Genomic DNA, 57,671 nt, shown 5'->3' on the forward strand with positions numbered 1-57,671 from the left:
CGTGTACAGCTGCTTGTCCTTGAGCGTCTCGGGCACCTCGCCCTTGACGATCGCCTGGGAAAGGCCCTCGACCACGGCGGTCTTGCCGACGCCGGGCTCGCCGATGAGGACCGGGTTGTTCTTGGTACGGCGGGAGAGCACCTGCATCACCCGCTCGATTTCCTTCTCACGCCCGATGACCGGGTCGAGCTTGCCCTCGCGGGCAGCCTGCGTGAGGTTGCGCCCGAACTGGTCGAGCACAAGAGACGTGGAGGGGGCGGCCTCGCCGGTCGCACCGGTACCCGCAGCGGCTGGCTCCTTGCCCTGGTAACCCGAGAGCAGCTGGATGACCTGCTGACGAACCCGGTTGAGGTCGGCGCCGAGCTTGACCAGCACCTGGGCGGCGACGCCCTCACCCTCGCGGATTAGACCGAGCAGAATGTGCTCGGTGCCGATGTAGTTGTGACCGAGCTGCAGCGCCTCGCGAAGCGAGAGCTCCAGAACCTTCTTGGCACGCGGCGTGAACGGAATGTGCCCGCTGGGCGCCTGCTGTCCCTGGCCGATGATCTCCTCGACCTGCTGACGCACACCCTCCAGCGAGATGCCGAGGCTCTCGAGAGCCTTGGCCGCCACGCCCTCACCCTCGTGGATGAGACCGAGCAGGATGTGCTCCGTGCCGATGTAGTTGTGGTTGAGCATCCTGGCCTCTTCCTGCGCCAGGACAACCACGCGCCGTGCTCGGTCGGTGAACCGCTCGAACATTCCTGCTCCCTCATGTGCCGTGCCGCCGTCGCACCTGGCTGTCGACCAGACGAGATCCGACGTGACCGTGCACTTACTCTATCGCCGCGGGGCGACGGTTCCAGCCGGTGCGCCCGGACGGGAACCCGTCGGACACGTCGGCACTCAGACTCGTACCCCCGAAAATGGCTGGTTACGCGACGTTAAAGCACAACAGAAACACCTAAACGGGTGTTCCCGCAGGCCAAAGCGCTACGCGCAGAGCGAAATCGGGCCCACCCGGCGAAGGCCGGGGGGCCCGAAGTACATCAGGTCAGGGAGGCTGGCCGGCCCGCTCGCCGGGCATCACCCGCCCTCTCAGGGGGTGATGCGGGCACGCGGCGGTCCGATCAGTGGCCAGCCTCGGCGTTGTACCGATCGACGATCTCCTGCTTGATCCGGCCGCGATCGGAGACCTTGATCCCCTTGCTCTGCGCCCACTCCCGGATCGCCCTGTTCTGGTCCCGGTCACCGCCACCACGGATGCGACTCGCGGAGCGGCCGCCGGCCAGCACGCCACCCCTGCCGACCTTGGTGCCGGCGGAGACATAAGGCGCGAGGGCTTCACGCATCTTGTTGGCGTTTTTCTTTGACAGGTCGATCTCGTACTGAATGCCGTCGATCGCAAACTTGACGGTCTCTTCGGCCTCGCCGCCGTCCAGGTCGTCGACCAGCACGTGGATTGTTCGCTTGGCCACGAGTATTCCCTCCGAAAGTACGCGCCCGCCTTTAGGCAAAAACAATAACTCAAGAAGTGGGCACAGCGTCAACGGGTGTGGAAAATTACTCTGGCCGTGCGATCGGAAACAGGATTGTCTCGCGAATCCCAAGGCCGGTGAGGGCCATCAGCAACCGGTCGATTCCCATCCCCATACCGCCAGCCGGCGGCATTCCGTACTCCATCGCACGCAGAAAGTCCTCGTCGAGTTGCATAGCGTCCGGGTCGCCCTTTGCCGCCAGCAGCGACTGGGCCACCAGGCGATCACGCTGGACCACCGGGTCGACCAACTCAGAGTAGGCCGTGGCAAGCTCGAATCCGAGCACGTACAGGTCCCACTTCTCGGTCAGCCCCGGCACCTCACGGTGGGCGCGGGTCAGCGGGCTGGTCTCCTCTGGGTAGTCACGCACGAAGGTGGGCGCGATGAGGCCGGGCACGACCAGCGCCTCGAAGAGCTCCTCAGCGAGCTTTCCGGGGCCCCACTTGGGGTCGATGGGCACGTCGTGCTTGGCCGCGAATTCCATCAGCCGTGGCATCGGGGTTTCCACGGTGACCTCTTCGCCGAGAGCCTCGGAAAGCGAGCCGTAAAGCGTCACTTCGCGCCACTCGCCGCCGAGATCGAACTCCGTACCGTCGTGGTGACGCACCACGTGCGAGCCGCTCAACCGGAATGCGGCCTCCTGAACCAGCTCACGGGTCATGGTCGCCATGGTGTTGTAGTCGGCATAGGCCTGGTAGGCCTCCAGCATCGCGAACTCGGGCGAATGCGAGGAGTCGACGCCTTCGTTGCGGAAGTTTCGGTTGATCTCGAAGACCCGCTCGATGCCCCCGACCACACACCGCTTCAGGAAAAGTTCCGGGGCGATCCGGAGATACAAATCCGTGTCCAGCGCGTTGCTGCGCGTAACAAAAGGCCGTGCCGCGGCGCCGCCGTGCAAGAGCTGCAGCATCGGGGTTTCGACCTCGAGATAATCACGGTTGTGCAATGACTCGCGCAAGCTCCGGACAACCGTCGCCCTTGTCCGCACGGTTTCCCGCGCCTGGGGCCGCACGATCAGATCAACGTAGCGCTGCCGCACCCGGGATTCTTCGCTCATCGGCTTGTGCGCGACCGGCAGCGGGCGCAGCGACTTCGCTGTCATTTCCCAACGGTCGGCGAGCACGGACAGCTCACCACGTCGGCTGGTGATCACCTCGCCCTCGATTCCGACGTGATCGCCGAGGTCGACCAGGCGCTTCCAGTCGTCGAGGGCTTCCTGACCCACCCGGTCGAGGGAGAGCATCGCCTGCAATTCCGTCCCGTCACCCGCGCGCAGCGTCGCGAACGCGAGCTTTCCGGTATTGCGAATGAAGATGACGCGACCGGTGACACCCACCTTCTCGCCGGTGGCCGTGTCGGTCGGCAGGTCGCCGAAGCGCTCACGGATCTCCGCGAGGGTCGCCGTCCGGGGGAAACCGACCGGGTAAGGCTCACGGCCGGTCTCCAGAAGGCGGGCACGCTTTTCCCGCCGAACCCGCATCTGCTCCGGCAGGTCGTCGTCGGCGTCGATATGTACGGGCTGGTCGGTCACCGGTTTTCCCTCAATGCTCGGGTCGTTCGTCGTCACCGAGCCTACTCAACGCCGCTACCGGTAGTTTTAATCCGTGGACCCCTCGATCTTGCCGACGCGGGCCAGGTCCTTCGGTCAGGCCGCCGACCTCTACGACCGCATCCGGCCCCGCTACCCGACTGACGCGATCCGGTGGATCCTCGGCGATCACCCGCTCACCGTCGTTGACCTGGGCGCGGGTACCGGAATCCTCTCCCGGCAACTGGCCGGGCTGGGCTACGAGGTGATTCCCGTGGAGCCGGATTCGAGCATGCGGCAGCGGTTGAACGCGGCGGGCGGCGCGCCTGAGGCGGTGGACGGGTCGGCCGAGTCGATCCCGCTACCCGACGCCGCCGTGGACGCGGTGGTCGCGGGGCAGGCCTACCACTGGTTCGACCAGGACTTGGCGCACCCGGAGATCGCCCGGGTGCTGAAGCCGGGCGGCGTGTTCGGGCCGGTGTGGAACGAGCGGGACGAGCGCGTGGCGTGGGTCGCCGCGCTGTCCGAGATCATCGAGGACCCCGGAGCGGACGAGCGGGTCAAGCCACTCGGGCCGCTGTTCGGCGAACTCGAGCGGGCGGATTTCCGGCACTCGGTGACGCATACCCCGCAGACCCTGCTCGAGCTGGTCCGGTCCAGGTCGTTCTACCTCACCTCGAAGCCGGCGAAGCGGGCCGCCGTGGACGCCGCCATCCACGACCTGTGCGCCACCCACCCTGAGCTCGCCGGGCGCGACGAGTTCGAACTGCCGTACGTCACCCGCGCATACCGGGCTCGCCGCTCAGGCTGACACGTTCCGTTCGAAGATCATCCGCAGACCGATGAGGGTGAGCATCGGCTCGTGCTGGGTGATCGTGGCGCACTCGCCGATCACGATCGGCGCGAGGCCACCGGTCGCGACCACGGCCTCCACCGGGCCGATCTCCGACATGATCCCGCGCACGATGCCGTCGACCTGCCCCGCGAAGCCGTACACCACGCCGGACTGCAGCGCCTCGACCGTGTTCTTGCCGATGACCCGAACCGGCTTGACCAGTTCGACCTTGCGCAGTTGGGCGGCGCGGGCGGCCAGCGCGTCGATGGAGATCTCCACGCCGGGGGCGAGCACCCCGCCGAGGAACTCGCCCTTCCCGCTGACCACGTCGAAGTTCGTGGAGGTACCGAAGTCGACGACGATCGCCGGCCCCCCGTAGAGGGTGTAGGCCGCGAGCGTGTTGGCCACCCGGTCGGCGCCGACCTCCTTGGGGTTGTCGGTCGCCAACTGGACGCCCGTGCGGATGCCCGGCTCAAGGATCACCGTCGGCACGTCCGCGTAGTAACGGGACAGCATCGTGCGCAGCGATCGCAGTGACGCCGGCACCGTGGAGCAGGCGGAGATCCCGGTGACCTGTACCGCGTCCCCCGCGAGCAGGCCGCGGAACAGCAGGCCCATTTCGTCGGCGGTGTCCCGCGCGTCGGTCTTGGTGCGCCAGGAGTGCACCAGCTTCTCGCCCTCGAACGTGGCGAGAACGGTGTTGGTGTTACCGATGTCGATACACAGCAGCACGGACGTCAACTCCGGGGGCGCAGGTCCAGGGCGATGTCGAGGATGGGCGAGGAGTGCGTCAACGCCCCAACGGAAAGGTAGTCCACGCCGGTTTCGGCGAACTCACGAGCCCGGTCCAAGGTCAGGCCGCCGGTTGCCTCCAGCTCGGCACGGTCGCCGACCGCCGCCACGACTGACCGCAGCAGGTCGGGTGCCATGTTGTCGCAGAGCAGGAAGTCGGCGCCGGCCTCGACCGCCTCCTCCGCCTCGGCCACCGTCGTCACCTCGACCTGTACCGGCACGTCGGGAAAGGCCTCGCGAACCAGGCGGAAGGCCGGCGCGATGCCACCGGCCGCCAGCTTGTGATTGTCCTTGATCATGGCAACGTCGTAGAGGCCCATGCGCTTGTTGGTGCCGCCGCCGACGCGTACCGCGTACTTCTCCAGGATCCGCAGGCCGGGCGTGGTCTTGCGGGTGTCGAGGACCAGCGCCTTCGTGCCGGCCAGCTCGTCGGCCCAGGCCCGGGTGTGCGTCGCCACCCCGGACATGCGGCACAGCAGGTTGAGGGCGGTGCGCTCGGCCGTCAGGATCGCCCGGGTCGGCCCGGCCACGGTGGCCAGGACATCCCCACGGGCCACCCGCGCGCCGTCGGCCTCTTTGATCAGCACCTTCACGGTACCGGCGGAGGCCTCGTCAAAGACGACGGCCGCCACGGCCAGGCCGGCCACCACGCCGTCGGCGCGGGCAATCAGTTCAGCCGTGTCGGCCTGGTCGGCCGGGATCGTGGCGACACTGGTGACGTCCAGGCCGTCGGGCCCGAGATCCTCGGTCAGCGCGCGGCGCACGATCTCCCGTACCGCGTCCGGATTGAGCAGGTCGTCGCTCATGGCATCGGCTCCCAGTCCTCGATCAACGCACCGGCGGGCGTCACCCGCGCCAGCAGGTGCCCTCGCCACTCCTCACCGGCTGCGGGGTAATCCTCCCGCCAGTGGCAGCCACGCGTCTCCCGGCGGCCGGACGCGGCGGCGACGAGCGCGGCGGCGACGGTGACCAGGTTGGCCGCCTCCCAGCTCGCCACGTTGGGCCGGGCCCGCTGCTCCCCCAGCTGGGTGAGGGTGGCGGCGACGTCTGCGAGCGAGTCCTGGCTTCGCAGTACCCCCGCTCCCCGGCTCATGGCCTGCTGGAGCGGGCGGCGGACGGCCGAGTCGACCGCCCACTGTCGGACGTCTTCGAACACCGGGTCGCGCTGCGCCGGCAGGTCGCCGGCGATGTCCGTGGCGATCCGGCGGGCGAACACGAGGCCCTCCAGCAGCGAGTTGGAGGCGAGCCGGTTCGCACCGTGCACGCCGGTGCAGGCGACCTCGCCGCAGGCGTACAGGCCCGGGATGGACGTGCGACCGTGGAGGTCGGTCCGCGCGCCGCCGCTGGCGTAGTGCGCCGCTGGGGCGACGGGGATCAGTCCCGTCGTGGGCTCGATCCCGGCGGCGCGACAGCTCGTCATGATCGTCGGGAAGCGGGATTCGAGGAACTCCGCGCCGAGGTGGCGCGCGTCCAGCCACACGTTCGTACTGTCCTCGGCGAGCATCACCCGGTGGATGGCCTTGGCGACGACGTCGCGCGGGGCCAGTTCGGCCAGGTCGTGCTGGCCGATCATGAACCGCTTGCCGTCGCCGTCGCGCAGGTACGCCCCCTCTCCCCGCAGCGCCTCGCTGACCAGGGGTTGCTGAGAGGCGTCAGTCTCTGTGACCAACGCCGTCGGGTGGAACTGAACGAACTCGAGGTCGGTAACCGTCGCCCCGGCCCGCAGCGCGAGCGCCACGCCGTCGCCGGTCGACACGACCGGGTTGGTCGTCACCGCGTACACCTGGCCCATGCCGCCCGTGGCCAGCACGACAGCGCGGGCGAGGATCGCACCGACCCCCTCCTCGGTGCCCTCCCCGAGCACGTGCAGCGTCACGCCGCAGGCCCGACCCGCGCCGTCCCGCAGCAGATCGAGGACCAGGGCATGTTCGACCAGGCGGATCCACGGGTCCCGGCGTACGGCCGCGTGCAGCGCCCGCTGCACCTCGGCCCCCGTGGCGTCACCACCCGCGTGCACGATCCGGTTGGCGTGATGGCCGCCCTCGCGGGTCAGCATCAGGGAACCATCCGGGTTGCGGTCGAACTCCGCCCCCCAGCGCATCAGCTCCCGTACCCTCGTCGGCCCTTCGTTGACGAGCACGTCGACGGCGGTCGGGTCACCGAGCCCGACCCCGGCGACGAGGGTGTCCCGCGCGTGGGCCGCCGGCGTGTCGTACGGGTCGAGCACGGCGGCGATGCCGCCCTGCGCCCACCGGGTCGACCCGTCATCGATGTTGACCTTGGTGACGACGGTGACGTGCAGTCCTGCCTCGCGCAGGTGCAGGGCTGCGGTCAGCCCCGCGACGCCGGAGCCGACCACGACGACGTCGGTGGTCTCCGCCCACCCAGGCTGCGGAGCCTGCAGCCTGGGCGCCAGCGGAGGAAGAGCGGGAAGATCCATGTCGACAGTGAACATCACGTGTCCGATCAGCGCGGAAGCGGACCCGCGCCGATGCCTTTCACCGAGCCACGCAGTTTCTCCGCGCCGGCCACCATCGCGTAGCAGGCGAACGTCTGGTCGCTGCCGAGCCAGTCGTTGGCGCTGGTCGGGCCGACGTAGGCCGCGCGCAGGTCGGTGCGGGTCGCGCCGACGTAGCTCGTGGCGAGACCCGCGCAGCCGGAGGTCGCCGTGGAGCCCAGTTTCGCCGCGTCGTACGGAGCGTTCGGAGGCGTGATCGTGTACGTGCCGGTGAACTCCCCGTCGTGCGGCCGGTCACACGGCGTGTACGCCATCCCGTTGTCGCCGTCGCGGGCCACGCACTCGATTCCCAGTCCGCCCGCCTTCAACGCCTCGCGCAGGCTGCCCGTACGAGTGACGAACCGCTTGCTCGCCGGGCCCACCGCCTCGACGGCGGCACAGCCGAAGAAGCCCGATCCCGCCGGCTTGATCCAGGCCGCGACGACCTGGACCCGGCTGGCATGCCAGTCGCCACCGAAGAACATCGGAGCGGCCGCCAGGCAGCCGCGGCGCGCCTGTGCGTACATCAGGGCCTGCTGCACCTTGGCGTCGTCGCCCTTGCTGCGGGCAGCCTTCGCGGCCAACTCCCGGTCGACCTGCCCGACCAGGAAGACCTCGGCGGTGTGCGGCGCGGTGCAGGCCACCGGCGCTCCCGGCCAGGGGAACCCACCGGCGGCATGGCCTTCGTCGACGTTCCAGCACGACCCGACGGCCGGGGTGCCCTTGGGCCGCTCCGCACTGACCTTCTCCGGGAGAGTCAGCCAGTAGACCCCACCCACGACTCCGACGACCGCGACGGTGACAGCGGCCAACAAGATCAAGCGCTTACGCACCCCCGGCAGGGTACGCGACGGCCGCGATCCGTGGGGGGCGCGCGGCGCTGACGCTTACCCGGCGCCGACCGGTCACACGGCGTTGATCGGTAGGGCTCCGACGCCCGCACCCTTCAGCGACGTGGTGAAGTTCTTGTTCTGCATCCAGATGTAGCAGCGGGCGCCCCGGTTGCCGAGGTCCCAGTCCGCCTTGCCGAAGCCGTACGTGATCTGCCCGACCCGGTAGCGCACCTTGTCGTCGTTGGGCACGCCGGTGTACGCCGCGATCACGCTCCGACAGCCGTCCAACTGGAGTTTTTCCCGCTGGGCAGCGTCCGGGTAGGTGCCCGGCGGCGCCTGCCAGACCCCGGCGAACTCGCTGTTGTGCGCGGTCGCGCAGTCCACCGCGGCCATCGAGTCGATGTCCTGGACTTTCGTGGTGACCTTGAAGCAGCCCAGGGCGAGCGGCCGGGCGCCGGTCAGGGCGCCCTTCAGGCTGCCCGTACGGGCGGCCACGGTGTACGAGTCGAGGTCGGCGAACTCGATCAGGTCGCACCGGTACCACCGGCCACCCGCGCCCCACTGCGTGGGCGTGGGGAGGACCAGGTCGAGGCCGATGCGCCCGGTACGCCAGTCGCCGCCCACCCAGTTGTTCGCGGCCGTCGTGCAGTCGGCGTACGCCTTCTGCTGCGCCTGGCCACCGGCTGGCGGTGGCACCTCGGTCGCGGCGTCACCACCGGCGAAAGTACCGACGTGGACGGTCTCGAGGGTGTGCCGAGCGCCGCAGTCGACGGGCGGCGGGAGCTTCGGCGTCCCCGGCGACAGGTCGGCCACGTCGTAACAGGCAAACGTGGGGGGTACGGGCAGCGTCGGCTCCGGCAGCGCCGGCCAGTTGTTGGTCAGGTTGCCGTCGACGCCGGGCGGTGGACCACCGCAGCCGGCGAGCAGCAGCGCCGCGGTCGCTCCCAGGACCGCGCCGACGAACTTCCCTCGCACCCGTGAAACTCCCCTCGGGGCCTACGCCCCGGCCGGAGCATACGTGACTCAGCCGGTGGCGGTGAGATCACCACGGCGCAGGCCGTCGACCATTCCGGCAGGCGCGTCAGCCGGGTCCGAGCCGAGGGCGATGACCCGGTTGCCGGCGTCGACGTGCACCACCCGGGGCTGGTAGCTGCGCGCCGTGGCGTCGTCCATCTGCGCGTACGAGATGAGGATGACAAGGTCACCCGGGTGTACCAGGTGGGCCGCGGCACCGTTGATGCCGATCACGCCGCTGCCCCGCTGTCCCGAGATCACGTACGTCTCCAACCGGGCGCCGTTGGTCACGTCCACGATCGCCACCTGCTCGCCCGCGAGCAGGTCGGCCGCGTCCATCAGGTCCTCGTCCACCGTCACCGAGCCGACGTAGTGCAGGTCGGCCTGGGTCACCGTGGCGCGGTGGACCTTCGACTTGAGCATGGTCCGACTGAACATCTAATGAATCTCCACCGGGGCGTTGTCGATGAGGCGGGTAGTGCCGACCCGCGCCGCGATGAGCAGGCGCGCCGGGCCGTGCTCCGGGGGTGGCCCCAGTTCGGGGTCAGTGAGCACGACATAGTCAACGTCGAGGACCGCAGTCTGTTCCAACTCCTTGCGCGCGGCGGCGAGGGCGTCCTCGCCGTTCTCCGCCGCCACCGCACCCGCGCGCAGCGCGCGGGACAGCGCGAGCGCGGTCTCCCGCTCGGCTGGCGAGAGGTACCGGTTGCGGCTGGACAGGGCGAGCCCGCCCGGCTCACGTACGGTCGGCACGCCGCAGATCTCGACGCCAAGATCGAGATCTCGGACCATCGTCCGGATCAGCGTGAGCTGTTGGTAGTCCTTCTCCCCGAAGTACGCGATGTCGGCGCGGGTCAGGTGCAGCAGCTTGCAGACCACGGTCAGCACGCCGTGGAAGAAGCCGGGGCGGCTCGCGCCTTCGAGGAGTTCGCCCACCGGGCCCGGGTTGACCCGCACCGCCGGCTCACCGTTCGGGTACATCTCCGCCGGGGTCGGCGTGAACACCACGTCGACACCTTCAGCCGCCGCGATCTCCAGGTCGCGATCGAAGGTGCGCGGGTACCGGTCGAAGTCCTCGTTCGGCCCGAACTGCAGCGGGTTGACGAACAGCGTCATCACAACGTGGTCGGCCTGTTCGCGGGCGGTACGCAGCAGGCGGGCGTGGCCTTCGTGAAGTGCTCCCATGGTCATGACGACCCCGACGGTGCCCGACATCCCGGCGCGGGCCGCCGCGAGTTCGGCGCGGGTACGTGCGACGACAGGACCGGCTTCGCGGCTCATGCCGTTGCCTCCTCACAGTCATGGGCGAGACGGTTATGGGCGAGACGGTTATGGGCGAGCACGTCGAGCAACTGTTCGGCGTCCGCCGGCAGCAACCGACCGGCGGCGACCGCCCGGTCGGCGGTGCGCCGGGCGAGGGCCAGGTAGGCGGGTACCGACTCGGGCGCGCTCGCGCCGAGATCCGCCAGGTGCCGGGCGACCGTACCCGCGTCGCCGCGCGACACCGGCCCGGTCAGCGCCGCGTCGCCGAGGCGCAGCGTGTTGTCGAGGGCCGCATGCAGCAGCGGGTCGAGGACGCGGGCGGGATCGGTGACGCCCGCGTCGCGCAGGCGGTCCATCGCCTCGTTGACCAGCGTCACGAGGTGGTTGGAGCCGTGCGCGAGCGCGGCGTGGTAGAGCGCCCGGCGCTCCTCGGGGATCCATTCCACGGCCCCGCCGAGGTCGGCCACGATCCGGGTGGCGAACGCGCGCAGGTCGACCGGGGCGGTGACGCCGAAGCTCACGCCGGAGCGCAGGCGATCGAGGTCCAACCGCGTACCCGTGAAGGTCATCGCGGGGTGGAGCGCGAGCGGCCCGGCGCCGGCCACGACGGCCGGGGCGAGCGCGCCGAGGCCATGGGCACCCGAAGTGTGCGCGACGATCTGATCGGGCCCCAGCGCGCCCGCTTCGGCCAGGTCGGCGATGAGCGGGGTAAGCGCGTCGTCGGGGACCGAGACGATGACGAGACGGGTGCCGGCGGCGACCTCTTCGGCGGGTCGCACCGCGGCGGTGGGCAGAAGCTCAGCGATGCGAGTACGGGATGCGGCCGACCGGCCGGACGCGGCGATGATCTGGTGGCCGGCGGCGGCGAGGGCGGCTCCGAGGGCCGCGCCGACCCGTCCCGCGCCGACAATGCCGACACTCAGCGGCGACGTATTACCCATGTGACGATCCAGTCCTCAGCAGTGGGGTACCGGTCGTCGCAAGTATGCGCTGCCCCCGCAGAGCGCGGACAGCGCATGTGGTGTGCGCCACTTACCGCACGTGTCGGTGCAGATACTCCCGAATCAGCGCCTTGGCCTCCTCGATCACGACCGGATCTCCGGCCGGATCCCGGCGGAACGCCATCTTGATCAGCGCGTCGGCGGTCTCCACCGCGATGCTGAGCGCAAGCTCCAGGCGCACGCCCGAGGTGATGCCGAAGCGCTCGACCAGCAGCGCCGCGAGTTGCTCGACGATCACAGTGTTGTTGTCGCGCTCGTCGTCGAGCAGGTGAACGTCGACCACGTCACCGAAGTGCAGCGTTCGGAAACCGGGAGTGGTGCGGTGCATCGTGATGTACCCGTCGATCGCCGCGTCCACCGCGTCCCACCAGTACGCGAAGTTCTCCTCCGCGATGCGGGCGCCCAACAATTGCAGGTAGGACTCCAGATTGCGCATGGTCAGCGCCTGGACGACCGCGCGCTTGTCGGGGAAGAACTGGTACACGGAACCGATCGCCACGCCGGCGCGCTCAGCGAGCAGGGTCGTGGTCAGCCCGTCGTACCCGACCTCGTCTACCAGTTCGGCGCAGGCGTCGAGCATGCGGGCCACCCGCGCGACGCTTCGACCCTGCACCGGCACGCGACGCAGCGGGCCTGCGGCGCCCCGGTCGGTCGCGGGCTTGGTGGTTGCCGATGTTGCCACTGGCATGCACCCCCTCGTTCCGTCGAATCGGTCAATCTACTCAGCCCCACGATCGGCGTGCCCCCTCAGCCCTGATCGCGAAGCCTCTCCATTGACGGCCGCCGTACATGAAGAGCAGCCACATAGCTGTGACGCACATCTCATGGTCTAACTAGGTGGGCATCGCGTCGAGCACCGCCACCCGAATTGTTGCGCCGCGATCTCGCGCGGAGGTCGTCACCGCGGTGAGGACCTCCGCCGCCGACGGTCTGCGCGTCAAGGCCGTGGGCAGTGGCCACTCCTTCACCGCCACCGCCGCCACCTCCGGCGTACGGGTGGAGCTCGGCGCGTTGGCCGGGCTGGTCTCGATCGATCCCACCGCCCGCCTCGTGACCGTTCAAGCCGGGATGACGCTGCGCCGGTTGAACGCGGTGCTCGCCGCTCACGGGCTGGCGCTACCCAACTTGGGCGACATCGACACCCAACCGGTCGCCGGCGCGCTGGCGACCGGCACCCACGATACGGGCGCGGGTTTCGGATGCCTGTCCACCTTCGTGGAAGACATGGAGATCGTCACCGGCACGGGCGAGATGATCCGATGCTCCTCGCCTGATCTTCTCCGCGCGGCCGCCGTCAACATCGGCACGCTCGGTATCGTCACCGAGCTGACCCTGCCCCTCGTACGAGGTCTTCTGCACCCCGCGCCATTCACCAGTTCGCAGGCATGCCCTACGAGGAGTACTTCCGTGCGTTCGAGGCGCTGGGCTGAGGTTCGACGGCCGGCCGCACCGGGGAAAACAGCACTTCCGGGAGGCGTCCCACTTCGCTTCCGCCTCCCCCCGGTTCGGGGACTTCCGCGCCGTCCGCGACGCGCTCGACCCCGACCGGATCTTCGCGAACGAGTACCTGGACCGGATTTTCGGCTGACTTATCCACAACATGGTGGATAGCTGTTATCCACAATCCACATGGTTATCCACAGCCGATTCGATGGATGAGGATGGGCGGATCTTTGAAGCGCTGGTCCCGGATCAGGAGTCGGTGGCAGCCTTCTTGGCTGGGGCCTTCTTCGCCGGAGCCTTGGCTGCCTTGGTCGCCTTCGCTGCCGTCGCCTTCGCTGCCGTCGCCTTTGCTGGCGTTGCCTTGGCGGTGGTCGCCTTGGTGGCCGTTGACTTCGCCGCGGCTGCCTTCTTGGCGGGCGCCTTCTTCGCCGCCTTGCGGGGCGTCGCTGGGCCCTTGGCACGCTTCTCGGCGAGCATCTCGCTGGCCTGCTCGATCGTCATCGTCTCGGGCGACTGCCCGCGCCGCAGCGACGCGTTCGTCTCGCCGTCGGTGACGTACGGCCCGAACCGGCCGTCCTTGATCACCAGCGGCTTCTCGGTCAGTGGATCGTTGCCTAGCTCCCGCAGCGGCGCGGCGGCCACCCGGCGGCCCCGCGTCTTCGGGGCGGCCAGCAGCGTCAGCGCCTCGTCGAGGCCGATCGTGAACAGCTGCGACTCCGACTCGATCGACCGCGTCTCCTCGCCCCGCTTCACGTACGGGCCGTAGCGGCCGGCGTGCGCGGTGACCTCGGCGCCGTCCGGGTCGACGCCGACCACCCGGGGCAGCGTCAACAGTTGCAGCGCCTGCTCCAGGGTCAGCGTCTCCGGCGACTGGGTGCTCAGCAGCGAGGCGTTGCGGTCGCCGGACGAGATGTACGGGCCATACCGCCCCGACTTGATCATGATCGGCTCACCCGTCTCCGGGTGCTCGCCCAGCTTGCGCTCACCGCCACCGCCGAGGAACAGCTCCTCGACCTTCTCCGGGGTCAGCTCGTCGGGGGCGATGCCGTCCGGCAGCGACACCCGGTCGCCGTCCTCCTCGCCGCCCCGCTGCAGGTACGGACCGTACCGGCCGACGCGGGCGACCACGCCGTCGAAGAGCGGGATCGAGTTGACCCCGCGGGCGTCGATGTCGCCGAGCTGCTCGGTGACCATCCGCTTCAGGCCACCGGAGCGGGCGATCGAGCCCTCGTCACCGAGATCGCTGCCAAAGTAGAAGGTGCGCAGGAAGTCGATCGCAGCCGCGTCGCCGCCGGCGATCTCGTCGAGCTCGTCCTCCATGCTGGCGGTGAAGCTGTAGTCGACCAGCCGGGGGAAGTACCGCTCGAGCAGTCCGACCACGGCGAACGCCAGGAACGACGGGATCAGCGCCTGGCCGCGCCGGAAGACGTACCCACGGTCCTGGATCGTCTGCATGATCGACGCGTACGTGGAGGGCCGGCCGATGCCCAGCTCTTCGAGGGCCTTGACCAGCGACGCTTCGGTGTAGCGGGCCGGCGGCTGGGTGGTGTGGCCGAGCGCCGCCAGCTCCTCGGCCGTCAGGCCCTGACCCTTGACCAGGTTCGGCAGCCGCCGCTCGCTGTCCTCGGCCTCGGCGTCCTCGTCGTCGCTCGACTCCACGTAGGCACGCAGGAAGCCCGGGTCGGTGATCGTCTTACCGGTCGCCGCGAAGTCCACCGACTCGTTCGACGTCGACAGGGCGTTGATCCGAACCGAGATCGAGTTACCGACCGCGTCGGTCATCTGGGACGCGATGGTGCGCCGCCAGATCAGCTCGTAGAGCCGGAACTCCTCGGCCGACAGCTCCTTGGCCACCTCGCCGGGCGTCCGGAACGTGTCGCCGGCCGGGCGGATCGCCTCGTGCGCCTCCTGCGCGTTCTTGACCTTGCCGGTGTACCGGCGGGGCTGCGGCGGCACCGCCACGTCGCCGTACAGCTCGCGGATCTGCGTACGGGCAGCCGAGATCGCCGCCTCGGAGAGGTTCACCGAGTCGGTACGCATATAGGTGATGTAGCCGTTTTCGTACAGCCGCTGGGCCGTGCGCATCGTCTGCTGGGAGGAGAAGCGCAGCTTGCGCGACGCCTCCTGCTGCAGCGTGGAGGTGATGAACGGCGCGTACGGCCGGCGCCGGTAGGGCTTCTCCTCGACCCGGGTGACGGTGAACGGGCGGCCCTCCAGGCGCGCCGCGAGGCCGCGAGCGCCCTGCTCGTCGAGGTGCACGACCCCGGCGCCCGGCCGGACCCGGCCGGTCGTCGGCTCGAAGTCCTTGCCGGTGGCGATCCGGTCGCCGTCCAGGGCGATCAGGGTGGCGTTGAACGAGCGAGCCCCCTCGGCGGCTTCCTGGATGGCGAGCAGCGCCCGGATGTCCCAGTACTCCGCTGAGCGGAACCGCATCCGCTCCCGCTCGCGCTCGACCACGATGCGCGTGGCGACCGACTGCACCCGGCCCGCCGACAGCTTCGGCATGACCTTCTTCCACAGGACCGGCGAGACCTCGTACCCGTAGAGCCGGTCGAGGATGCGCCGCGCCTCCTGGGCGTCGACCAGCGCGCGGTCGATCTCGCGCGGGTTGGCGACCGCGGCCTGGATCGCCGGCCGGGTGATCTCGTGGAAGACCATCCGCTTGACCGGCACCTTGGGCTTGATCGTCTCCAGCAGGTGCCAGGCGATGGCCTCGCCCTCGCGGTCCTCATCCGTGGCGAGGAAGACCTCGTCGACCTCCTTGGCCAGCTTGATCAGCTTAGCGATCTGCTGCTTACGGTCCTGGCTGACCACGTACAGCGCCTGGAAGTCGTTGTCGACATCGACCCCGAGCCGCGCCCACGGCTCCTTCTTGTACTTCGCAGGCACGTCGGCCGCGTTACGCGGAAGGTCACGAACGTGGCCCAGGCTCGCCTCAACGACGTACCCGGGACCGAGGTAACCCGAGATCGTCTTGGCCTTCGCCGGTGACTCGACGATGACCAGACGCGTTCCGTTGGCGGACTTGGGCACGGCGCTCCCCGTGGTGTTCTGCGGATCGTGGGTATCAGCCGGTCGGCTGAATGACTGTCAAACGTAACGCGCCAACCGGAAAGCGGTTTAGGGGCCGCGTCACGGGACAGACGGCGCCACCGTACACCGATTAACCGGTTGGACGCCCAGTCATACCCGATTTCCTGCTGGCATGTCGTCCTTTCAGATCCAATTTTCACCGGTTACACCGGCAGGTGGATCACCGACAAGTTCGATCAACCTGGCCAACCGGCGTCGTCCGACGATGCGATACGCCGGGCCGCCCGCGCGGGGCCCCAGCAGCACCGGTGGCAGCCCGACTGCGGCGAGCGCCGCACCGACCACTCCCCACATGGGTTCGTCCGAAACACCCAGTTTCAGGGCAAACGCGGACGCTCCGTCCCGCTCCCCCGCGGCGATCGCCCACAGCCGCAGCCGCCGGCCGTCCAGCGCGAAGCCCGGCGGCGGGTGTTTCACCGCGCCGCGCAGCCAGGACGCTCCCAGCGCCGCCAGGGCCGACGAGTACGCGGTGCGGAAGCAGATGTGCCCGTCCACGCCTCCCGGCTCGCCGGTCGCCCGCTCGCCGGTCACCCGCTCGCAGGTCGCCGCGAGGCCCCGTGCGCTCGCCTCGGCCAGCAGCGCCCTGGCCCGCCACGGCTGGTCGACCACGATCGAGACCCGGGCGGTGCCGCCCATCCGCACCACCTGGCCCGCCCCGGCCAGCAGCCCTTCGAAGTCGAGCGGCGACGCCGGTCGCCCCTCCACCCCGAATAGGGACAACTGCCTGCCTAGTGACACTCGGGAACCTCGTTGAACGCCTGACGCAGCGGAGCCGAGGAGAGCTTGTCGACCTCCAGCGCGCTCGCCGCGTACTCGTGTTGAAGCTTTTCGAAGGCCGTCGCCACCGCCGAGTAGAACGCGTTGGCGTCACCGGTGTCCAGGTCTTTGACGGTGCTGCGGGCGTGTCCGTACGCGTCGCGCGCGGCCTGCAGGGAGGCGACGAACCGGGCGGCGATCTCTTTGCCCTGGTCGACGTCGGGCGCCCCGGCGTCGGCGACCCGCTGGCGGGCCGCCTCACTCGCGGCCTCGGCGCCGCTGAGCAGCCCGATCAGGTTCTGCTTGGCCTGAGCCGACGTGGTCGCGCTGGTCAGCTGGGCCTGCGTCTCCTGGGTGAGCGTGGCGAGCCGGGCCCGCCACGGCGACAGCGCCGTGCACACCGACTTCGCCCAGGCGGCGGGCGTCACGCCGGAGCCGTGGCCGGCGCTGGGGGACCCCCCGCGCGAACCGCAGGCGACCAGGAGACCCGGGATCAGCGCGACGGCCAGCAATGACGGCGCGAAGCGGCGCACAAGTGGCACCGTCGCCAGCGTGATCGTCATGGCCGCCAGCGTAGAGCGCCGCGGATGGAGTGCGGTGCCGCCCAAGAAAGCAGGTGCCCCTGCGGCACGAACTCGTGCTGCAGGGGCACCTTGCTTCCGTCCACGGATCAGGCGGTGACCCTAGCCTGCTTGTCCGTTGGCACGCCGGGCTCGCCCGCTTCCGACATGGCGATCGGCTTGCGCTTACTGAACACGACCGCGCCGACGATGATCAACGCGGCGACGACCGCGATGGTGATCCGCAGCGGGGTGTTCTTGTTGTCGCCCACGCTCCAGGTCACGATGGCCGGCGCGATGAGCAGCGAGACGAGGTTCATCACCTTCATCAGCGGGTTGATCGCCGGCCCGGCGGTGTCCTTGAACGGGTCGCCGACGGTGTCGCCGATGACCGTCGCCGCGTGCGCGTCCGAGCCCTTGCCACCGAAGTGGCCGTCCTCGACCAGCTTCTTCGCGTTGTCCCAGGCACCACCGGAGTTGGCCAGGAACAGCGCCATCAGCGTGCCGGTCCCGACCACACCGGCCAGGTACGCGGCCAGCGGACCGACCCCGAGGCCGAAGCCGACCGCGACCGGGGCCAAGACCGCCAGCAGGCCGGGGGTCATCAGTTCGCGCTGGGCGTCCCGGGTGCAGATGTCGACGACCTTGCCGTACTCCGGCCGCTGGGTGCCGTCCATGATCCCCGGGTACTCGCGGAACTGGCGGCGCACCTCGAACACGACCGCGCCCGCCGACCGGGACACCGCGTTGATCGCCAGCCCCGAGAACAGGAACACGACCGCGGCGCCGAGCAGCAGGCCGACCAGGTTGCTCGGGTTGGCCACGTTGAGGATCTGATCGATTCCCGTACCGACGTTGGCGCTCTCCAACGCCGTCCGGATGGTGTCGGTGTACGACCCGAACAGCGCGGTCGCCGCCAGGACAGCGGTTGCGATCGCGATGCCCTTGGTGATCGCCTTGGTCGTGTTGCCCACCGCGTCGAGCTCGGTGAGCGTACGGGCGCCGTTCTCGTCGATGTCGCCGGACATCTCGGCGATGCCTTGGGCGTTGTCGCTGATCGGACCGAAGGTGTCCATGGCGACGATCACGCCGACGGTGGTCAGCAGGCCGGTGCCGGCGAGCGCCACCGCGAACAGCGACAGCGTGATCGAGCCGCCGCCGAGCAGGAACGCGCCGTAGACGCCGGCCGCGATGACGACCGCGGAGTACACCGCCGACTCGAAGCCGACGCTCACCCCGGCGAGCACCACGGTGGCCGGGCCGGTCAGCGAGGTCTTGCCGATGTCCTGGACCGGCCGGCGGCCCGTCTCGGTGAAATAACCGGTGATGGCCTGGATCACGGCGGCGAGCACGATGCCGATGACCACCGCGACGATCGCGACCACCTGCGGGTTCCGCGTCGTGCTCGCCGCCAGCGGCGAGTCGTGCAGAGCGTCGAAGGTGTTCGGCAGGTACGCGAACGTCGCGATCGCGACCAGGACCGCCGAGATCAGCGCGGACAGGTAGAAGGCCCGGTTGATCGCGGCGAGGCCGGAGCGGTCGGACTTGCGCAGGCGGGTGATGAACACGCCGATGATGGCTGTCAATACCCCGATCGTGGGAACGATCAGCGGGAAGACCAGACCCTCCTCACCGAACGCCGCCTTGCCCAGGATCAGCGCGGCGACCAGCGTCACCGCGTACGACTCGAACAGGTCGGCCGCCATACCGGCGCAGTCACCGACGTTGTCACCTACGTTGTCAGCGATCGTCGCCGCGTTGCGCGGGTCGTCCTCGGGGATGCCCTTCTCGACCTTGCCGACCAGGTCGGCTCCGACGTCGGCGGCCTTCGTGAAGATGCCGCCGCCGACCCGCATGAACATCGCGAGCAGGGCGGCGCCGAAGCCGAAGCCCTCCAGAACGGTAGGCGCGTGGCTCTTGTAGACCAGAACGACGATCGACGCGCCGAGCAGGCCGAGGCCGACGGTGAGGAACCCGACGACGCCACCCGTACGGAAAGCGATCTTCATCGCCGTTTCCCGCCCGCCCGTGGCTTCCCTGGCCGCTGCCGCGACGCGCAGGTTGGCGCGGGTCGCCATCGCCATTCCGGCGCCACCGATGAACGCGGAGAAGAGCGCGCCGATGACGAAGAACAGTGAACGGCCGATCTTGACCGTCGTGTCGTTGCCGCCCGTGTCGCTGACAGGGAGCAGGAACAGCAGTACTACAGCAATTACGACGAAGATGCCGAGGGTCTTGAACTGGCGGAACAGGTACGCAGTAGCGCCCTCCTGTACCGCCCCGGCGATCTCCTGCATTCGTTCGGTGCCCTTACCGGTGGCAAGAACCGCCTTCACCAGCGCGGCCGCAAAACCCAACGCCACCAGGGCGATGACGGCGGCGACGATGATGTAGGTCAGGTTGCTACTGGAGAGGGTCACCTCGCCACCTTCGGCGAGATAGAGCGCGGACATTCGTCGTCCTCCTGATACCAAGGCACAGGTGACAGGTACCGCAGGCGACTCACCAGCGGTCCAGTCTCCACGCGGGGCGTCCCGACATCCACTCCTGCCCAGGTGCGGGACCGGGATGTCACTTATGACCCGCGTACTCTAGCCGCCCGACGTGTGCCCGGTCACACCGGCGACCACCATGTCGCATCGATTTTCGCCAACATGCTAGCCGGCTTTCGGATGGGAGCGCTCCCGAGCACCGTTCATAACGGTCATCAATGGATCATGAGGACAGATGAGCGGGCGATGCACCCGTGAGCGGGCGATGCGCCCGTCGCGAAGTGCCCGCGGTGGGTCAGGCGTCGGTGGGCTTGCGGGTGACCGGCCAGGACATGCTGACCTCGGTACCCAAACCGTCGGCCAGGGTGTTGACCTGAAGATCGTCAACGAGGCCGGCGAGCAGCGTGAGCCCCATCCGTGCGGCGACGGCCTCTTCGGCAAGGGACTCGGGCACCTCGGCCGCCGCCGGCGCCTCGCCCAGGAACGCGGCGGGATCGGTCGTCGCCGGGCTGTCGCTGACCCGGTCGGTAACCCGTACGGTGAACCGGTCACCGTTGTTCATCGCCATGTCGATAAGGCTGTCCGTGCCCTGCGAACGATGCAGTGCGACCGCACGCGAACAGGCCTCGCCGATAGCTAGCCGGATTTCTTCCAGCAGCTCATCGGCCACGCCGGCCCGGCGCGCCACGGCGACCGCGACGAGTCGCGCGGTGCGCACGTGGGCCGGTGCCGGCGAGAACGACAGGCGTACCGTCGGCATCACGCTACGCCGACTGGCCCGCGTCAGCGCCCGTCGCCGCGGTGGCTGCCTCGACCGAGTCGTACAGCGCGAAAACCCGGTCGAGCGCGGTGATCCGGAAAATCTTCAGCAACCGCTCATGGCCGCAGACCAGGGCCAGCGTGCCCCCAGCGGCCCTCAGCCGCTTGAGCGCTCCCACCAGAACACCCAGTCCGGTCGAGTCGAGGAACTCGACGCGGCTCAGGTCGACAATCACGCTGCGGGCACCGGCCTCGACAAGTTCAACGAGGCGCTCACGCAGCCGCGGCGCGGTATAGACGTCGACCTCGCCACCGACCTCGAGCACCGTGTGATCGTCAACGGTGCGGGTCGACAGCGACAACTCCATGCGGACCTCCTCAACCGTGGTGCCGCCGGTGCAGCACCGCAAAGTCCCTGCGGGCATCTAACCATCGCGTCGTCGAGTGGGCGACGCGTCCCTGGTCATTCGCTCCTTCGACCACATCCATTCGGCTTACGCCACATGGACGCCGAGGCCCGAACGGTGTCAAAGTGCAGGGCGTGACGAGCGTATTGCCCGAGCCTGCCCAGCTGTTGAATCAGTTGATACGAGGACGCCAGGCGACGCCGCTTACGCACGTCGAACGCGTACCGGCCCGGCGTGGCGAGCGGACCGGCTGGTCGGGCTGGGTGCCGGAGGACCTGCGTCGCGCGTACGACAGTCGGGGAGTCGACTCACCCTGGCACCACCAGGCACGAGCCGCCGATCTCCTGCACTCCGGCCAGCATGTGGTGGTCGCCACCGGCACCGCCTCCGGCAAGTCGCTGGCGTACCAGCTGCCGACGCTCGCCCGCCTGCTCGACGACCCACGCGCCACCGTGCTCTATCTCTCCCCGACCAAGGCGCTCGCGGCCGACCAGCTGCGTACCCTGACCTCCCTGAATCTCCCGGGCATCCGCCCGGCCAGTTACGACGGTGACACCCCGCGTGAGGAGCGCGAGTGGATCCGACAGCACGCCCGGTTCGTACTAACAAATCCCGACATGCTCCACCACGGCATTCTGCCTGGCCACGCCAGGTGGACGACCTTCCTCCGCCGCCTGGCGTACGTGGTGATCGACGAATGCCACGCCTACCGGGGTGTCTTCGGCTCCCACGTCGCACACGTGCTGCGCCGGCTGCGGCGGATCGCCGCCCGGTACGGCAGTGAACCGGTCTTCGCGTTCGCGTCGGCGACCGTCGGTGACCCGGGCGGCACGGCCGAGCGCCTCGCCGGGGTACCCGTGACCGCCGTGACCGAGGACGGCTCCCCGCGCGGCGGAGTGACCTTCGCGCTGTGGGAACCGCCGATGCTCGACCCCGTCACCGGACTCGGCGTGTCCCCCGACGACGTCGAGGATGCCGCTCCGGTCCGCAAGTCGGCGCTGCGGGAGACCGCCGACCTGCTCGCCGACACCGTCGCCCACGGGGTGCGGACCCTGGCGTTCGTACGGTCGCGGCGGGGCGCCGAGGTCGTCGCCGCGATGGCCCGGCGCTCGCTGGACGAGGTGACCCCTGGCCTCGGCGAGCAGGTTGCCGCGTACCGCGCAGGTTACCTGCGTGAGGAGCGCCGGGTACTGGAGCGGGCCCTGCTCGACGGCTCGCTGCTCGGCCTCGCCGCCACGAACGCGCTCGAACTCGGCGTCGACCTGTCCGGCCTCGACGCGGTGATCCTCGCCGGGTACCCGGGAACGCTCGCCTCGCTCTGGCAGCAGGCGGGCCGGGCGGGCCGCTCGGGCCGCGAGTCGCTGTGCGTCCTCGTGGCCCGCGACGACCCACTCGACACGTACCTCGTCCACCACCCGGAGGCGCTGTTCTCCCGGCCGGTCGAGGCGACGGTGCTCGACCCCGCCAACCCGTACGTGCTGGGCCCGCAGTTGGCCTGTGCGGCCTCCGAGCTGCCATTGACGCCCAAGGACCTGGGGTTGTTCGGCGGGCCGGTCGCCGAGTCGGCGGTCTCGGCCCTCGTCGAGGCGGGCGTGCTCCGCAAGCGCCCCACCGGCTGGTACTGGACCCAGCGTGGTCGGCCCGAGGTCGACCTGCGCGGCTCCGGCGGCGCGCAGGTCGCCGTGGTCGAGGCGAAGACCGGCCGGCTGCTCGGCACCGTCGACGGCGGTTCGGCGCATCACCAGGTCCACCCGGGCGCCGTCTACCTGCACCAGGGCGTCTCGTACGTCGTCGACGACCTCGACCTCGACGACGCCGTCGCGCTCGTACACGCCGAAGAGCCCGACTTCACCACCCACGCACGCGAGGTGACCGACCTGTCGGTGCTGTCGGTGCGCTCGTACGTCGACGCCGGCCCGGTCGGCCTGTTCCTCGGCGAGGTGGAGGTGACCAGCCAGGTCGTCGCGTACCAGCGGCGGCGGCTGAGCACCGGCGAGGTGATGGACACCCGCCCGCTCGACCTGCCGGAGCGCTGCCTCCGCACGGTCGCCGTCTGGTACACAGTCTCGCCCGGCGCGCTCGCGGACGCCGGAGTCGCCGCCCCCGATGTACCGGGTGCGCTGCACGCCGCCGAACACGCGGCGATCGGCCTGTTACCGCTGGTCGCGACGTGCGACCGGTGGGACATCGGCGGCCTGTCGACCGCGGCCCACCCGGATACCGACGCGCCCACGGTCTTCGTCTACGACGGCCATCCGGGTGGCGCGGGCTTCGCGGAGCGGGCCTTCGGGGTCGCGGCGGAGTGGCTGGGCGCGACGAGAAAGGCGATCGCTTCGTGCGGGTGCGAGTCGGGGTGCCCCTCGTGCGTGCAGTCGCCCAAGTGCGGAAACGGGAACAATCCGCTGGGCAAGGACGACGCGGTGAAGGTGCTCGACCTGGTACTGGAGGAGTTGGCCGGGCGCGCCTGACCCTCGCAGCGACTCAGGACCGGACCGGTCCGGCACGGGCCCACGCCCGTGCCGGACCTCCCACCTGGCCGAGGCTCACGGGGTCGGCCGCCACCCCGATCACCATGTCGAGCCCGTCCAGCCGGCACTCCACGAGCCGGGCGCCGTTGGCGGCGACGATCTGGCCGGCCCGCTCGCAGGCCACGGACACCCCCTCCCCCGCGCGTACCGCACCCGCGAGCGCCCCCAGGTCGGCGGCGGCCTGCGCCCGGTGCCTGGCTACCAGTACCGATCCTGCGGCGGCGACGGCGCCCGCGAAGGTCAGCACCGCGAGCCCCACGCCGAGCAGCCACAGCGATGCCGAGCCCCGGTCGTCGAACCAGGGTGTCCCGCTCACGGCACCTGGTCCGGCTCGCGGGCGGCCACCGCGTACGCCTCGACGGTCAGCCCTGGCAGCCGGCTACCGAATGGACGCACGACCATACGGACGGCCGCCCGAACAAGATCACCGTCTTGACCGACCGAGATGACAGCTCCGGCGGGAGCGGCACGCTCGCCAGCGGCGATTCCCGGCTCGCCCCTCGCCTCGGCTCGCGCGGCCTCCCGGGCGGCGTCGACACAGCGCAGCTTGGTCGCGACGGCGCTCACCGAGGTCAGACCCGCGAGCAGCAACAGCAGGAGCGCCGGGAGGGCGACCGCCAACTCGGCCGTCACCGACCCTCGGTCACCACGCCGGTTCAACACCAGCCACGTCCGATCACCGGGTCCGTTCAGCACCACCCACGCTCGTCTGCCCTGTTGATTGATCGCCACCCACTCCCGGGCGCTTCGGCTACTCATTTCAGCGCTCGCTGGATGATCGCGGCGAGCGCCGCCCGCACGGTGTCCGACGTGAGGACCTTGAGCAGCAGGCCAGCGAAGGCGACCGCGGCGAGGGTGCCGACCGCGTACTCGGCGGTGTTCATGCCGGCGTCGCCGCGCAGCCGCTGCAGGAGCTTGCGGACCTTCATTTTGATCTCCCGTCATCTCGATCGGAGGACGTCGCCGAGCACGGCGACGACGACCGGCACCACGCCGGTCAGCAGAAAGGCAGGCAGGAAGCAGAGGCCGAGTGGCAGCACGACGAGTACGCCCAGTCGCTGGGCCGCCGCCTCGGCCTGCGCCCTTCGGGCCGCTCGCAGGTCCCCGGCGAGCCGACCGAGCGCGCCGGTCATCGCGGCGCCGCTGGCGGCAGTGCGTACGGCCGCGCGCCGCACCCGCTCGCCGCCCGGGATCGCGGCCAGCGGCGCCCACGCCTCCTCCGGCCGGGCACCGAGGCGCAGCGCCGTGCCGACGAGTTCGAGTCGCCGGCCCAGCGGACCGCCGAGCGCTTCGCCAACGACCTCGGCAGCGCGGGCCGGCGGCGCACCGGCACGAAGCGCGGCGGCCAGCAGGTCGACCGCGATCGGGAGGTCAACGGCGACCTGGCGGTCATCCCGTCCGGCGGTCGACCACTGACGGGCGGCCCACCAGCAGCCGGTGCCCACGGCCACGCCGGCTGCCAGGCCGGTCCATCCACCGAGCAGTCCGGCTGTGGCGACGCCCGCGAGGACCGCGGCGGCACCGATGCGCGGGTCCGGCCGGGAACGCTCCGCTGTGAAGCGCCGACGCCCCCGGTTACCAGGGACGCGGCGCCGGCCCGCCGTCACGACGCCCTGTCCACGGCCGTGCGGCACAGCCGGCCGGTCCAGCTCAGGCCGCAGTACTGAAGTAGCAGCGCACCGAGCGCGCAGGCCGCACCCGACGGCGTGTGCAACAGCGCGTGACCCGGTTGCGCGCCCATCGCGTACCCGAGCCCGACGCCGGCAACGGGCAGCAGCGCGAGCAGGGCGGTGCTGGCCCGGGCACCGGTCGTCTGTGCCGCGATGGCCTCCCGGGCACGTTCGATGCTGCGTAGGTCGGACTCGACGCGATCGAGCAGGTCGGCCAGCGGCGCCCCCAGTCGCTCGCTCACTGCACAGGCGGCGGTCAGCCGGTCCAGCGATAGCCGGACCGCTGGGTCCGGACGATCCGTGGCGAGTGCGGTGCGGGCCGCCTCGACCGCGGCCGACGGCGCGACCCCCGCCCGCAGGTCGGCCGCGAGTCCCCCGATGACGTCCAGGGCCGCGCTGCGATCGGCGGTGGCAACCCGCTCTCGGACGGCCCGACGGACCGCGCGGAGCGCGAGAAGCGCATACCCGAGGGCGAGTACGGCAGCTACCACGCCCCCAAGGACACCGGCCACGCCGGCAGCGAGAACGGCGGCGGCAAGCATCGCGGCGGTGGCGCGCGGCCCGGCAGTGAAGCCGACCGTCCACGCCGACCGGGGCGTCCGCGAGGCGGTGAGTCGCGCCAGGCGTCGCCGCACCGACCTTGCCCGGATCATGACGCCTCCGCCCATAGGACCGGTGGAGGCTCGACGCCACGGCGTACCAACAGGTCGGCGAGGGCGCGGGCGACCGGTCCGGCGCCGCGATCGCGGCGCCAGGCGGGCACGGCCTGTACGAGTCGTGACTCCGTCGACGGCAGCAGCAGGCAGACCTCGTCCAGCACCCGGCCGGTCGCGACTGCGCGTACCTGTAACACCACCTGAAGGGCTGCGGCGATCTGGGCGTGCAGCGCCTCCCTGGGCACCCCGCTGAGCAGGCCGAGCGCCTCCAGCCGGGCCGGCACGTCTGCGGAACTGTTGGCGTGAAGAGTGCCCGCCCCGCCCTCGTGGCCGGTGTTCAGCGCACCCAGCAGATCAATGACCTCGGCGCCGCGGCACTCGCCGACGACCAGCCGGTCCGGCCGCATCCGAAGCGCCTGCCGCACCAGGTCGCGCAGGGTCACCTCACCCGCACCCTCGACGTTGGACTGCCGCGCTTCCAGGGCGACCGCGTGCGGATGCGCCGGTCGTAATTCGGCGGCGTCCTCCACGATGACGATGCGCTCATGCGGCGGTACGAGTGACAGGAGAGTCGCCAGGAGGGTGGTCTTGCCAGCTCCGGTCCCACCCACGACGAGGTAGGCCAGCCGGGCGGCCACGATCGCGGCGAGCAGCGCCGCCACGTCGGCGGTGAGGCTGCCGGCGGCGACGAGTTCGGGCAGGGTGAACGCGCGCCGGCGCAGGGTACGCAGCGACAGGTACGGCCCGTCCCGAGCGATCGGTGGCAGAACGGCGTGCATGCGGGTGCCGTCTGGCAGGCGGGCGTCGACGAATGGGCGGCCCTCGTCGAGGCGGCGCCCGGCTGCTGCCGCCAGCCGCTGCGCGAGCCGGTGCACATCGGCCGGCGCTCCGAGCCAGACGCCTGCCCGCTGCAGCCCACGGCCCCGGTCGATCCACACCTCACTGCCGTTGACCAGTACGTCGGTCACGTCAGCCTGGGCGAGCAGGGCCATCAGCCCGCCCGCGCCGCCAGGACCGTAAGCCGCTCCGGCCGGCTCGTCGGTATCAACCGTCATGCCGCCGGCTCCCGCGTACGCAGGTCGAGGTCGTCCAGGATCCGTTGGCACAGCAGGGCCAGCGGTCCCCTGCCGGTTCCGGCCGGCGGCTCTCCGCGCTCCAGCGCCCGGGCCAGTTCGGGCTCGGGCCGGAGCGTGCCGGCGAGCGGAAGATCCAGCGCCCGGGCGATCTCCCGCGCCTTTAGGCGGCCCGGGGCCGGTCCCCGCACGACGATCCGGAGCGCGCTGGTGTGCGCGGTGGCGACAGCGGCAACCCTGGCGGCGGCTGCGCAGGCACGCAGTTCAGCAGGGACCAGGAGAAGGGTCTGGTCGGCAGAGCCCAGTGCGAGGATGGCGGCGTCGTCGAGGCGCCGCGGCAGGTCGACGACCACGAGGTCCCGGCTGGCCCGGCCGGCGGCGAGCGCGGCCTCCATCGCGTCATGGGGAACGGTCAGCAGATCGCCCCGGTCCCAGGACAGCACGGCGAGCTCACCGCGGCTGGGCAGGGCGTCCACGAGCGCCGGCGGCGAAACGCCCGTGGAGCCGTGTGAAAGCGCGGGCCATCGCAGCCCATCAAGCGATTCCCAGCCGAGGACCAGGTCCGCCCCGCCACCCATCGGGTCGGCGTCCACCAGCAGCGCCCGAAGCCCGGCGCGGGCTGCCGTCACTGCCAGACCAGCCGCCAGGACGCTGGCTCCTGAGCCTCCCCGCCCGCCGAGCACCGCGACGACCGTGGCCGGCCTGGGCGCTCCGGCTGCGTCGACCAGGCGGTCCACCAGCCACGGCTCGGCTGCCGGCAGGACGGCGATGTGTTCGGCGCCGAGCGCCTCGGCCACCTCCCAGGGCGGCTCCTCGACGGGCCCCATGACCACGAGCACGGTCCCGGGCCGTCGGGGAAGCCGGGCTCGTACGCACCCCGGCGCCGCCCCGAGGCCGACAAGGACGAGGGGTGCGGCGCCGAAGCGCGCACGCGCGGCGACCGCGTCGGGCGCCACCTCCAGCTCGACCCGGGCGTCGGCGGCGAGTCGCAGCGCCTCGTCGAGCAGGTACGGGTCGTCGGTGACCAGGAGCGGACGGAGCGGAGCAGAGACGGTGGCGCTTCGAGAAGCCACGGGCGGCCTCCACGGATCGAGGGGCGGGACGGACCGGCCCACCCTGCGCGCACCGGTCGATCCCGCGCCGCCCGTACTCGATGATCTGTGGACAGCGAGGGTGCTTGTGGATAGGTCAAGGCGACGGCAGTTGATCTGATATGGCGACAAGGCCGTCTTGTCTGGGCCCCTCCGCCCCACACCGTCTCGGGTTATGGACGGAACTTCTGTCAGCTCACTTAGATGATCATGACGGCTTCGCGATGACCATGAACTTGTTCTCCGCGCGCTGCGCGAACTTCAGGAATCCGCGCAGCCCGGGGAGGCCCTCCAACATCCCGAAGATCGGGATCAGCAGGATCACGGCCAGCGGCTCCCACCACTTGCGCCGACCGCCACCGGATACTCCGGCATTGACCCGCAGGCCCTCCCAGTACATCCAGATCGTGTAGGCCATGTTCAGCGCCCAGACTGGAATGACTAAGAGCATCTCCGGAGATGTGTTGGAAGCGAGGAGAATGCTCAGGAACAGAACTACTCCGACATTCGTGATCGGGCCGACAACCCACGACATCACCGAATATCCGAGTAGCAGCCGGTTTCGCAGTTGCAGCGACCGGTTGAATACCAGGCCCGCCAGGCCCCAGGACCAGCGCTCGCGCTGCCGGAAGAAATCGTGGAGGGTGGCAGGCGACGCGCCGTAGCACCGCCCGCCGAACCAGGCGCTCCGGCCCTCGTAGCGAGCACTGAAGATCATTGCGAACTGGGCGTCCTCGACAATGCTCCGAGGGCCGAAATCCCAGCCTATTGTCGCCTCGATCGAGGCCCGCACCAGCAGTAACTCACCGTGCACGCCGGCGCGCGGCGTGCCACTGCCGGTCCAGGTCGAGAAGCGCCCGACGTCCTCGGCGGGCCGGACCGAGTCCGCGAGCCAGGTGAGCGTGTTCACTGCGTACTCGCGCGGATACGTCAGGATGCCCTGAGCCAGGTGCTTGGCATCGTGGCCAGCCTGAACCTGCTCCTCGATAAACCGGGCCATGGCCAGGGCGGTATCCGGGCCCACACCAGTGTCGTCATCCATGTGCAGCACCCACACGTCGTCGCAGTCCTCATGCTCGCGGATCCGCAGCTCGTGCGAGTAGTGGGTGGCACGCGCCTTAAATTTCGTTCCGTTGGCTGTGCGATACCGCCTCGGTACGGTGACAAGCCTTATCAGCTCACTTCCGGCGGCCAGCCTGGCGATCCGCTCTGTTGCCTCACAGCCCTCGTCGATGACGATGTCGATCCTGAGCCGGGGAAAGCACCTGGGGAGATAGGCGATGTAGGACAGGACCGAGCGCTCGAGCGCGGGGTAGATGTCGTGCCGGCCGATGGTAGGAACGACAACGATCAGGAAACGCTCGCTTCTCGTCAGCCCGCGGCCAGACCACCGAGCCTCTGACTCGCGCAGTGCCTTGCGAGTCCGCCGGATGCCGAGGATACCGGTGAGCGTGGTGAAGATGGGCCACGTCCACAGCACCGTCAGCGGCCAGCCAAGCGCGCCGGCAGATGGGGCGTTGGCCCAGAGGTCACCCACCACAATGAGCAGGTAGGAGAGGACCAACGGCCAGTACGCTGGCCTCCAGCGGGCGAGCCTGCGGTGCAGTTCTCGCGCCTGCTGCGGGCCGAACAAGGTCAACGCGCCCCGGAACTGCCCCGTGCTCAGCGCTTCCCGGCCCGCAAGCCAGGCGCCCCAATCAAGCCAGGCGTCCCAATCCGGAGGCGCAGCCTTCTGTCCTCCCACTTTCGCTTCTCCCCTGCGCGCTCGTAGTCGCCGGGCAATGAGCAACTACCCGTAGACAGCTCGGCCAACCCGGGGACGGAGCCGCCGAGCACCTCACCCGCTATGACGCCGAGGAGAGCGTGCCTGCTGGAGGCGCACAACGCCGCTATGGCCGAAAAACTCTCCGGTAGCGCAGGACACCCTCCAGGGCCAGCGGTGGGGTCGAGGTACGCCGAACCCCGGACTGATCACTGATCAGTGATCACTAAGAGTTCGGGGGTAAAACCCTCGAAACCCTTCGTATCGTCAGGAATTATCACTCTTCGTAGTCGGTTCGTAACTGGGAGCGCTACCATAGGCCGCCCCTTACCGACCTCCGGGAGAGCACGTGATCCTCAATCGACGCCGATGGTCGGCCCGTATGCGCGCAGCGATTACGGCCGCCACCGCGCTCACCGCAGCTGGACTCCTCGCCATCGCACCCCGTGCGATCGGCGCGTACCCGACCGCGGACACGATCTGCGACCGGTTCGGATCCGCCCACCAGGGCAGCGACGTTGTCATGAACGACCGCTGGAATCCGACCGCGACCGGACAGCAGTGCGTCGGCGCCACCAGCACCCCGCCCACGCCGGGTGGCCAGGTCAGCAAGTCCGACGTGCTCAACTGGATGTCCAAGCTTCAGCACCGCAGCGACAACCGGGTCGTCTCCGGCTTCTTCGGCGGCTACAGCGGCAGCACGTTCAACCTGGACCAGACCAACCAGCTCAAGAACCAGAGCGGTCCGTACCCTGGCCTGCTGGCCTGCGACTACGCCAACTGGGTCAACAGCGCCAACACCCAGGTCGACAGCTCGTGCAACGACACGCTGAAGGACTGGTGGCACAACGGTGGCCTGGTCAGCGTCGGCATCCACATGCCGAGCCCGACCGGCGGGAACTTCGGCACGAAGCTGGGCAACTTCGGCGACCTCACCAACAGCGGCACCGCCGTCGGCCGCGCCTACCAGGACTCGCTCACCAAGATCGGCGACGGCCTGAGCGATCTCAAGAACGCCGGCGTGGTGGTGCTGTGGCGACCGTTCCACGAGATGAACGGCGACTGGTTCTGGTGGGGCAACCAGGACGCCGACACGTACAAGAACGTGTGGAACTACACGTACAACTACCTGGTCAACACCCGCGGGCTCGACAACCTGATCTGGGTGTACGCGCCGGACTGCAGCCGCAACGGCAACCTCACCGACTACTACCCGGGTGGTGACAAGGTCGACGTCGTCGGACTGGACTGCTACACCGACAACCCGTCCGGCGGCGACGGCAACGTCGTCAAGAATCTCGACGCGCAGTACAACCAAATGCTCGGCCTGGGCAAGCCGTTCGCCTTCACCGAGGCCGGCCCTCGCGACCAGACGGGCGGGTCGTTCGACTGGAAGAAGTGGATCGACGCCATCCAACAGCGGTACCCCAAGACCACGTACTTCCTGGCGTGGAACGACAAATGGAGCCCGCCGCAGAATCAGAACTCGACCGGTCTGATGAACCATCCGTGGGTCATCAACCGAGGCGAGATCGACCTCAGGGGTGGCGCCACGCCTCCGACTCCGCCACCGGGCAGCGGTGGCCACTGAGCCAGCTATCGCGTGGTCAACCCGTGGTCTGCCGGCTGGCTGCCGCCGGATCAGCGCCGGGGCCGGCTTGTCGCTGACTGCTGGCTCCCCCGAAGATCGGGATGACGGGGAGGAGCCAGGGACAGCCGGTGCGGTACCTGCACGAACATGACGCGATAGTGCCGTCGGGAAAAGGGACGACCCCCGCCGGGGGAGGCGGTAGAACGTCGTCAGCCGTTGGCGGCCGTGATCGTTCGGCCCTCATTCGCGCACCTCACGAGGGGTCCGACGTCATCGGTTGCCAACGGCTGTCAGCGTTGCCGCTGACTTTTTTGCTGACGACCAACAACTCCTGGCCCTGACTGCGGCCACTATCCGCGTGACCTACGGCGAGGCTTGGCGTGGTCGGGGCAGGCGTGCACGCCGAGCTAACCAGCGCGCTGGCATTCCGAATCGTCGACCTTGCGTCGTAGGCTCGCCTCGGTCCACGTGAGTCTCCGACCGCTATCGGAGAAGCGCGCGAACAGCGATACGCATTGGCCCACGTGCGGCAGGTCCATGAGACCCGATGGGACGGACCCGCAGGTTTCGACTTGAGAGCTCTCGTTTGGGCCGACGCACACCTCGGTGGCGGAAACCTTCGTGACGTGTGCGGTGTAACGCGGACCTTCGCCGTCACCTAGGGTGCACCCGCAAATCAGCAGCCCGTAGCCGAGGAAGCCGGCGAACACCGGCCACGGCGGACGCCGCTTCGTCTGCTGGGTCATCGGCGCATCGTACGAGCGCAACCTGCCGTGCGTTGTCCGGTCAATGGTCAGTTGTCACGGTGCGGCCGGCCGGCGCGTGCGCGGCGGGCCGGAGGTCCAGAGCGCGCCGCCTTGATTCATCACAGGCGAATTCGGCAATACATGGGGCTAGTGCGCTGTCCTCCGTCGACTGATGCGCGACAGTCGTCTGCCAACTGATCTGCGACATCCGAACGCGGATCGCGGCTACTTGTTGACTGGTGTTACGACCGCAGCCCGGCCAGGCTTGGTCGAGGTGACCGGCGGGATCGCTCGCATCGCGGCTGCCCACCGCAAGTTGGTGTGGCTCTCTTCTGGCATGCGTACCGCCGGTCACCGTGGCGCGGAGAGGCTCCAGAGGGGTTTGCCCAGCTCGAAGTAGCGCTGCCCTCCTCGCCGGCATCGGCTCGGTGGGATCGAGGAGGACAGCGTGGGACGAGTCATCATCGGCATGGATCCGCACATTGCGATCGTTGACGCTAGGGAGTTCGCAGAAGACCGGCGGTAAGTCAATCGATCGCCGCTGGGTCCACCGTTCCGCCCGCAATCAGCCAGTCGACTGTTACATGATCCAGATGGTCAATAGCTCGGCCGTCACGACGAGCACCACCTCCCAGCCGGCGCGGCGATACACCTCGACGTTGGCCGGGTTGCTGGTTCCAGGATCGCCGGCAGGCCGTCCGCGGCGGCGCGGCGTAATCCGGTCTCCTTACGGCTCGGGCGTTCCTCGGCATGGCCTGCGGATAGAGAGGGCCACGAGGGGTCCGCACCCGCGGAGCCACCGGGGAACTGGGGACACGACCATGACGCACCTGAGATCCGTGCTGACCCTGCTAGGGACGGTGTTGCTGACCATGGTGGCCGGGTGCGGCGCGGCGCCCGACAAGGCCACGCCCCCTCCGGCGGCTGGCCCGCCGCCAGCAGTGACGGCCCCACTGATGGCGGGGATGAGCGTGCCGGCAGCGTCCGGCCACCACGGTCAGCAAGTGCCGGCGGCGACCGCCTCGGTTGTCATCAAGAACTTCGCATTCTCGCCGGCAGCGGTCACCGTGGCGGTTGGTACCACGGTGACGTGGTCCAACCGCGACCAGGCTGCGCACACCGTCACCGCCTCGGGTGGCGCGTTCAAGTCGCCCACCTTGGACCCCGGCGACACCTTCCGGTTCACGTTCACGAAGGCCGGCCGCTACGCCTACCTGTGCACCATCCACCCGTTCATGACGGGGACGGTTGTAGTGACGCCAGGAATGGTGACGCACGGGACCCCGAAGAGCATGAGCCGCCAGTCCGGTAAAACGCCAGCTCGCCACTCGTGCGTCGAGTTCTGGCACGGTACAGGCCTGCGTGGCGGATAACGTACGGGACTACGGGGTAGCAGGCCAGTTGGTCACTTCGCGGACAGGGGCATGATTTCGCCCGGCCCACGGCCGGTCGGCGAGTCCGCGGAAGGCATGTTGATCACCAGCCTTCGCTGTGGGGGATGCGGATGACCACGCAGATGGCTCGGCCTCAGGTTGGGATCACTCCGAACATGTTCGCGATCCCGTACGGGCTGGCTGGCCTGGCTACTTGCTGGGGATACGCCGCCCTCCTGAAGCTGGCGCCCGCGATTGTGGCCGGCGTCCTGTTCATCGTCACCGCAGCGGTATGGCTGGTGCTCGTGGTCGGGTACCTCTCGCAGGTGCCGCGCCGGCGCGGCGGCTGGCGCGCCGAACTGGCCGATCCGGCGTTGGGACCGTTCGTGTCGCTGATCCCGATCGTCGGCATGCTCCTGGCGATCGGCCTGATGCCGCACGCCCTCGCCGCCGGTAGATGGCTGTTTGGGGTCTTCGCCGTCGCCACCACCGTCCTGGCCGGGTGGATGACCGGCCAGTGGCTCGTCGAAGACCTCGACCTGGACCGGCTGCACTCCGGCTACGTCCTGCCCGCGGTCGCCGGAGGCCTCATCGCCTCCATCGGCGCCGCCCTCGCCGGCTGGACCGGAATCGCCCACGCGTTCATGGGCCTGGGCGTCGTGTCGTGGCTGCTCATCGGCTCCGTCATCATGGCCCGGCTGATGTTCCGCCCTCGGCTGCCCGCGCCGCTGACGCCCACCTTGGCGATCGAGGTCGCGCCGCCCGCCCTGGCTGGCCTCGCCTACCTGGCCATCACCCACGGCAGGGTCGACCTGGTCGCCCTGGCTCTCGGCGGCTTCACCGCGCTCGCCGTGATCGTCCAGATCCGGCTTGTCCCCGTGTACCGCAGGCTGTCCTTCGGCCCTGCGTTCTGGTCGTTCGCGTTCCCATACGCCGCGGTGGCCACCTTCGCGCTGCACTGGGTCAACTATGGCAGGCCGGTCGGGTACAAGGTCTGGGCCTGGATCGTCCTCCTCGCGATCACCGCGTTCATCGCCGCCCTGGTCGCGGAGACCACAGCGGCCCTCGCCCGGCGCGAATTCCTGCCACAACTCCAGTAACCGCCAACCGTCACAGCTGTCGCGTCCGACCGCGTCGACAGGCGGTGACGTATCAGTGCGGACTCGGGCCAAGGCCGCAGCGCACGTGCCGTACCGGCACCGATGCGGCCCCGCCCGCTTCCATGACCTACATCACACCTACGCGACCTGGCTCGTCAGCGACGGCCTACCGGTCAACGTTCGTCCAGCGCGTGATGGGGCACCAGCTAGCCTCGACGACGCTCAACCGGTACACGCACGCCCCGGCCGACTACGACGACCGGGTTCGGGACGCCCTGGACGCGTCCGCTGACTTTTCGCTGACTTCCGGGCCGCTGAAAGATCCGGGCGACGGGGAAGATCCGGGGACAGCCGGTGCGCTTCCTGCACGAACATGACCTGGGAGGACTCGCCACAGAAGGGACGACCCCCGCCGGGGGGAGGCGGGGGTCGTCGTGGGTCCGACTCCGGGGGGTTGAGCCGAACCCTCTCGGCAATCACGGGGGGTTGTGAAGGCCGAGGGTCTGGGGCGCAGGTTCCGATACGGACATACCGACCAGGACGCGAAACCTTGTCGCAAATATAAGCATGCCTGAGGTGCCCGCCACACGTCGAGTAGTGCCGGCTTCGACTATCTGCAACTACTGGATCGATGTACTCAGATACTGACGGTCAATGCTTGCACATTCGATCGCAGACAGTGAACGCGGACGGCTAGACTGCCGCCCGTGGGTCGCAGCGCCGCATTTTTCGACCTCGATAAGACGGTCATCGCGAAGTCCAGCGCGCTCGCGTTCGGACGGCCGTTCTACCGTGATGGCCTCATCGGGCGTCGAGACATGATCAAAGCCGCGTACGCCCAGCTCATCTTCCGTATCGGCGGCGCGGACGACCAGCAGATGGCCCGCATCCGCGACGCCGTCGCACAGCTGTGCAAAGGCTGGCGGGCCGAGCAGGTCCGGCAGATCGTCAATGAGACGCTGCACGAGCTGATCGACCCCTACGTGTACGCGGAAGCCACCGCCCTCATCAGCGAGCACCGGGCAGCGGGACGTGACGTCGTACTCGTCTCGTCGTCCGGTGACGAGATGGTGCGCCCGATCGGTGAGCTGCTCGGCATCACCGACGTGATCGCGACCCGTATGGTGGTCGACGACGGCCGCTACACCGGCGAGGTCGACTTCTATGCCGCCGGCCCCAACAAGGCGATCGCCGTACGCGAACTGGCGGCCGAACGCGGCTACGACCTGGCGGACTCGTACGCGTACTCGGACTCGATCAGCGACACGCCGCTACTGGAGACCGTCGGCCACCCGACAGCAGTGAATCCGGACCGGGCGCTGCGCCGGCTGGCCACCGAGCGGGGCTGGCCCGTCCTGGCGTTCCGCCACCCCATCCCGTTGATGCGCCGCCTGCGGCAGCGTCCGGCGGTTCCGGCGGCCGCAGCGGCGGTCGGGCTGGGCCTGGGTGTCGCTCTCGGTCTCATCCTGTACGGCCGCCATCGGCGAGCCCGCACCGCGGCGGCGTAACGATCTCAGACCCGACATTCACCCTCGCGGGCGCTTCACCTGATTTGCAAAGTAACGATTTCCTTACGCCACGAAAATCGGATATGGGTAGCTTACTGGCGTCAGGGCTCTGACCAGCGTAGAAAGTGACGTACGAGCCGGGGCACGGGCTCACGCACAGCCACCGAACACCGACGTACGACCAGCCGGCAGACGCGTTCGCGGCGGCACGTGATCAGCCGACCCCCGAGTCGTAAAGAAGGCCTGGACGTGGAGCGGCGCTTCACGGAGGCGCCATCGACCTGTCGCTCACCGCGAGAGACACGTCAGACGGTTTTGCACAGCTCTCTACCGCTGCGGCCGACAAGACAAATACCCGGACAAACTGGCCGCACTGCGCCGGAATCAGCTCAACCGGGGGACAGAAACTGTCGGTCCCCCGACCTAACGTGACACTGTTGCATGCTTCTCGGCGAGGAGACGGAGTGGCCCCACTGCTGACCTTGATCACCTATGTGGTGGCTGCTGCACTGGCTATCGGATACGTGTGCGAGGCAGGTCTGCCGTCCTGGCGCCGCGCTAGCGCCTGCATCCTCGGCATGATCCTCGCCGTCGGCGCGGGTCAGCTTCTGACCTCGTCAAACCCGCTGGCGGCCTACGCCACCGGCATCCCGTCCCTGCTGGCGCTGGGCATCATCATGATCGCGCCGGAGCGCACCGCCAAGCCGTCCGCCACACCGCGGCGGCGAGCCGGCGACAGGCCGCGACCGGAGAGCCCGACCGCGCAGCCGCAGCTCGACCGCCGGGCGCCCCACCGCCGCGCGCCCAGGCCGGTCCTCACCGACTCCAGGGGCACGCGCCTGACCGGGCCGGCGTCCGAGGTCACCTACGCCGCCCAGACCACGCAGGTCACGCACGCGCCGACGGCCACCCGGAGGCCCGGGAGTGCCGGTCTGGGCCCCCATCCGGCCACCGACGGCCATCTCGCGGAGCGACGCCACCAGAGCCGCCGCGGAACGCCCCGCTCGCTCAGCCGGATATCTCGGTGCAGATATCGGTGAGCTCGGCCGCCCCGACCTCCACCGCCGCCGCGTAGTGGCGAAACCAGGAGCGCAGACCATCGGGGGTACCGGTGGCGAAGGCTCCGGCAGCCCCCACGTACTCGGGCTCGCGCGCGCGATGCCCACTGTCGACGGGGAGTAGACCCCGGGGGTCGAGCCCGGCAGACATCAGGGTGAGCCGCCCCGCGGCGCGCGCCACGACTCCGTTCGGCCCCGCGAAAGCCCGCAGCGCGAGCAGTTCCCCATGGACGACCGCGGCCTGCAGGAGCGCCGGGGCGCTGCCGGGCTGTCCGTCCCCGAGGCCGGCGACCAGCTCGGCAAGGGCATCCAACCGCGCCGCCACCGCCGGGTCGGCCACCGGCCGCCCCAACTCCGCCTCGTCGACGACCCCGCGCGCGGCGAGTACGTGCAGGCGCGCCAGCGCCTGGCGCGGTGATCGCTGCCAGGTCGCGGTCAGCCCGTCGAGCGCCACGCTGACCCGTAGCGCACCCTGCACGATCGGGTCGGTCACCACACCGGCGCGTACCTGCTCCAGCTCGTACGCATGGCCTTCGAGGGCCGCGCTGGCAACCGCCGACCGCAGGCCCGCCTCAGCGGCGACCTCGCCACCCGATCGGCGCAGTGCGCGGTGGCGCATGGCCGCGTCGGCGGCCTGGCGGGCGTGGTCGAGCGCGGCTGACACGTCGGCGAGTTCGAGCAGCGGGGCAAGGGGGTTGGTCACGCTGGCGATGATTCCATCCCCGTGCTGGGCGCTCTCATCCCGTACCGGAAACCGATCTTTGCTCGGGGCTGTTCGAAACTGGCACCGAACGGCAACATATGAGCAACAGCATGCCGGTCGGCGCGCAGTTGCGCTCATTCGAAGATGCGTGGCCCGGCCCCTCGCCCCGACCGCCATGCCCCCACTAGCCTGCAAGGCGAAAGACCCGAGCCCAGGGGGCACCGCGCAATGAGCGAGCACAGCGAGCTTGTCGCGGCCTGCGAGCACAGCAAGGAGACGCGATGAGCGAGACTTTCGCAAATCTGCTCAACGAGACCCGACAGTTCCCGCCGCCAGCCGAGCTGGCCGCGAACGCCAACGTCCAGGAAGCCGCGTACGCGCAGGCCAAGGCCGACCGGCTCGCCTTCTGGGAGACCCAGGCGCAGCGGCTGGTCTGGGCCAAGGAGTGGGACCAGGTGCTCGACTGGACCAACCCGCCGTTCGCGAAGTGGTTCGTCGGCGGCCAGCTCAACGTGGCGTACAACTGCCTTGACCGCCACATCGAGGAGGGCCGGGGCAGCAAGGCCGCGATCCACTGGGTCGGCGAGCCGGGCGACACCCGCTGCCTGACGTACGCCGACCTGCACCGGCTGACCTGCCAGGCCGCCAACACGCTCACCGAGCTGGGCGTGCGGGCCGGCGACCGGGTGGCGATCTACCTGCCGATGATCCCCGAGGCTGCCGTCGCCATGCTCGCCTGCGCCCGGATCGGCGCGACCCACAGCGTCGTCTTCGGCGGCTTCTCCGTCGACGCGCTCGCCAGCCGGATCTCCGACGCCGACGCCAAGGTCGTCATCACCGCCGACGGCGGATACCGGCGCGGCAACCCCAGTGCGCTCAAGCCCACCGTCGACGAGGCGGTCGACCGCTGCCCGGGCGTCGAGCACGTGCTGGTCGTGCGCCGTACGGGGCAGGACGTGGCCTGGCACGACGGCCGTGACCTGTGGTGGCACGAGACGGTCGAGCAGGCCAGCACGGAGCACGCGGCACAGCCGTTCGACGCCGAACACCCCCTGTTCATCCTGTACACCTCCGGAACGACCGGGAAACCGAAGGGCATCCTGCACACCTCCGGCGGGTACCTCACGCAGACGAGCTGGACGTACCACGCGGTCTTCGACCACAAGCCCGACACCGACGTGTACTGGTGCACCGCCGACATCGGCTGGGTCACCGGGCACAGCTACATCGTGTACGGACCGCTGTCCAACGGCGCCACCCAGGTGATGTACGAGGGCACGCCGGACACCCCGCACCGGGGCCGGTTCTGGGAGATCGTGCAGCAGTACGGCGTCACGATCCTGTACACCGCACCGACGCTGATCCGCACGATGATGAAGTGGGGCGACGACATCCCCGCGAAGTACGACCTGTCGTCGCTGCGCATCCTGGGCTCGGTCGGTGAACCGATCAACCCGGAGGCCTGGGTGTGGTACCGGCAGAACATCGGCCGCGACCAGGCCCCGATCGTGGACACCTGGTGGCAGACCGAGACCGGCTCGATCATGATCAGCCCGCTCCCCGGCGTGACCGCGACCAAGCCCGGCTCGGCCATGACCCCGCTGCCCGGCATCGCGGCGGACGTCGTCGACGACCAGGGCAACTCGGTACCGAACGGCGGCGGCGGTTACCTGGTGCTGCGTGAGCCGTGGCCCAGCATGCTGCGCACGATCTGGGGCGATGACCAGCGCTTCATCGACACGTACTGGTCGCGCTTCGAGAACATGTACTTCGCCGGTGACGGCGCCAAGCGCGACGCCGACGGCCACCTCTGGCTGCTCGGCCGGGTCGACGATGTCATGCTGGTCTCCGGGCACAACATCTCCACCACCGAAGTGGAGAGCGCCCTGGTCAGCCACCCCAAGGTGGCCGAAGCGGCGGTGGTCGGCGCGACCGACCCGACGACCGGGCAGGCGATCGTGGCGTTCGCGATCCTGCGCGGCAGCGTGCCCGAGGACGAGGCCGGCGGCGAGGCGCTGCTCAAGGAGTTGCGCGACCACGTGGCGAAGACCCTCGGCCCGATCGCGAAGCCGCGCCAGATCATGGTCGTACCCGAACTGCCGAAGACCCGCTCCGGAAAGATCATGCGGCGGCTGCTGCGCGACGCGGCGGAGAACCGGTCGCTGGGTGACGTGACGAGCCTGCAGGACTCGGCCGTGATGGACCTGATCGCCGGCGGAATGCAGTCGAGCAAGTCCGACGAGGACTGATCCACCGCTCGCCGATCTAGGAGAAATGAATACAAACCGGGCAAAGTAATCACCGTTTCTCCTAGATCGGCGGGGCGATCGGGCAGAGTGTCCATGCCGTGGATGCGAAGTAGCAGCTTTTCCGTACGCTGAGGTTCATGACTGCCTTGGTCGACGAGTCCTGCGTGCTGCTCGATGGCCCGTGGAGACACCGCTTCGTCAGCGCCAACGGCACCCGTTTCCACGTCGTGGAGGCGGGCAGCGGCCCGCTCGTGCTCTTCCTGCACGGATTCCCCGAGTTCTGGTGGGGCTGGCACCAGCAGCTACGCCTGGTCGCCGAGGCCGGCTTCCGCGCCGTCGCGATCGACCTGCGCGGGTACGGCGCGAGCGACAAGCCACCCCGCGGCTACGACGGCTACACCATGGCTGGCGACGTGGCCGGACTGATCCGTGCTCTCGGTGAGCGCAGCGCCATCCTCGTCGGCGCGGGGTACGGCGGCACGATCGCGTGGACGACAGCCGCTTTCCACCCCACGCTCGTACGCCGTCTCGTGGTCATGAGCGCGGCGCACCCGCTGCGGTTGCGCGCCGCGCTCGCGAGCGACCCGCGCGGACAGCTCGCGGCCTCGCTTCCCATGCTGCGCTTCCAGGCGCCGCGCTTCGAGCACGTGCTCACCCGCGACAACGCGGCCCTGGTCGGTGAGTACCTGCGGCGCTGGGCCGGGCCCGAGTGGCAGCGCAGCGAAGACTTCGACGACTACGAGCGCCGGTGCCGGACCGCCATGCGGATCCCGCAGGCGGCGTTCTGCGCGATGGAGACGTACCGGTGGGCGGCGCGCTCCGTGCTGCGGCCGCACGGGTACCGGTTCGTCAAGCTGCTCCAGCAGCCCATCGTGAGCCCGACCCTGCACCTGCACGGTGCCCTGGACTCCGCGGTGCTGCCGCGCACCGCCCAGGGCTCAGGACGGTACGTGATCGCCCGCTACGAGTGGCAGTTGCTCGACGGCGTCGGGCACTTCCCGCACCTGGAAGTCCCCCACCTCGTGGCCGGCGAGATCCTGCGCTGGGCGAAGGAGTAGCTACACGCGGTACTCACGTAGCTCGGTCACCTCGTCCCGCGGCACCCAGCCCTGGTAGACGCCGAAATCGAACTCCTCCAGGCTCAACCGCGCGGCGACCGGCGCGAGCCCACCCGTGTACTCGACGCGCAGCCAGGACTCGTGCTCGGCCAGCACGATGAACGGCTCGTCGCGCCACATGCAGGTCGTACGGATGTACACCAGCTCCTCAACCTCGTCGGCGGGCACGAACCGCCGGAACCGACCGGGTCGCACCTCCTCGAAGCCGTCTTCCGGGCTGGCCCGGTAGATGCGTATCTGCTCGCCGTCTGGGCTCGCCTCGTGCTCGCAGCCCTGCCAGCGTGCGGCGTATCCGTCGCGGATCATTGCTCACCCACCCGCCGCCACTCCGGTCCGTCCGCGTCGAACGTGGCGATCAGCTTCTCGTCACCGTCGCGGCCGACCCGCCACAGCTCCGCGCCGTGCGGCAGCCGTACGCTGTCGACCTTGAACTCAGCGATCACGTCCCGGCTCTCGCTCGGTGCGAAGCCGTTACCGCGGAACGGGGGACGATCGATCACCCACCCCTGCATCGCGTGCATCGCCGCTTCGTTCTGACCGCCGTACGGGATTCGGTAGAGGTTGCCCCGGTGGGCCGCCCAGCGCACTACGAACACCTCGGCGTCGTCGGGGCCGAACGGCGAATCCGCGTAACCCAGGCCGAGCGCCTCATACAACGCGTGGGGCGTACGCAGGTGCGCGACCTCACTTGCGCGGTGCACGAAGCCGGAGACCCGGTCGTAGCCGCGTTCCAGGTAGTAGGGCACCTGGCTGGCAGCGATCGTCTTCTGCATCACCACCGGCCCGGTCGCCGGCGGCGGAAGGCTGCTGCGCAGCGGGGCATCCGGCGTGGCGGCCGGCTCGGGAAGCTCGGGCTGCTCGCCGGTGAGGCCCTCGCCGGCGGCCCAGGTGGCGAGGGCGACGATCTGGGCGCCGGGCAGGGTCGCACCGATGGGCGTACCGGGGTTGACCGCAAAGGACAGTGATTCGCGCGGCCATGCGTTGATCAGTTGCGTGAACTTGATCCAGGTGCCCCGGGAGTCCGCACCGAGGTGGTGGGTGAGCCGTTCGGTCGAGGTGAACACCACGACATACCGCTGACTGTCGATATCTTCGGTGTGCCACTGGTCGATGTTGGCGACGGCGGCATCCTGCGCTCCCGGTACAAGCACCTTCGCCAGCAGCAGCGTCGACAGGAAACTGTCGGTGCTGCCCTCCTCCGCGGCCTCGAGCAGGCTCTCCTCGACCTGGTTGGCCGGCGTGAAGTCGCTCGTCGCTGCTACGGGGTCCGCCGGCGTCTCCTCCTGTTGCGTCACCGCCTCGGTCCGGGTCGGCACTTCGGGCTGCGTCGCCACCTCGGTCATCCCGATGGGCGCTCCATTCGGCGTACCGAAGGGGGCGCCGAAATCGCGGGCCGGCTCATAGCCGTGGGACGTTCTGTCACCTTCGGTCTGCGCGATCACGTTTTCGGTCGCGCCGATGTGCTCGGGTACGGCGTCAGCCGGAGCGCCGGCCCCCACCGCTCGGCTGTCCGGTCGCGCGGCGGCTTCCCGGCGGGGGTCGCCGAAGCCATGCCGGCTGAGCAGTTCGACGCGGCGCGACAGCGCGCGCCCCTCACGTGGGAGAAGACCGCCGCCGGCCGGCGGCAGACCGACGTTCCGTCCTGGCTGGCCGTTCGCGGCCGGCCCGCTGGGCAGCGCGGCGGGGTCGGGCGTACGCGACCGCAGCGCGGTCGCCTGTTCGATGCGCGCCTGGGCACCCATCGTACGACCGGGTAGCCGCACGTCGCCGCGGCTGATCTGCGTGACGAACCAGGGCGGGAGGTATCCCTCGATCGGCAGGCCCGGGTTGACGGCGAGCCACCAGTCCGGGTCGGGCCACGTGGCGGCCAACTCGTGGAAGGGCAGCTTGCGGAACGTGCCGGCGTGTTCGGCGAGGCAGGCGTCGAGCGCTGCGGGTGACGTGAACGCGAGCACGTGGGTGCGGGAATCGGTGGCCCAGGTGCCCCAGGCCACCGGGGCGCGATCGGAGAACGTGTCCGGATCCATCGGCAGGACGAGCTCGAGGCGGGCCAGAAGCCGGAAGTAATGCTCCTGGTCACCCGCGCGGAGGGCGGCGCGCATCGCGGCCTCGGCTTCGGTGGCCGGCTCCCAGTCGCTCACGGCCACCTCCCTTTGTCGGTTTCGGACGGTAGCGCTGCGCACCTAACCTACAAGGACTTCGACGCGAGGGCAGGTCTCACAGCGCAACGATCGATGTACGCCCACCATCGGCGCTTCGATCGAGGATCGTTATACCTGTTCGAGGCGAATAACGCGACGGTGTGTCCGGCCGGTGTTTCCGAGCAGCGCAGCGACGAGCGTCTTTGCCGATGGATGCCGGCCGAATAACATGCTCATCCGGCGGCCAGAGGTGGACGGATGCCAGCGGGGGGTCGGATGCGACGGCAAAGGCTACGAAGGAGTGTGGCGGGCGCGGCCGCGGCTGCCCTGGCCACGCTGGGCGTGGTGCCGTACGAGCCGACGCCGGCGGCTGCCGCCTGCACGGTCGCGCCGCAGCAACAGCGGATGCCGACCATCGCCGGGCAGCCGTGGGCGCAGCAGCGCTGGGGCCTCGACCGGCTAACCGCGCTCGGCGTCACCGGCAAGAACGTAGTCGTCGCGGTCATCGACTCCGGTGTGGATGCCCGACACCCCCAGCTTCGCGGCCGGGTTGCCCCCGGTTGGGACGCTTTCGAACCGTCGGGAAACGGGCAGGAGGACTGCGTCGGCCACGGAACGGCGGTGGCCAGTCTCATCGCCGCACAGCCCAGCCCGGACACGCCTTTTCGCGGCCTCGCTCCCGGGGCGACGATTCTGCCGATACGGGCGAGTGAACGCGTCAACGGCAACGACACCGGCCGGGGTACGCCGGCCGACCTCGCCCGGGCAATCAGAGCGGCCGTCGACCGGGGCGCGAAGGTGATCAACCTGTCGCTCGTGTTGACGGAAGACCGCCCGGAGGTGCGGGCGGCGGTCGCGGAGGCGATCGCCCGGGACGTCGTTGTCGTGGCGGCCGTCGGCAACGGGCACGATCCGAACAGCCCGAAGGACGCGACGACGTATCCGGCTGCCTACGACGGCGTCATCGGGGTGGGCGCGATCGACGAGAGCGACGTCCGGTTCGGACAGTCGCAGACGGGCACGTCGGTTGATCTGGTTGCACCCGGCAATCAGATTCCGGCCGCGGTGCCGGGCGGCGGTTACCAGATCTACGCGGGTACGAGCTTCGGTGCGCCCTTCGTCTCCGCCACAGCGGCGCTGGTGATCCAGAAGTACGGGCCGAAAATCTCGGCTCGCCAGGTCGCGACCCGCCTGCTGGCCACCGCGGACCCGGCGGCGGGCTCACCCGGCAGCCCGGAATACGGGCAGGGAGTGATCAACCCCTATCGTGCGGTCACCGGTGTGCTCGCCGTGGGCGCGCCGCCGAAGCGTCCCCCGCTTCCTCAGCTCGAGAGCGACCCGGCAGCCGAGGCGGCTGCCGCTGCAGCGGCGGCCCGCCGGCGGACCGTCGCACTGTCACTCGCCGGCGGAGTGGGTGTTCTCGCCCTGGTCGTGGTCGGCGTCGCCGTCGTGGTGCCGCGAGGGCGGCGGCGCGATTGGCGACCGGGCACCGGCCGCGCATCCCAACCGTAACTACGCGCAACGGCGGCCCGGTGAGCTCACCGGGCCGCCGTTATCGCGCTGAAGACGTCAGCCGGAGAACAGGCTGGTGTTGCTCTTCTCGGTCTGGATGTATTCCTGGGTGGACTCTTCGAGGGCCTTCTTGATGCCCTGGAGGATCTGCGTGAGATCCTGAGCCGCGCGCGTCCACTGCTGCTGGCGCTGCTGGTCGGCGGACTGGGCCTCACCGTTCCAGGTCGAGACCAGCGGCTTGGCGGCCGAGTCGAGGTCGCTCAGCTGGCTGTGCAGCGCGCCGATCGCGGTGTCGATGTGCCCGGCAGCCGCCTGCAGCTGACCGAAGTGCACGAGAAGCTCGCCCATGGTTTGAAGCCTCCCCTTTCCCTAGAGCGGCAGCTTGACCGTCGCGCCGCCCTGGAACGTCTTCAGGCGGTTGGCGGATTCGGAGTCCGACGAGGTGTAGAACGTCCCGGCCTTCTCGATGGCGGCCGCCGTCTCGTCGAGGGCGCGGTGCAGGAGGTCCATGTCGGTGCGCCACTGCAGTCGGGCGTTGTCGAATGCTTGAGCCCCCTGGCCCTTCCAGCCGGAGCGCAGACTGTCCAGCTCGTTCATGAGCCGCGTGAGCATGTTGGTCAGGTCGCTGTTGGTGGAGCGGAACTTGTTCGCAGTCTGGGCCATCACCCCAGCGTCTGACTGCGTCTGCTCAGCCAACCGAATTCACCCCGTTTCTCGCTTCAGCCACTAGGTCAGGCAATGAGTACCGCCGATGACGGTAGCGGTACGGCTCAATCTCCCGCCAGCCCCTACGTCGAAACCTGTGGATAACTTCCGGCACTCCAGACACTTCGTCCGCGTTTTCAGGATCCAGCACGTTGCCGCGCCTCCGCCGGGTCCAGCGCCGGCCCGACCGGCAGCAGCACGACGAGTTCGGCGGGCATCGCAGTCGGAGTGACGCCCGCGTAGCCGAGTTTGGTCACCAGGTCCCGGCTTGCCAGCGGATACCGGATGCCGAGCTCTGAAACGATGCTCAGCGCTCCGCTGCGGGCCCCGGGTGAGGCGACCGCCTCCACGAGCGCGCCCCGGCCCGAGACGACGATCCGATCGGCCAGCAACGCGCCGCTGCCGGTACGCGCCTGGGTGGTCACGGCACCGCTCTGATCGGGCAGTTTCGCGTCGACGAGCACCTTGCTGGCGCCCTTCCCGTCCGAGATTGATGCGCACACCGGTCCGGCGGTGAGCCGGATGGTGGGCGGAACCGCGAACGGCGGGGAACCGGCGAGCCTCGTCCTGGACGGGGCTACCTGGCTGTTGCCGGGCAGTTCGTTGTCCCGGCCCCGCGGACCGAGCGGCGTCTCCGGGTCGGCGAGGAGCAGATCGGCCTCGGCTTCGGTGATCTCGGCGAGCCCGTCGGCGAGAACCACGGCGTGCTGGACGGCGCCACCCGCGTTCGCGCGCTTGTACACCTGCCCGACCCTGCCCCCGGGCAACGCCGAGGACCTGGCGCCGCGACCCTCGATCGAGAGCGGCTTGAGGTCCGGGCCGGCCGGCAGCGCGTTGATCAGCGCGGGCGAAACCGGCACGATCGGTTTCGTGCTCCAGACGAACGCTTGCAGCACCAGGTCGGGCTGCACGAGTTGGTGCCGGCGGTTGTCGTACACGAGGTAGCGCCGGCCGTCCGGGGTGGACACGAGGATCCCCTCGCCCGGGCTGGCGGCGCGGGCGGGTACGAGCGGCTGGCCGACCTCTGCCGCGCCCCCGACGAAGAGCACCGACTGCGGATTGGCCGCGCCGGAGCCGCCTGAAGCGTCCCCGGCCCCCTGCGAGCAGAGCGTCCAGGGCGGCCTGGCGAGGTGCTTGGCATCGGGCAGCGAGTCCGGCGCGCCCGGGATGCCCATCGGAGCTCCGAAAGTCGCCTTGTCGATCGCAGATCGTGACCAGGTCACGACCTGGGGGCGGGCCGCGTCGGCGATCAACAGCGCGGAGGTGTAGTTGATGACCGGATGGAGCTTCCGGTCACCCTTGTAGTAGACGTACCGGGCACCGGAGTCCTTATCGATGATCACCTGGCCCTCGGTCTGCCAGTCGCCGGAACCACCGGCGAAGATCCCGTACACTGCCGCGCCCGCCAGTGCGAGCACGGCGACGATGGCGCCGGCCATGGTCGCACCGGCGACGCGCCGAAACGGCGATTGAGCGGGATCAGTCTCCCGCATGACCAGGGCCGCGACGACACGCTGCACCGAGAATTGATAGGAGTGCAGCTGATCCTGGCGCGATGGCATCGACCCTCCCCGTAGGGCGCGCCCCCACACGACGGGCGGCCGAGCCTACGATAAGCGCCCGGACGATGTGGCGGGAGGTCGCAGCGGTGTCGATGGGACAGCCGACGGCATGGCCGGTCGGCGCGGGAGGCGCCGCCCCGCCCGGCCGTACGCGCGAACCAACCCAGACCGGCTGGGGCACCAGGCCCGCGCGCGTCCGCCAGCGCGGCACGCTGTTCCGGTGGCACAGCGGTCAGGTGGTCGCCGCCGAGTTCGCGGTGGTGGTGCTGCTCGCCGCGGCGGGCAGTGGCCTGCCGTGGCTCATCGCCGTATCACCGGCGAGCCTGATCGTCCTGGCCGTCACTTTCGGCCGGATCAAAGGACATTGGGCGTACGAGTGGCTGGCGCTGGGCTCGCGTTACCTGGGCCGCCGGGGCACTCTGCCGGCCGGTGCGGACCCCGCCGCGCTGCTCGACCTGGTCCGGCCCACCGCGGTAGTGAACAGCGTCGAGGTCGACGCGGCCACGATCGGCGTCATCGAGGACGCGTACGGGCTGACCGCGGTGCTGGAGCTCGGTGACCCGAGCGCCCTGCTCGCCGACGCGGCGCCCCTCGCCCCGTCACCGGCCGAGCTCCTGCCCGCGCCGAACGCCGATCAGCCTCAGGTCCGGTTACAGCTGCTCGTCTCCGGCTTCCCGGCTCCCGCGCTGCGCGCCGGCTCGGGCTCGCCGGCAACCTCGTACCGCCAGCTCACCGAGGGCCGGATCCTCGCGCTGCAGCGGTCGTTCCTGGCTGTCCACGTCCGCCGGTCGGGCGGCTTCGCCGAGGCCGAGCTGCTACTGGCACTGTCGAGCGCGGTGCGGCGGGCGCGCCGCCGGCTCGCGCGCGAGGAGCTGCCGTGCCGGGCGCTGAGCGCGGACACCGCCCTGCGCGTACTCGGGGAGCTGGCCCACCTCGACGGGGCGACCGAGCTACAGGAGGACTGGTCGGCGGTGAGCGCCGGCAGGCTGCGCCAGGTGAGCTTCCGGCTGCACCGCTGGCCGGACGTCGGCGGCGACCTCGGCCGGAGCCTGCTGACCCGCATGCTCACGCTGCCGGGCGCCGCGACGACCGTGTCACTGGCCGCTGAGCGGCTGGACGCCGAGGAGGTACGCGCCGAGCTGGTGGTCCGGCTCGCCTCTCCGGGTCCGCAGAACGAGACGGTGGCGCTCGGCGCGCTGCAGCGCCTGCTGGGGGCCGCAGGTGCGCGGGCACGGCGCCTCGACGGCACCCAGCTCGCCGGCCTGGCCGCGACCCTTCCGCTCGGCGGCGCCGCAGATCCCGGCGCGGCCGGCTTGGCCGACGTGCTGGACAGATCGGCCGACGCCGCGCTGGTCGGCGACGCCGGCATGCGGGCGACGCCACAGGCCCTCGCCGCGCTGGAGCTTCCGACGGCCGCTGCCGGACTGGTCATGGGCGTCAACCGGCGCGACGAGCCGACAACCGTCCGGCTGTTCCGACCGAAGCCGACGCGGGCGGCCCTGTTCGGCGGCGTGCGCTACGCGCACCTCGTCGTACTGCGGGCGCTCGCCCTCGGTGCCCAGGTGGTGGTGCAGACCGGCCGGCCGCAGACCTGGGAGCCGTTCGACCGCGCCATCGGCGGCGCCGGGAACGCGCTGACGATTCTCCCGCTCGACCGGCCGGTCGAGCTGCCGCCGGCGACCCCGCTGCAGCCGCAGCTGGTCATCGTGGACGTCGGTCCGGTCGGCGGTATGGCGATGCCCGTGGTGGAGGCCGCTTGGCGCGCCGTACTGGTCCTCCGCGACGAGCTGGCGTCACACGACCTGGACATCCTCGCCCGGGCCGACCTCGTGCTGCTACCGCCGCTGTCAGTGCCCGAGGCCGAGATCGCGGGGTACGGGCTGGGACTGGACCAACTGGCGAGCAACCTGCCCAGGGTGCGCCCGGACATGGTCGGCGTCGTGGCGGGCCGGCAGACCCTGCGCTGGACGCTGCTGTCGGCGACCCCGATCGAACAGCAACTGATCGGCGGCATCAGCCGCTAGACCGGTCGACGTTCGCGGCGAAGATCGCGCGTCCGGGCCCACGAGACTGGCACGGGCATGCGACGATCACCGGCATGGGCATCCTCATCCGGCTCGCCGTCACCGCCGTCGCCGTGTGGATATCGACGCTGGTCCTCAAAGGGATCACCGTCGACGAGACCGACACGGTGAAGAAGATCGGTACTCTGCTTGCGGTCGCCGCGATCTTCGGCATCGTCAACGCGGTCCTGCGGCCCATCATCAAGACGGTCGGGTGCGGGGTCTACGTATTTACCCTCGGCCTGATCGCTCTCGTGGTCAACGGGCTGTTGTTCCTGCTCACCAGCTGGATCTCCGGCAACCTCGGCCTGCCGTTCCACGTCGACGAGTTCTGGCCGACCGCGGTGCTCGGTGCGCTGCTCGTCAGCGTGATCAGCTGGGTGCTCAACCTCGTCGTCCCCGACGGAGGGGATGACTGATCACAGTCGCCGGTCATTACCGGGAAAGCCGGCACCCCTTACCGATACGGTTGGCGCGTGAATCAACTGCGCCGCGGTTATCTGTTCGGGTTCTTCGCGTACGCCATCTGGGGTTTCTTCCCGCTCTACTGGAAGCTGCTCAAGCCCGCCGGGCCGATTGAGATCTTGGCGCACCGGATCGTATGGTCCGCCGCATTCGTCACCCTGCTCCTCGTGGCGCTGCGTAACTGGCGGTTTCTCCGGTCTCTCGCCGGCCGCCCGCGTACCCTCGCCGGCATCGCCGTCGCGTCCACGGTCATCGCGGTCAACTGGGGGATGTACATCTACGGGGTCAACTCCAGCCACGTCGTCGAGACCTCGCTCGGCTACTTCATCAACCCGTTGGTCACCGTGCTGCTCGGCGTGGCGGTACTGCGCGAGCGACTGCGGGTGGCCCAGTGGGTCGCTCTCGCCACCGGCGCGGTCGCGGTGGCCGTCCTGACCGTCGACTACGGCAGGCTGCCCTGGATCGCCCTGACCCTCGCGGTGAGCTTCGGCCTGTACGGGCTGCTGAAGAAGAGCCTGGCGCTGCCCGCCGCGGAAGGCCTGTTCGTCGAGTCGCTGGCGCTCACCGCCCCGGCACTGGCCTACCTCGGGTGGCTCGCCAGCCACCACCGGTCCACGTTCGGGCACGTGTCCGCCGTGCAGACGACGCTGCTGGTACTCGCCGGTGCGGTCACCGCGATCCCGCTGCTGCTCTTCGCCGGTGCCGCCAACCGGATCCCGCTGACCGGACTGGGCCTGCTGCAGTACATGACCCCGAGCCTGCAACTCGGCATCGGCGTGTTGATCTACCACGAGCCGCTGCCGCCGGCACAACTGGCCGGGTTCGGCCTGGTATGGGCGGCGCTCGCCGTGTTCACGTGGGACGGGATCCGCAACGCCCGGCGACTTTCCCGCGAACGGGCGGCCAAGGAGAGCGAGGCCGAGGAGGTTGCCGCGACGGCTACCGCCGTCTGAGCCCGGCAACCTCGTCGGCGGCGTCAGGCCTGCTCGTACACGAGCAACGACGAGTTGTCGCCCTTGCGGATCTCGACCTTGCCGATCTCGGCGGGGCTGAACCGGGTCGCGGCCGAGAGGGTGAGGTCATCGCCGCGCCCGGCCGTCCAGGTGGACAGCTTCTCGGGCGCCTCACCGTTCTTCGGGTACACGAGCATGTGTAGCGACCAGCGGGGCCCCGAGCCGCCTCCGTTGTAGACGCAGTGCATCCGCACTTCGGTGCCGCCGGCGAACGGAGTCAGCGCCACCTGCGCCGTGATCGGTACCGACTCGGCCACCGGGCGCATGGCAACCATCGCCGGCGGGGTCGGAGTGTCGTTGATGAACCGGGCGCCGATCAGCACCCCGAACGCCACGCACGCGGCGGCGGCGAGTCCGGCGGCGACGGCGCGCCAGCGACTCGGGCGGCGCTGCCCGCCGCGCTGCGGCATCCGGCTACTGCCGTACGGCTGGAACTGCTCGGCCGGGTTAGACCGGGGTACCGACGGCAGGGGCCGTACCGGGACGGGGGCCTCGAAACGCGACGGCGTGTTCGCATGCCGCTCGCCGCTCCGCCCGATCGCCTCCACCTCGTCCGGGCCAAGCTGAGCGAGCAGGTCGGGCAGTCCCGTGAAGTCGGCGACCTCCCGCTGGCAGACCACGCACGTCGCGAGGTGCCGTTCGTACGCGATCCGGTCCTCGGGGTCGAGGATGCCGAGGACGTAGGCGCCCGAATCGATCACTTGCTCACACGTCACGACGTCACCCCCAGTTCCTCCAGGACCAGCTTGAGCGCGCGCAGCGCATAGTACGTACGGGACTTCACCGTGCCGGGAGGAACGCCCAGGCGACTGGCCGCTTCGTTGACCGACCGACCCTGGTAGTAGCACTCCACAAGGACCTCCCGATGGTGCGGTGAGAGGCGGGCCAGCGCCTCCGACACGATCCACGAGTCGACCGCACGGTCGGTCTCGTCCGCCATCGGCCGCTCCGGCGGCGCATCGGTGATCACCTCGCCGACCCGCGCCGACCGACGCCGCCAGTTGTCGATCGCCAGGTTGCGGGCCGTGGTGAACAACCAGGCCCGCACCGACCCGCGCGTCGGATCGAGTGCTTCGGGATGCTGCCAGGCTCGCAGCAGCGTCTCCTGCACCAGGTCCTCCGCACGCTGTCGGTCTCCCCCGTTCAGTCGGAGAGCGTGCGCGTACAACGCGTCGCCATGCTCAGCGTGCAGCGCGCGTAGCTGATCGGCGTCCTCGTCGCCCACGCCAGGCATCCTCCCACCTTGTCCATAAGCACGTAGCGCGCGCGAGGAAGGTTCAACGTGGACTAAAGATTTCCACGTCTTCCCTTAAACGTTCTCGCGCACCTCTGCTCCGAGGAGTCTCCCCGGTAACGACGATCTTCGAAAGGTGCGGGAGCGCGTCAGTCCTTGAGCGCGTCGGCGAGGTTGGCGGCGGTCGACAGCAGCCTCGTACGCACGATGCGGGCCGAGGTCATCAGCTCACCGGCGGGCAGGGCGCACTGCAGGACGACCCGGCGCTCGGGATCGCGGTCGTTGACGGCCAGGACGGCGGCGCAGGCGAGTCCGTTCCGGTACTGATTAATCTCGATCTGCATGCCGCGCCGCTCCCCCGCGGCCAGGTCCGCCTCGAACGCCTCTCCCGACGTGATCGTCTGCGGCGTGTACGCCGGCATGCCGCTCTCCTTGAGGAACCTGGCCCGCTGCTCCGCGCTCAGCGTCGCGAGCAGCGCCTTGCCCATGGCCAGCGCGTGCGCGCCGTCGTCGAAGCCCGGAATCAGGTCGTCGACGTACGGCGAGCGTGGTCCTTCGGCGACGGCCGTGATCGTCGGCCGGTTGCCGACGAAGCGCGCCAGTTGGTGGCTGTACCCGGTCTCGGCGGCCGCCCGCCGTAACGTCTCGGTGACCACTGCCGGTCCCCGGAACGCCACGACCAACTCGCGGAACCGGTCGGCGACCTCAAGCCCGACAACGTAGGTTCCGTCCTCACGACGAATCACGTACCCCTCGTACGCAAGGGTGCGTACGAGGTGGTAGGTGGTCGCGACGGTGAGCTGGCAGCGCCGCGCCACCTGTTTGACCGTGAGCCCGCGTTCGGACTGTCCCACCGCTTCGAGCACCCGCAGCGCACGCGACACGCTGCGGATCAGATCCGACGGCTCCGCCTGTGGATCTCGCACCGCTCCGCCTCCCCAGCCGCAGCAGCAACAGGATTTACACCATATGAAATTGGTCAGGCGGGGGGAAACCTTTCGGCCAACGAAAGGGTGATGCGAAGGGACCAAAAGGGCTATTGAATACCGCAAGTGAGTGACGCGAAGGCAATTGCTCAACGCGACACGCCGACGACACGCCGTACGCATTCGGCGTGCTCACCGTAACGACGGCTGTCGTATCAGTAACTCCGGTCGTGCGCGTGAGTGAACTCGCCGGCCGTCAGTATCCTTCACGATCGCTCTCGCCGCCCGGTGGTCAGGCAGCGCAACCAAACGCGAATGGCCCGCGAATGGCCTCAGCCGGTCCGCTCCGCGATGAAATCGCAGAGCGACTCCAATGCCCGGCGCGCCGGCACGTCGGGTAACACGGACAGCGAGGACCGGGCTCGTTCGGTGTACGAGCGGACCGTCTCCCGCGCCTGCTTGAACGCAGACGACGTGCGGAGCAGGCCGAGCGCCTCGGCGTGCAGCGCGTCGTCCGTGATCGGGCCGGTCGCCAGGAGCTGGCGCAGCCGCACCGCGGCCTCGTCGGTCTCGTCCGAGGCCAGCGCGTACAGCACCGGAAGGGTCGGCACGCCTTCACGCAGGTCGGTGCCGGGCGTCTTACCCGACTGCTCCGACTCCGAGGCGATGTCGAGCAGGTCGTCGGAGAGCTGGAAGGCGATACCGATCGTCTCGCCGTACTCCGCCAGGGCGGCCACCTGCTCCGGGGTGACCCCAGCGAACATCCCACCGAACCGGGCGCTGGTCGCGATGAGCGAGCCGGTCTTCTGCTCGATGACGCGCAGGTAGTGGTGGAGCTTCTCTTCGCCGTCACGGGGACCGGAGGTCTCGGCGATCTGCCCGTGCACCAGCCGGGCGAACGTCTCGGCCTGGATGCGTACCGCCTCCGGACCGAGTTCTGCCGCGGCGCTCGCGGCCCGCGAGAACAGGAAGTCCCCGGTGAGGATCGCCACGACGTTGCCCCAACGGGAGTTGACCGACGGCGCCCCCCGGCGCACCGGCGCCTCGTCCTGGACGTCGTCGTGGTACAGCGTCGCCAGGTGGGTCAGCTCGACGACGATCGCCGCCTTGACCACCTCGGACGCCGACGGCTCGCCGAAGTGCGCCGCGAGAGCGACCAGCAGCGGACGGAACCGCTTGCCACCGGCGTCGACCAGATGCCGGGCAGCCGCGGAGACCAGCGGATCCGCGCTGGTCACGGTCTGCCGCAGCTCATCCTCGACAGCCGCCAGGATGCTGCCGACGCCGGCCTCCAGGCCAGCGTCGGCGAATTGAATGCCGACAGACGCTCGCGCCTGCTCTGTTTCGGTACCCGCCACGCCAATCACAATCCCACACCGCTCCCCCGTGCCCCGTCGTTCGTCTTAGCGAATGAACTCGGCTGCCTTCGTCGTGATGGGGAGCAGCAGTGTCGGGGCCACGCCGAGAGCCAGCGTGGCGAGCGTACCGATCATGAGAGCGGCCGACGTCAGGGCACCCGGTATCGACACGCTCGGCGTGCTCTCCGCCGGCTCCGACAGCCACATCAGCACGACGACCCGCAGGTACGGGAAGGCGAGAATCGCGCTCGACAGCACACCCGCGATGACCAGCCAGGTCTGCCCGCTCTCCACGCCGGCCGCGAACACCCCGAACTTGGCGGTGAAGCCGCTCGTCAGCGGGATGCCCGCGAAGGCGAGCAGGATGAACGTGAAAACGGCCGCGAACAAGGGCGACCGCCGGCCCAGGCCGGCCCAGCGTGACAGGTGCGTCGCCTCGCCGTCGGCGTCGCGTACCAGGGTGACGACCCCGAACGCGGCGAGCACGGTGAAGCCGTACGCGACCAGGTAGAACAGCGAGCTGGACAGGCCGTCCTTGTTCAGCGCGACCACGCCGATGAGCAGGTATCCGGCGTTCGCGATGGACGAGTACGCCAGCAGCCGCTTGATGTCGGTCTGGGTCACCGCGAGGACCGCGCCCACGAGCATCGTCAGGACGGCGATCGTGCCGATGACGGGCTGGAAGTCCCACTGGGACCGCCCAAACGCTACGTACAGCACCCGCAGCAGGCCGCCGAACGCCGCGACCTTGGTGCACGCGGCCATCAGCGCCGTGATCGGCGTCGGGGCGCCCTGGTAGACGTCCGGCGTCCAGACATGGAACGGCACCGCGGCGGCCTTGAACAGCAGTCCGATCGCGAGCATCGAGAGGCCCACGTAGAGCAGCACCGGGCTCGCCGGCGAGCCGACGATCGCCTCGTCGATGCCCCGGAAGTCGACCCGGCCGGCGAAGCCGTAGATCATCGCGACGCCGAACAGGAAGAAGGCCGAGGCGAACGAACCGAGCAGGAAGTACTTCATCGCCGCCTCCTGGCTGAGCAGGCGTCGGCGGCGAGCCAGCGCGCACAGCAGGTACAGCGGCAGCGAGAAGACCTCGAGCGCCACGAACATCGTCAGGAGGTCGTTCGCCGAGGAGAACAGCATCATGCCGCCGAGGGCGAACATCGTCAGCGGGTAGACCTCGCTCGCGCCCTCCGCGGTGGCGGCCTGGGCCCGGTCGGCCTCGGTGTTGGCGGTCACCGCCGCCTGCGCGACGAACGAACCGCCCCGCTCCAGGGTGCGCTCGCCGATCAGCAGCAGCGCCACGATGCCGAGGACCAGGATCGAGCCCTGCAGGAACAGCGACGGCCCGTCGACGGCGATCGCGCCACCGGCGGTCACCGTGCGCTTGTCGGCGGTCGCGATCACCACGATCAGCGCCGCGACCGCGCCGAGCAGCGCCAGCGGCAACTGGATCCGGGCCCGGGAGAAACGCCGGAAGGCGGCCTCCACGAGCACGCCCAGGCACGCGACGCCGAACAGGATGAGCATCGGCGCCAGCGCCGCATAGTCGATGTTCGGCAGCTTGAACGAGTCGCTCACCGACCCGCCTCCTTGGTGACCGTGAGCTTGCCCGCGGTCGGGGCCGGGTCGCTGGCTCCGACATCGGAGAGCGTGGCCTTGACCGCCGGGTTGACGACGTCGAGCACCGGCTTCGGGTAGAAGCCGAGCAGCAGGATCAGCGCGATCAGCGGCGTGACGACCACCGCTTCCCGCAGGGACATCGGCCGCTTCATGCCCTCGACCTGCTCAATAGCCGGGTTCGGGGCGCCCTGGATCGTGCGCTGGATCATCCACAGCACGTACCCGGCGGCCAGGATGATGCCGAACGTGGCGATCACGGCCACCGTCTTGTTGACCGTGAACACGCCGACGAGCACCAGGAACTCGGAGATGAACGGCGACGTGCCGGGCAGGGCCAGCGAGGCCATGCCGGCGAAGAAGAACACCCCCGCGAGTACCGGCAGGTACTTGCCGGCACCGCCGAAGTCACCGATCAGCGCGCTGCCCCGCCTGGCCACCAGCATGCCGACGACCAGGAACAACAGGCCGGTGGCGAGACCGTGGTTGAACATGTAGAGCACGGCGCCGCTGGCGGCCTGCGTGGTGAACGCGAAGATGCCGATGCCGATGAAGCCGAAGTGGGCGATCGAGGTGTAGCTCACCAGCCGCTTCAGGTCGTTCTGCCCGATGGCCAGCAGCGCGGCGTAGACGACGCCGACGAGCGCGAGCGCCATCCCGAGCGGCGCGAAGTACTTCGAGGCGTCGGGGAACAGCGGCAGGCAGTACCGCAGGATCCCGAACGTACCGACCTTGTCCATGACGCCGACGAGCAGCGCGGCCGCACCGGCGGGCGCGGCGCCACCGGCGTCGGGCAGCCAGGTGTGGAACGGGAAGAACGGCGCCTTGATCGCGAACGCGAGGAAGAAGCCGAGGAAGAGCCACCGCTCCGCACCGGTGCTGAAGTCCGCCTTGAGCAGGGTCTCCCAGTCGAACGTGTGCCCACCGAGGACCCACAGCCCGACGACCGCGGCCAGCATGAGCAAGCCGCCGGCCAGCGAGTACAGGAAGAACTTCACCGCCGCGTACTGGCGACGCTGGCCGCCGTACGAGCCGATGAGGAAGTACATCGGAACGAGCATGACCTCGAAGAACACGTAGAACAGGAAGACGTCGGCGGCCGCGAAGACGCCGATCATCGAGCTCTCGAGGAAGAGCATGAGCGCGAAGTACATCGGCACGGAACGCCGGCTGTTCTCGGCGTCGTGCCACGACGCCAGGATCACCAGCGGTACCAGCAGCGCGATCAGCGCCAGCATCACCAGGGCGATGCCGTCAGCGGCGAAGGTGAAGCGCACGCCCCACGCCGGGATCCAGGGGTACGACTCGCGGAACTGCAGCCGCGGGCCGTTGGCCTGGAAGCCGATCCACATCGCGACCGCGAACCCGAGGACCGCCACCGACCAGGCGAGCGCGACGCGCTTCGCCAGCTCAGGCTTGTCCTTGGGCAGCAACGCCACCACGACCCCGCCGACGGCCGGTGCGACCGTCAGCACGGATAGATAAGGAAAGCTCATGCGATCGCCTCGCTTCGCTCGGCGATGCATTCGCCAAACACTGAATCTCCGATTCGCTCGCTACGCTCGCTCATCCGAACGTCACCGCCAGCATGGCCGCTACCACGAGCAGCGCACCTCCGAGGATCGACATGGCATACGACCGGACGAAGCCGGTCTGGGTGCGGCGCAGCCGCCCGGAGCCGCCGCCGATCGCCGCGGCGAGCCCGTTGACCAGGCCGTCCACGCCGCGGTTGTCGAGGTAGACGAGCGCTCGGGTCAGGTACTTGCCGGGCATCTCGAAGACGGCCTCGTTGAAGGTGTCCGCGTACAGGTTGTTACGGGCTGCCGTGACGATCGGGCCGGCCGGCTGCTCCTGCAGCGCCGCGCCCTTGGTGAACAACACCCAGCCCAGGCCCGCGCCGATCAGCACGACCACCACGGTCAGCGCGGTGACGGTCCAGTGGCCCAGGTGCCCGTGGCCCTCCTCGTGCGTGCCGAGCACCGGCTCGAGCCAGCCGACCACCGAGGTGGCCATCAGCCCACCGGCCGCGACCGAACCGACCGCGAGCAGGATCAGC

General features: G+C 69.7%; 53 protein-coding genes and 1 pseudogene (1 of these 54 running past the window's edge). 14 read left to right on the forward strand and 40 right to left on the reverse strand.

Going from position 1 to position 57,671, the window contains the following annotated elements:
- The 3 genes from HC028_RS07065 to lysS all read right to left on the reverse strand — a co-directional run.
- Positions 1-741, reverse strand: a 741-nt coding sequence (locus HC028_RS07065; RefSeq protein WP_275408244.1) for a Clp protease N-terminal domain-containing protein, incomplete at its 3' end; no start/stop codon positions are given.
- Positions 742-1,109: 368 nt separating this feature from the next.
- Positions 1,110-1,457 carry a histone-like nucleoid-structuring protein Lsr2 gene (locus HC028_RS07070; RefSeq protein WP_168074281.1) on the reverse strand — a complete coding sequence of 116 codons (348 nt, stop codon included), beginning with the start codon at positions 1,455-1,457 and terminating at the stop codon, positions 1,110-1,112.
- Positions 1,458-1,542: 85 nt separating this feature from the next.
- The gene (lysS, locus tag HC028_RS07075) at positions 1,543-2,997 is read right to left on the reverse strand and encodes a lysine--tRNA ligase (protein WP_205861189.1); all 1,455 of its coding nucleotides are present in this window, start codon (positions 2,995-2,997) and stop codon (positions 1,543-1,545) included.
- Between the two features lie 124 nt (positions 2,998-3,121).
- On the opposite strand from lysS, the gene HC028_RS07080 reads away from it, so the two are divergent.
- The gene (locus tag HC028_RS07080) at positions 3,122-3,856 is read left to right on the forward strand and encodes a class I SAM-dependent methyltransferase (protein ID WP_239075446.1); all 735 of its coding nucleotides are present in this window, start codon (positions 3,122-3,124) and stop codon (positions 3,854-3,856) included.
- On the opposite strand, the gene HC028_RS07085 is transcribed toward HC028_RS07080, so the two are convergent.
- The 9 genes from HC028_RS07085 to HC028_RS07125 form a co-directional block, all read right to left on the reverse strand.
- Positions 3,848-4,612: a type III pantothenate kinase gene (locus tag HC028_RS07085; RefSeq protein ID WP_168074283.1), complete on the reverse strand. Its 765-nt coding sequence runs from the start codon at positions 4,610-4,612 to the stop codon at positions 3,848-3,850. The genes HC028_RS07080 and HC028_RS07085 overlap by 9 nt on opposite strands.
- Before the next feature lie 5 nt (positions 4,613-4,617).
- Positions 4,618-5,478, reverse strand: a complete 861-nt coding sequence (gene nadC, locus HC028_RS07090) for a carboxylating nicotinate-nucleotide diphosphorylase (protein ID WP_168074285.1) — start codon at positions 5,476-5,478, stop codon at positions 4,618-4,620.
- A complete protein-coding gene (locus HC028_RS07095; RefSeq protein ID WP_168074287.1) occupies positions 5,475-7,112 on the reverse strand; it encodes an L-aspartate oxidase in 1,638 nt (545 codons plus the stop codon). Before HC028_RS07095 ends, nadC begins: the two co-directional genes overlap by 4 nt.
- A gap of 26 nt (positions 7,113-7,138) precedes the next feature.
- Complete coding sequence (locus HC028_RS07100) at positions 7,139-8,002, reverse strand: septum formation family protein (RefSeq protein WP_168074289.1); 864 nt, start codon at positions 8,000-8,002, stop codon at positions 7,139-7,141.
- Between the two features lie 72 nt (positions 8,003-8,074).
- Positions 8,075-8,977, reverse strand: coding sequence for a septum formation family protein (locus HC028_RS07105; RefSeq protein WP_168074291.1), 903 nt, complete (start codon positions 8,975-8,977; stop codon positions 8,075-8,077).
- A 48-nt stretch (positions 8,978-9,025) separates the two neighbouring features.
- On the reverse strand, positions 9,026-9,454 hold the full coding sequence (gene panD, locus HC028_RS07110; protein ID WP_168074293.1) for an aspartate 1-decarboxylase: 429 nt from the start codon (positions 9,452-9,454) through the stop codon (positions 9,026-9,028).
- Entirely contained in the window at positions 9,455-10,297 is an 843-nt protein-coding gene (panC, locus tag HC028_RS07115; protein WP_168074295.1) for a pantoate--beta-alanine ligase, read from the reverse strand.
- The gene (locus HC028_RS07120) at positions 10,294-11,220 is read right to left on the reverse strand and encodes a Rossmann-like and DUF2520 domain-containing protein (RefSeq protein WP_168074297.1); all 927 of its coding nucleotides are present in this window, start codon (positions 11,218-11,220) and stop codon (positions 10,294-10,296) included. The genes panC and HC028_RS07120 overlap by 4 nt, the downstream gene beginning before the upstream one ends.
- A gap of 91 nt (positions 11,221-11,311) precedes the next feature.
- A complete protein-coding gene (locus tag HC028_RS07125) occupies positions 11,312-11,860 on the reverse strand; it encodes a TetR/AcrR family transcriptional regulator (protein WP_168075083.1) in 549 nt (182 codons plus the stop codon).
- A gap of 257 nt (positions 11,861-12,117) precedes the next feature.
- Here HC028_RS07125 and HC028_RS07130 point away from each other — a divergent pair.
- A pseudogene (locus tag HC028_RS07130) lies at positions 12,118-12,868 on the forward strand (FAD-binding protein).
- A 104-nt stretch (positions 12,869-12,972) separates the two neighbouring features.
- On the opposite strand, the gene topA reads toward HC028_RS07130, so the two are convergent.
- From topA to HC028_RS07160, 6 genes are all read right to left on the reverse strand, one after another.
- A complete protein-coding gene (gene topA, locus HC028_RS07135) occupies positions 12,973-15,756 on the reverse strand; it encodes a type I DNA topoisomerase (RefSeq protein ID WP_168074299.1) in 2,784 nt (927 codons plus the stop codon).
- A gap of 183 nt (positions 15,757-15,939) precedes the next feature.
- Positions 15,940-16,554 carry a hypothetical protein gene (locus tag HC028_RS07140; RefSeq protein ID WP_168074301.1) on the reverse strand — a complete coding sequence of 205 codons (615 nt, stop codon included), beginning with the start codon at positions 16,552-16,554 and terminating at the stop codon, positions 15,940-15,942.
- The gene (locus HC028_RS07145; RefSeq protein WP_239075447.1) at positions 16,545-17,135 is read right to left on the reverse strand and encodes a hypothetical protein; all 591 of its coding nucleotides are present in this window, start codon (positions 17,133-17,135) and stop codon (positions 16,545-16,547) included. Before HC028_RS07145 ends, HC028_RS07140 begins: the two co-directional genes overlap by 10 nt.
- A 107-nt stretch (positions 17,136-17,242) precedes the next feature.
- Positions 17,243-19,585 (reverse strand): sodium-translocating pyrophosphatase, encoded by a 2,343-nt coding sequence (locus HC028_RS07150; protein ID WP_168074303.1) that lies wholly within the window; start codon positions 19,583-19,585, stop codon positions 17,243-17,245.
- Positions 19,586-19,919: 334 nt separating this feature from the next.
- Positions 19,920-20,384 carry an ATP-binding protein gene (locus tag HC028_RS07155; protein ID WP_168074305.1) on the reverse strand — a complete coding sequence of 155 codons (465 nt, stop codon included), beginning with the start codon at positions 20,382-20,384 and terminating at the stop codon, positions 19,920-19,922.
- Positions 20,385-20,388: 4 nt separating this feature from the next.
- Complete coding sequence (locus HC028_RS07160; protein ID WP_168074307.1) at positions 20,389-20,751, reverse strand: STAS domain-containing protein; 363 nt, start codon at positions 20,749-20,751, stop codon at positions 20,389-20,391.
- A gap of 164 nt (positions 20,752-20,915) precedes the next feature.
- On the opposite strand from HC028_RS07160, the gene HC028_RS07165 reads away from it, so the two are divergent.
- Positions 20,916-23,258 (forward strand): DEAD/DEAH box helicase, encoded by a 2,343-nt coding sequence (locus HC028_RS07165; RefSeq protein WP_373313908.1) that lies wholly within the window; start codon positions 20,916-20,918, stop codon positions 23,256-23,258.
- A gap of 13 nt (positions 23,259-23,271) precedes the next feature.
- On the opposite strand, the gene HC028_RS07170 is transcribed toward HC028_RS07165, so the two are convergent.
- The 8 genes from HC028_RS07170 to HC028_RS28405 form a co-directional block, all read right to left on the reverse strand.
- Complete coding sequence (locus HC028_RS07170; RefSeq protein WP_168074309.1) at positions 23,272-23,634, reverse strand: Rv3654c family TadE-like protein; 363 nt, start codon at positions 23,632-23,634, stop codon at positions 23,272-23,274.
- A complete protein-coding gene (locus HC028_RS07175; RefSeq protein ID WP_168074311.1) occupies positions 23,631-24,077 on the reverse strand; it encodes a TadE family type IV pilus minor pilin in 447 nt (148 codons plus the stop codon). Before HC028_RS07175 ends, HC028_RS07170 begins: the two co-directional genes overlap by 4 nt.
- On the reverse strand, positions 24,074-24,247 hold the full coding sequence (locus HC028_RS07180; RefSeq protein ID WP_168074313.1) for a DUF4244 domain-containing protein: 174 nt from the start codon (positions 24,245-24,247) through the stop codon (positions 24,074-24,076). Before HC028_RS07180 ends, HC028_RS07175 begins: the two co-directional genes overlap by 4 nt.
- 12 nt (positions 24,248-24,259) lie before the next feature.
- Positions 24,260-24,925, reverse strand: a complete 666-nt coding sequence (locus HC028_RS28400; protein ID WP_239075448.1) for a type II secretion system F family protein — start codon at positions 24,923-24,925, stop codon at positions 24,260-24,262.
- On the reverse strand, positions 24,922-25,641 hold the full coding sequence (locus tag HC028_RS26980; RefSeq protein WP_203981318.1) for a type II secretion system F family protein: 720 nt from the start codon (positions 25,639-25,641) through the stop codon (positions 24,922-24,924). Before HC028_RS26980 ends, HC028_RS28400 begins: the two co-directional genes overlap by 4 nt.
- On the reverse strand, positions 25,638-26,750 hold the full coding sequence (locus HC028_RS07190) for a TadA family conjugal transfer-associated ATPase (RefSeq protein WP_373313910.1): 1,113 nt from the start codon (positions 26,748-26,750) through the stop codon (positions 25,638-25,640). The genes HC028_RS26980 and HC028_RS07190 overlap by 4 nt, the downstream gene beginning before the upstream one ends.
- Positions 26,696-27,790, reverse strand: coding sequence for a septum site-determining protein Ssd (ssd, locus tag HC028_RS07195; protein WP_168074325.1), 1,095 nt, complete (start codon positions 27,788-27,790; stop codon positions 26,696-26,698). The genes HC028_RS07190 and ssd overlap by 55 nt, the downstream gene beginning before the upstream one ends.
- Positions 27,791-28,016: 226 nt before the next feature.
- Positions 28,017-29,552: a glycosyltransferase family 2 protein gene (locus HC028_RS28405; protein ID WP_203981314.1), complete on the reverse strand. Its 1,536-nt coding sequence runs from the start codon at positions 29,550-29,552 to the stop codon at positions 28,017-28,019.
- Between the two features lie 400 nt (positions 29,553-29,952).
- On the opposite strand from HC028_RS28405, the gene HC028_RS07205 reads away from it, so the two are divergent.
- Entirely contained in the window at positions 29,953-31,161 is a 1,209-nt protein-coding gene (locus HC028_RS07205; protein WP_168074327.1) for a glycosyl hydrolase, read from the forward strand.
- A gap of 407 nt (positions 31,162-31,568) precedes the next feature.
- On the opposite strand, the gene HC028_RS07210 is transcribed toward HC028_RS07205, so the two are convergent.
- A complete protein-coding gene (locus tag HC028_RS07210; protein WP_168074329.1) occupies positions 31,569-31,907 on the reverse strand; it encodes a hypothetical protein in 339 nt (112 codons plus the stop codon).
- Positions 31,908-32,728: 821 nt separating this feature from the next.
- Between HC028_RS07210 and HC028_RS07220 the strand changes: the two genes are divergently transcribed.
- From HC028_RS07220 to HC028_RS07235, 4 genes are all read left to right on the forward strand, one after another.
- The gene (locus HC028_RS07220; RefSeq protein ID WP_203981315.1) at positions 32,729-33,280 is read left to right on the forward strand and encodes a cupredoxin domain-containing protein; all 552 of its coding nucleotides are present in this window, start codon (positions 32,729-32,731) and stop codon (positions 33,278-33,280) included.
- A 176-nt stretch (positions 33,281-33,456) separates the two neighbouring features.
- Entirely contained in the window at positions 33,457-34,380 is a 924-nt protein-coding gene (locus HC028_RS07225; RefSeq protein ID WP_168074333.1) for an SLAC1 family transporter, read from the forward strand.
- 707 nt (positions 34,381-35,087) lie between these two features.
- Positions 35,088-35,888 (forward strand): HAD family hydrolase, encoded by an 801-nt coding sequence (locus HC028_RS07230; protein WP_168074335.1) that lies wholly within the window; start codon positions 35,088-35,090, stop codon positions 35,886-35,888.
- Between the two features lie 464 nt (positions 35,889-36,352).
- Positions 36,353-36,928, forward strand: a complete 576-nt coding sequence (locus HC028_RS07235) for a hypothetical protein (RefSeq protein ID WP_168074336.1) — start codon at positions 36,353-36,355, stop codon at positions 36,926-36,928.
- On the opposite strand, the gene HC028_RS07240 is transcribed toward HC028_RS07235, so the two are convergent.
- Entirely contained in the window at positions 36,897-37,649 is a 753-nt protein-coding gene (locus HC028_RS07240; RefSeq protein WP_168074337.1) for a Fic family protein, read from the reverse strand. The genes HC028_RS07235 and HC028_RS07240 overlap by 32 nt on opposite strands.
- 281 nt (positions 37,650-37,930) lie before the next feature.
- On the opposite strand from HC028_RS07240, the gene acs reads away from it, so the two are divergent.
- Positions 37,931-39,898: an acetate--CoA ligase gene (gene acs, locus HC028_RS07245; protein WP_168074338.1), complete on the forward strand. Its 1,968-nt coding sequence runs from the start codon at positions 37,931-37,933 to the stop codon at positions 39,896-39,898.
- A gap of 137 nt (positions 39,899-40,035) precedes the next feature.
- Positions 40,036-40,956 carry an alpha/beta fold hydrolase gene (locus HC028_RS07250; protein ID WP_168074339.1) on the forward strand — a complete coding sequence of 307 codons (921 nt, stop codon included), beginning with the start codon at positions 40,036-40,038 and terminating at the stop codon, positions 40,954-40,956.
- Here HC028_RS07250 and HC028_RS07255 read toward each other — a convergent pair whose 3' ends face one another.
- Both HC028_RS07255 and HC028_RS07260 read right to left on the reverse strand, forming a co-directional pair.
- Positions 40,957-41,322 (reverse strand): hypothetical protein, encoded by a 366-nt coding sequence (locus tag HC028_RS07255; protein ID WP_168074340.1) that lies wholly within the window; start codon positions 41,320-41,322, stop codon positions 40,957-40,959. It lies immediately after the preceding gene.
- A complete protein-coding gene (locus HC028_RS07260) occupies positions 41,319-43,157 on the reverse strand; it encodes an SseB family protein (protein ID WP_168074341.1) in 1,839 nt (612 codons plus the stop codon). The genes HC028_RS07255 and HC028_RS07260 overlap by 4 nt, the downstream gene beginning before the upstream one ends.
- Before the next feature lie 276 nt (positions 43,158-43,433).
- On the opposite strand from HC028_RS07260, the gene mycP reads away from it, so the two are divergent.
- Positions 43,434-44,669 carry a type VII secretion-associated serine protease mycosin gene (gene mycP, locus HC028_RS07265; RefSeq protein ID WP_168074342.1) on the forward strand — a complete coding sequence of 412 codons (1,236 nt, stop codon included), beginning with the start codon at positions 43,434-43,436 and terminating at the stop codon, positions 44,667-44,669.
- A gap of 57 nt (positions 44,670-44,726) precedes the next feature.
- Here the strand turns inward: mycP and HC028_RS07270 are convergent, their stop codons facing one another.
- The 3 genes from HC028_RS07270 to eccB all read right to left on the reverse strand — a co-directional run bounded on the left by HC028_RS07270 (position 44,727) and on the right by eccB (position 46,936).
- Positions 44,727-45,017 (reverse strand): WXG100 family type VII secretion target, encoded by a 291-nt coding sequence (locus HC028_RS07270; RefSeq protein ID WP_168074343.1) that lies wholly within the window; start codon positions 45,015-45,017, stop codon positions 44,727-44,729.
- Between the two features lie 21 nt (positions 45,018-45,038).
- On the reverse strand, positions 45,039-45,365 hold the full coding sequence (locus HC028_RS07275) for a WXG100 family type VII secretion target (RefSeq protein WP_275408245.1): 327 nt from the start codon (positions 45,363-45,365) through the stop codon (positions 45,039-45,041).
- A 146-nt stretch (positions 45,366-45,511) separates the two neighbouring features.
- A complete protein-coding gene (eccB, locus tag HC028_RS07280; RefSeq protein WP_168074346.1) occupies positions 45,512-46,936 on the reverse strand; it encodes a type VII secretion protein EccB in 1,425 nt (474 codons plus the stop codon).
- A 65-nt stretch (positions 46,937-47,001) separates the two neighbouring features.
- On the opposite strand from eccB, the gene HC028_RS07285 reads away from it, so the two are divergent.
- The 3 genes from HC028_RS07285 to rarD all read left to right on the forward strand — a co-directional run bounded on the left by HC028_RS07285 (position 47,002) and on the right by rarD (position 50,417).
- Entirely contained in the window at positions 47,002-48,960 is a 1,959-nt protein-coding gene (locus HC028_RS07285) for a type VII secretion protein EccE (RefSeq protein WP_168074348.1), read from the forward strand.
- Between the two features lie 74 nt (positions 48,961-49,034).
- Positions 49,035-49,418: a phage holin family protein gene (locus HC028_RS07290; RefSeq protein WP_168074350.1), complete on the forward strand. Its 384-nt coding sequence runs from the start codon at positions 49,035-49,037 to the stop codon at positions 49,416-49,418.
- A gap of 57 nt (positions 49,419-49,475) precedes the next feature.
- A complete protein-coding gene (rarD, locus tag HC028_RS07295) occupies positions 49,476-50,417 on the forward strand; it encodes an EamA family transporter RarD (protein ID WP_168074352.1) in 942 nt (313 codons plus the stop codon).
- Positions 50,418-50,440: 23 nt separating this feature from the next.
- On the opposite strand, the gene HC028_RS07300 is transcribed toward rarD, so the two are convergent.
- The 7 genes from HC028_RS07300 to nuoL form a co-directional block, all read right to left on the reverse strand.
- A complete protein-coding gene (locus HC028_RS07300; protein WP_168074354.1) occupies positions 50,441-51,193 on the reverse strand; it encodes an anti-sigma factor family protein in 753 nt (250 codons plus the stop codon).
- Positions 51,190-51,711, reverse strand: a complete 522-nt coding sequence (locus tag HC028_RS07305; RefSeq protein ID WP_168074356.1) for a sigma-70 family RNA polymerase sigma factor — start codon at positions 51,709-51,711, stop codon at positions 51,190-51,192. Before HC028_RS07305 ends, HC028_RS07300 begins: the two co-directional genes overlap by 4 nt.
- A gap of 149 nt (positions 51,712-51,860) precedes the next feature.
- Complete coding sequence (locus HC028_RS07310; protein WP_168074358.1) at positions 51,861-52,637, reverse strand: IclR family transcriptional regulator; 777 nt, start codon at positions 52,635-52,637, stop codon at positions 51,861-51,863.
- A gap of 332 nt (positions 52,638-52,969) precedes the next feature.
- Positions 52,970-54,004 carry a polyprenyl synthetase family protein gene (locus tag HC028_RS07315; RefSeq protein WP_168074360.1) on the reverse strand — a complete coding sequence of 345 codons (1,035 nt, stop codon included), beginning with the start codon at positions 54,002-54,004 and terminating at the stop codon, positions 52,970-52,972.
- Between the two features lie 36 nt (positions 54,005-54,040).
- On the reverse strand, positions 54,041-55,576 hold the full coding sequence (nuoN, locus tag HC028_RS07320) for an NADH-quinone oxidoreductase subunit NuoN (protein ID WP_275408246.1): 1,536 nt from the start codon (positions 55,574-55,576) through the stop codon (positions 54,041-54,043).
- Complete coding sequence (locus HC028_RS07325) at positions 55,573-57,111, reverse strand: NADH-quinone oxidoreductase subunit M (RefSeq protein WP_168074362.1); 1,539 nt, start codon at positions 57,109-57,111, stop codon at positions 55,573-55,575. Before HC028_RS07325 ends, nuoN begins: the two co-directional genes overlap by 4 nt.
- A 70-nt stretch (positions 57,112-57,181) precedes the next feature.
- On the reverse strand, positions 57,182-57,671 hold the end of the coding sequence (nuoL, locus tag HC028_RS07330) for an NADH-quinone oxidoreductase subunit L (protein ID WP_168074371.1). 1,418 nt of this gene lie beyond the right edge of the window; 490 of the gene's 1,908 nt are visible here — the last part of the coding sequence; its start codon lies off the right edge, out of view; it ends in the stop codon at positions 57,182-57,184.

Origin of the sequence: Planosporangium flavigriseum, from assembly GCF_011947225.1 — a bacterium.
Lineage (GTDB): Bacteria > Actinomycetota > Actinomycetes > Mycobacteriales > Micromonosporaceae > Planosporangium > Planosporangium flavigriseum.

Coding starts and splice junctions, on each gene's coding strand:
- lysS (WP_205861189.1), bottom strand. CDS start 2,997: ATGCGGGTTCGGCGGGAAAAGCGTGCCCGCCTTCTGGAGACCGGCCGT.
- nadC (WP_168074285.1), bottom strand. CDS start 5,478: ATGAGCGACGACCTGCTCAATCCGGACGCGGTACGGGAGATCGTGCGC.
- HC028_RS07095 (WP_168074287.1), bottom strand. CDS start 7,112: ATGGATCTTCCCGCTCTTCCTCCGCTGGCGCCCAGGCTGCAGGCTCCG.
- panD (WP_168074293.1), bottom strand. CDS start 9,454: ATGTTCAGTCGGACCATGCTCAAGTCGAAGGTCCACCGCGCCACGGTG.
- panC (WP_168074295.1), bottom strand. CDS start 10,297: ATGAGCCGCGAAGCCGGTCCTGTCGTCGCACGTACCCGCGCCGAACTC.
- HC028_RS07120 (WP_168074297.1), bottom strand. CDS start 11,220: ATGGGTAATACGTCGCCGCTGAGTGTCGGCATTGTCGGCGCGGGACGG.
- HC028_RS07125 (WP_168075083.1), bottom strand. CDS start 11,860: ATGCTCGACGCCTGCGCCGAACTGGTAGACGAGGTCGGGTACGACGGG.
- HC028_RS07145 (WP_239075447.1), bottom strand. CDS start 17,135: ATGACGATCACGCTGGCGACGGTGCCACTTGTGCGCCGCTTCGCGCCG.
- HC028_RS07150 (WP_168074303.1), bottom strand. CDS start 19,585: ATGTCCGCGCTCTATCTCGCCGAAGGTGGCGAGGTGACCCTCTCCAGT.
- HC028_RS07155 (WP_168074305.1), bottom strand. CDS start 20,384: ATGCCGACGGTACGCCTGTCGTTCTCGCCGGCACCGGCCCACGTGCGC.
- HC028_RS07160 (WP_168074307.1), bottom strand. CDS start 20,751: ATGGAGTTGTCGCTGTCGACCCGCACCGTTGACGATCACACGGTGCTC.
- HC028_RS07175 (WP_168074311.1), bottom strand. CDS start 24,077: ATGAGTAGCCGAAGCGCCCGGGAGTGGGTGGCGATCAATCAACAGGGC.
- HC028_RS07180 (WP_168074313.1), bottom strand. CDS start 24,247: ATGAAGGTCCGCAAGCTCCTGCAGCGGCTGCGCGGCGACGCCGGCATG.
- HC028_RS26980 (WP_203981318.1), bottom strand. CDS start 25,641: ATGATCCGGGCAAGGTCGGTGCGGCGACGCCTGGCGCGACTCACCGCC.
- HC028_RS07205 (WP_168074327.1), top strand. CDS start 29,953: ATGCGCGCAGCGATTACGGCCGCCACCGCGCTCACCGCAGCTGGACTC.
- HC028_RS07210 (WP_168074329.1), bottom strand. CDS start 31,907: ATGACCCAGCAGACGAAGCGGCGTCCGCCGTGGCCGGTGTTCGCCGGC.
- HC028_RS07220 (WP_203981315.1), top strand. CDS start 32,729: ATGACGCACCTGAGATCCGTGCTGACCCTGCTAGGGACGGTGTTGCTG.
- HC028_RS07225 (WP_168074333.1), top strand. CDS start 33,457: ATGTTCGCGATCCCGTACGGGCTGGCTGGCCTGGCTACTTGCTGGGGA.
- acs (WP_168074338.1), top strand. CDS start 37,931: ATGAGCGAGACTTTCGCAAATCTGCTCAACGAGACCCGACAGTTCCCG.
- HC028_RS07250 (WP_168074339.1), top strand. CDS start 40,036: ATGACTGCCTTGGTCGACGAGTCCTGCGTGCTGCTCGATGGCCCGTGG.
- HC028_RS07255 (WP_168074340.1), bottom strand. CDS start 41,322: ATGATCCGCGACGGATACGCCGCACGCTGGCAGGGCTGCGAGCACGAG.
- mycP (WP_168074342.1), top strand. CDS start 43,434: ATGCGACGGCAAAGGCTACGAAGGAGTGTGGCGGGCGCGGCCGCGGCT.
- HC028_RS07270 (WP_168074343.1), bottom strand. CDS start 45,017: ATGGGCGAGCTTCTCGTGCACTTCGGTCAGCTGCAGGCGGCTGCCGGG.
- eccB (WP_168074346.1), bottom strand. CDS start 46,936: ATGCCATCGCGCCAGGATCAGCTGCACTCCTATCAATTCTCGGTGCAG.
- HC028_RS07285 (WP_168074348.1), top strand. CDS start 47,002: ATGTGGCGGGAGGTCGCAGCGGTGTCGATGGGACAGCCGACGGCATGG.
- HC028_RS07290 (WP_168074350.1), top strand. CDS start 49,035: ATGGGCATCCTCATCCGGCTCGCCGTCACCGCCGTCGCCGTGTGGATA.
- HC028_RS07305 (WP_168074356.1), bottom strand. CDS start 51,711: ATGCCTGGCGTGGGCGACGAGGACGCCGATCAGCTACGCGCGCTGCAC.
- HC028_RS07325 (WP_168074362.1), bottom strand. CDS start 57,111: ATGAGCTTTCCTTATCTATCCGTGCTGACGGTCGCACCGGCCGTCGGC.